Below are 57,671 nucleotides of genomic sequence, written 5' to 3'. Positions count from 1 at the left end.
CTGCCGCCACTACACGAGTAATGCCAATGCCGTAACAGCCCATCCACGGATGGCTGGTTTTGCCGTTGTCGCCCAGCACGCTCGCATTCATGGCTTCAGAGTATTTTTGACCCAGCTGGAACACGTGGCCGACTTCAATACCGCGCTTGATCGACAGCGTGCCTTCACCATCCGGTGATGGGTCGCCTTCAACCACTTTACGTAAATCGGCGACCTGGGGCAGGGCAACGTCGCGCTCCCAGTTAATGCCAAAGTAGTGCTTGCCATCAATATTCGCGCCCGCGCCAAAGTCACTCATCAAGGCAACGCTGCGGTCAATGATGACCGGCATTTTAAGGCCGATAGGACCTAGTGAGCCAGGCCCTGCGCCTACAGCAGCACGAATTTCCTCTTCGTTTGCCATGGTGAGTGGCGTCGCTACCTGAGGAAGGTTTTCTGCCTTGACTTCATTAAGCTCGTGGTCGCCGCGCACCAACAGCGTAATCAACCCGCCTTCAGCAGCATGAACCATCAATGTTTTTACGGTTTTTTCGATAGGCAGCTTAAACTGCTCAACCAGTGCTGCGATGGTTTTGGCGTTGGGCGTCTCTACAACGCGCATTTCTTCACTGGGCGCTGCGCGCTGTACATCGCTACCTAACGGTGCCGGTAAGGCTTCGGCTTTTTCCATGTTGGCGGCGTAGTCAGAGGCATTCGAGAACACGATATCGTCTTCGCCGGAGCTTGCCAGTACATGGAATTCGTGAGAACCGGTGCCGCCGATAGAGCCGTTATCCGCAATCACCGGGCGGAAGTCCAGCCCCAAACGGGTAAAAATTCGCGTGTAGGCGTCGTACATGGTCTGGTACGTCTCTTGCAGCGACGCTTCATCCAAATGGAAAGAGTAGGCATCTTTCATGATGAACTCGCGCGAGCGCATCACTCCAAAGCGTGGGCGGATCTCATCACGGAATTTGGTTTGGATCTGGTAGAAGTTAATCGGCAGCTGCTTATAGCTTGCTATCTCTTTGCGCACCAGGTCCGTAATGACTTCCTCATGGGTCGGGCCTACGCAGTAGTCACGATCATGGCGGTCTTTTACGCGTAGTAATTCAGGGCCGTACTGCTCCCAGCGACCAGACTCCTGCCATAGTTCTGCCGGCTGAACGGCGGGCATCAGTACTTCTTGGCCACCGGCACGGTTCATTTCTTCGCGAACAATCGCTTCTACTTTACGCAGTGTACGCAGACCCAGTGGGAGCCAGGTGTACAGGCCAGAGGTCAGGCGGCGAATCATCCCGGCACGCAACATCAACTGATGGCTAATGACTTCGGCGTCGGCCGGGGTTTCTTTTAACGTAGCGATTAATAATTGGCTGGCGCGCATGGGAGATAGCATTCCTTGATAGTATAAAAGCCGCTGGTTTAGCGTTGAATGAGGCTATTGTACGGCTTAGCGGTTAGCGCGGCAAAATACTGCCATCAGCATGCCCGTCATCCAAGGGGCTGTTTATGTTAATATGAACGCGTTTTCACATGTGCTCGCGGGCAGTTTTTCTGTAAAGCTATCTTTTAAAGCTACCTTTTTGCCTGCACGCTGTTTTAAATTTTTGAGAGAATCTTGATGAAGCAAACTGTACGCCGTTGGTTATCGGGAGCCGTTGTGGGCGCCTCCATTATTGCATTGACTGGTTGCGGCACCCTGTTTCATCCAGAGCGGAAAGGCCAATTAAGCGGCCAAATTGACCCGGTAGTGGCCATTGCCAACGGTGTGGGTCTTCTGTTTTTCATTGTTCCCGGTGTTATTGCCTACGCGGTCGACTTTTCAAATGGCACGATCTACCTGCCCAGTAATAACAGCGCTTCTGTCGATGTTCTACACCTTGATCGTGACTTAAACTTGGCATCACTTGAAAAGTTGTTGTCCGACAAGGCGGGCCAGCCGGTTAGCCTGGAAAGCGAGCTGGTAATGATTGAAGAAATGAGCAACCTTGAAGAAGCGCTGGCAATGGTGCGGATGTCGGGTGTGATGGATGAAGAGCGCCTGGCGACGATGTAACGTTTAAAGCCCTACATCAACAAACCTTCATTGAAAAAAACGAGATCCCAAGGCTGCACTGTAAGCCTGCTTGGGGATCTCGTTTTTTATTGGTTGTTGGTTGCTGGTTATTAATGATTAGTTATTGGTTGGGCGCCGTCAGCTTTAAGGTGATTAAACCCGCGATTAACCCCCAAAATGGCCCCGCAATACCCAATAGCGTAATGCCTGAACCGGTCAACAAGAAAGTGACGATGGCGGCATCACGATGTCGGCTATCGGCAAAGGCACTGGCTAGCCCGCCTGCCAGTGTGCCAAGCAGCGCGATACCCGCCAGGGCAATCACCAGTGCGCTGGGTAGGGCGTTAAACACGCCGGTCACCGTCGCGCCAAAAATCCCCATAATGGTATAAAAAATGCCAGCGGCCATGCCTGCCGTGTAGCGGCGCCGTGGATCAGCGTGGGCATCAGGGCCTATGCAGACAGCGGCACTGATCGCCGCCATATTGAGCGCAAAGCCACCAAATGGTGCAAGCAGCAGGCTTGCGCCGCCTGTCCAACTGATAAGCGGTGAGCTGTCAGGTTGATAGCCTGCTGCGCGTAAAACTGCCACGCCCGGTAGATTTTGGGTCGCCATGGTAATGATAAAAAGTGGAATACCCACGCCAATCAGGGTCGTTAAGGAGAATGCAGGCGCAGTAAAAACGGGCATGGCCGGAGTCAATGGAATATCGTTTAAATTGATTTGCCCCTGCGCAAATGCAAGCCCCAGCCCGGTGACGAGTACGCCGGGTACCGCAAGGGTGGGCCATAAGCGACGGCCTGCTATCCAGGCGGCCAGCATAACGAGTGGGATTAGCCACTGTGTCTCGATAACGTTAAACAGCCCCAGTCCAAAGCGCAGCAGAATACCGGCCAACATGGCGGCTGCTATCGCGCTTGGTATATAGCGCATTAAGCGATCAAACAGCCCCGTTACGCCGCATAGCGTAATAAGCAGCGCTGAGAATAGAAAAGCGCCAATAGCTTCATCAAGCGGAATACCCGGCAAACTAGTGGCCAGAAAGGCGGCGCCTGGCGTCGACCAGGCGGTTAGCATTGGCATACGGTAACGCAGCGAAAGCCCGAAGGAGGTAACGCCCATGCCTATGCCCAATGCCCAGAGCCAGGAACTGATTTGCGCTGCGGATGCGCCGCTAGCCTCTGCGGCTTGAAAAATAATCGCTGCTGAACTGGTATAGCCAATGACGACGGCAACAAACCCAGCCGTCACCGTTGATAGGCTAACGTCCCGCCAGGCCGAGTAGTGTGGCCGTGGCGAGGTGGCATGCCCTTCGCTGGATGGCGCCTCCATGGTATCTCCTCGCTAACGCTTATTATTAAATGTGCGTTATAGCGCACAGTTGTGTAGGCTACCACCGTGCGTTATAGCGCACAACGCCATTAAGAAGGCCTTACCCTAAAGAGATATGCGCCGTTTAAGGAACTCTTGCTCATGAGCTTGAGTGGCGATACGTAGCTAAAAAAAGCAATAGAACATGCCGGCCCGAAGGGCTGGCGAAGTGAAGGTAATTAATTATCAGCACGGACAGACCCTCATGGCGGTGCCGATTAAATGCGTGTGTCGCTTTGACGAGTGAGTCAGTAAACTTCTTTTATGGCGTTAAAGGGGAGCCCTATGGCGAGTGAAGTTCACACCATTGCTGAACATATAGCCAGCACGGTTAAGCAGTTACGTAATAAACAGGGCTGGAGCCTGGACCGCACAGCGGCTGAAACAGGCGTAAGCAAAGCCATGCTAGGGCAAATCGAGCGTGGTGAGTCGAGCCCGACCGTATCAACGCTGTGGAAAATCGCCAGTGGCTTTCGAGTGTCGTTTTCTACCCTATTCGACAGCCAAAAACCGGTTCAGGGCGAGCTACGCCGGGATAGCGGAGAGTCGGTATGGGGAGATGACAGTGCAGGCATGCAGGCACGGCTGATTTTCCCTTATGATCCATTGTTGGGCTTTGAAATGTTCATGATTGAGCTGGCGCCCGGCGCGATCAGCGAGTCAGCGCCGCATGCCGAGGGCGTGGTAGAACATATTGTGGTGGTTGAAGGGGAGATGGAGCTGCGCATTGATGACCGTTGGCAAACGCTAAAGGTAGGCGAGGGGCTGCGCTTTTTTGCTGACCGCCCCCACGCCATGCGCAATGCCACGGCCACGCGCTTACGCTTTCATGATGTGATTCACTATTTGCCGGGTGCGGCTTCTTCTGCTTGAGTGCGCAGCCAGCTGATTTCTTCAGGCCAGATGTCAGGCTCTACGGTTTCTAAAATCATGGGGATTCCATCAATGCGGGCATCCTGCATGATAGTGGTAAAGGCAGGCAGGCCAATATTGCCTTTTCCCAAACTGTGGTGGCGATCAACCCGGCTGGCAAACGCACTTTTGGCATCGTTTAAATGCATACCGCGCAGATACTCAAAGCCTACGATGCTGCCAAGCTCATTTAAGGTTGCCTGTGTCGCTTCGGCGGTTCGTAAGTCATACCCCGCCGCAAACGCATGGCAGGTATCGATACATACGCCAACGCGTGACTTGTCATCGACATGGCGAATGATTTCCGCCAAGTGCTCGAAGTGCCAGCCAAGGTTAGTGCCTTGCCCAGCGGTATTCTCGATAACGGCCGTTACGCCTTGGGTATGCACCAGCGCTTCGTTAACCGATTCCGTAATACGTTTTAAGCAATCCGCCTCGCTGATTTTGTTTAGATGGCTGCCGGGGTGAAAGTTAAGTAGCGTCAGCCCTAGTTGTTCGCAGCGCTGCATTTCATCCAAAAAAGCCGCACGGGATTTCTCAAGCCCCTCGGCTTCCGGGTGCCCCAGGTTAATCAGGTAGCTATCGTGGGGAAGAATTTGCTCTGGGCCAAAGCCATGCTGGCGACATGCGGCTTTAAAGGCCTCAATTGCCTTATCGGTTAACGGCTTGCCTTTCCACTGGCGCTGGTTTTTAGTGAATAGCGCAAAGGCATTAGCACCTATTTCCACCGCACGTTGCACGGCCTGGTCGGCTCCGCCCGCTGCGCTAACGTGCGCACCTATGTATTTCATGCCCCCCCCTTTGTATTTCATGACATCCCCCTGATGACTCTATTTTGAACGCTGGTTATCCAAAAAACGTTTAAAAATAGCAGGTTCGTCGGTAATCACGCTAGCAATGCCCCATTCCCAACGGTTATTAAAAGCGCTTGGGTCATTCGCGGTGTAACACAACAGTTGATAGCCCGCCTGGTGCATGGCATCGGCCTGGTCGCGCTTTAAGCGTGGCCAGTGGGGGTGAATGCTGAACGCATCAACCGCCTCGCAGAGGGCGCGCCACTCCCTGGGCGTGTTGCCAAACAAGACTCCCAGCGCCAGCTCTTCTTTTGGCGCCAATGTGCGGCAGTGTTTAAGTGCATCTACATCAAACGAAGATACAATCAGGCGTTCTGGCGATAGGGCATCGCGCATGTCTGGTAGTATGCGATTAACCAATTCGATTGGGTCGCGGCCTTTATTGACTTTTATTTCCATATTGACGCCCATCTCCAGCTCATTGAGCAGCGCCAGCATGGCCTCCAGACTGGCCATTTTTTCACCCGCAAAGGCATCGCCAAACCAACTGCCGACATCCAGAACGTTGGCCTGTGGCCAAGTGAGCGTGTTGAGGTTCCCCCGCCCATCAGAGCAACGGTCCACTTCTGCGTCATGCCAAATCACGGGGGTGCCGTCGCCCAGTAATTGAACATCCAGCTCAACCCAGCGGGCACCTGCTTCATACGCGGCTCGTACGGCGGCTAGCGTGTTTTCAGGGGCGGCGGCGGAATAGCCGCGGTGAGCAATTAGGGTAGGGAGGGTAATAGCAGGGTGGGTCATCGCACATCCATAAGGCGTCACAGATTGAGTAAAATCAGTCTAGCATGCGCAAGTGACATCAGCGTGTCAGGTCAATCGCAGTGAATGCCGCTCGCTTAGAACTAACGGCTTGATTTCTGATGCCTAAAGCGTTTGGATAGCCGCTAGCTCGTTTACAAAATGTCTGTTTGTCAAAATAAAGTACAAGGAGTTTATATGTCTCAGCGTATCGAGTTTGCCCGTACCGGCGGTTCTGAGGTACTTGAAGTAGCGACGGTTACTCCGACAGCGCCCAAGTCAGGTGAAGTGCGGGTCGCCAATAAAGCCGTTGGCCTCAACTTTATTGATATTTATTTTCGTACCGGCCTTTACCCAGCACCGTCGCTGCCTGCGGGCTTGGGTACTGAAGGCGCGGGTATTGTTGATGCGGTTGGCGAAGGGGTTACTCATCTAAGTGTTGGGGACCGCGTTGCCTATGCGCAAGGCCCGTTAGGCGCGTATGCGGCGCACCATACGCTGCCGGCTGAAAAAGTCGTCAAACTGCCTGACTTCATCGATTTTGAAACCGCCGCGGCGAGCATGCTTAAAGGCTTAACCGTTCAGTATTTGTTACGTCAAACGCATGAACTCAAAGGTGGCGAGACCATCTTGTTCCATGCCGCAGCGGGTGGTGTAGGCTCGATTGCCTGCCAGTGGGCCAAGGCGTTAGGTGTGAAGTTGATTGGTACGGTTAGCTCTAAAGAGAAAGCCGACTTGGCGCTGGCAAATGGCGCATGGGCGACCATTAATTACACCGAAGAAGACGTTGTTGAACGCGTCCGCGAGCTTACTAACGGTGAGATGTGCGATGTGGTTTATGATTCGGTGGGCAAGGACACGTGGGAGATGTCGTTAAACTGCCTGAAGCCTCGCGCGTTAATGGTCAGCTTCGGTAATGCCTCCGGCCCGGTTGATGGCGTTAATATTGGAATTTTGAATCAGAAAGGGTCGTTATTTGTTACCCGCCCCAGCTTGAACGGTTATGCCGACACGCGCGAGCGCCTGGAAATGATGTGCAAAGATTTCTTTAGCATGATCGAGAGTGGCAAAATCAAAATTGATGTTGCCAACCGCTACCCGCTGGCCGATGCGGGTAAAGCCCAGGATGCACTCCAGAACCGTAAAACAACCGGTTCAACCGTACTGCTGCCCTGATCGGTAGCGAGCAACAAAAGCCGCAAACGCGGCTTTTGTTGATTTTAGCTTTCAGACTAGCTCCTCTTTACTGCTTATTTGTACCTTTTTCAGATTACCGTTCTGGGAAGCGCAGCCAATGTGTCGTCCCTATGCGGCTTTATCAGCAGTTCCAGCCGGTCGGCTATTCTCTAACGTTTGCACACGCTATACGTCTGTATAGATACCGTCTAATGTGTGAAGGTTCTTCTCATTCTTTACATGGGTTGTGGTTTACAAAGGCAAGCCGGAAGGGGTAAGTAGGCCGGGTAGCGTTACAGGGGATGATTCGCATGGCGATGGAAGCAATCGGCTTGGCACCCAGCACACTGATATTTATCGTGCTGGGATTAACGTTGGTAGCGTTCGTATGGGGGCGTTTCCGCTATGATTTAGTGGCATTAACGGCGCTTTTTGCATCGGTGATGCTAGGGCTTGTTCCGGCTGATTCAGCGTTTGCCGGGTTTGGTCATCCCGCCGTCATTACGGTGGCTGCCGTGCTGGTGTTAAGCCGTGGTTTTGAGCGTTCTGGCGTAGTGGATATTATCTCCAACCAAGTGCTCAAGGTGGGTGACCGACTGATACTCCAGCTTTTAGCGCTAGTAGGAACCGTGGTGGTGTTGTCCGGCATTATGAATAATGTGGGGGCGTTAGCGCTATTGCTACCCGTTGCCATGCGGCTTGCCCGCGAACATAACACGTCTCCTTCCCTGCTTTTAATGCCGCTCGCGTTTGGTTCGTTGCTGGGGGGCTTAACCACCCTGATTGGCACACCGCCCAATATTATTATCTCCAGCTACCGTGGCAGTGTAACCGGGGAAAATTTTGGCATGTTCAGCTTTTCCCCTGTCGGGGTTGCGGTAGCTGCTGTAGGCCTTGTGTTTATCGTGTTAATTGGCTGGCGCTTAACGCCTAAACGCAATGCGAAGTCATCAACTGAAGAGATGTTTGATACCGCCAATTATCTGGTAGAGCTTAACGTTACCAAGGACTCTAAAGCCAACGGCTTAACGCTGCCGCAGTTACGCGATGAGCTTGAGGAAACCATTCCTGTATTGGCCGTAGTGCGCGACGATAACCGTCGGGCGGGCTACTCCTTTCATGGGATCTTGCAAGAGGGCGATATTTTACTGCTTGAGGCGGGCCCGGATGATCTAAAGCTGCTTGAAGATAAAGTAGGGTTGAGTGCGGTTGCGGAGCCTGAGGAGAAGGATGAAGATGCCTCAAAAGAGGATGAGGGCGAAGCAGACAGCAGTGAGGGCCGGCAGCCGGTGGATACCGAAGGGCTGCAACTGATCGAAGCGGTCGTGCGTAATGATTCGATGATGAATAATCGCAGTGTCCGACAGCTGCGATTAAATCAACAGTTTGGTCTACATCTGGTGGCGGTTGCTCGTGACGGTAGTCGTTTGAAGCAGCGCTTGCGGGATATTCGTTTTCAAACCGGCGATGTACTGCTGCTTCAGGGCAGCGAGAACGAAATTAGTGATAGCCTTTCTACCTTAGGCTGTTTGCCGTTGGCTAATCGGGAGCTGCAGTTAGGCCAGCCGCGTAAGTTGGTTATCTCAATCGGGATTTTTGCGCTGGCCATTGTCGCGATGCTGCTGGACCTTCTGCCCGCAGCGGTCGCAATGGGCTGTGCCGCGCTTATTTCGCTATTAATTGGGGTATTGCCACTGCGGGATGGCTACCAGGCCATTGATGGCCCTGTGATTGTACTGTTAGCCGCCATGATACCCGTAGGGGAGGCCTTGGAAACCAGCGGTGGAGCCACGATTGTAGCGAACATCTTGCTAGAGTTTGGCGCGCAGTGGCCCATCTTTATTTCCTTAATCGGCCTTTTCGTACTCACCATGCTACTTTCAAATGTGGTCAATAATGCTGCCGCCGCATTGTTAATGGCACCGATTTCCGCCAGTTTAGCCCAAGGCTTTAATGTCTCTCTTGATCCGTTTTTAATGGTGGTCGCGGTGAGTGCTTCATGCGCGTTTTTAACCCCCATCGGCCATCAGTCCAATACACTGGTGCTGGGGCCTGGCGGCTATCGGTTTGGTGATTATTGGAAACTAGGCTTGCCGCTTTCGATTGTTGTGCTGGTGGTTGCCCTGCCGGTTATTTTGTGGGTATGGCCGCTGTAAGTAACGACAGCAAAAGATAGTGCTCGGTGGCCCCTCCGTGGGCCACCGAGCTTTGTTGAGCTTCGTCGTGTGGATCAGGGCTATCAGATTTTGTTACCCTATTACGCTTGGCGATAAATAAAAGTGAACAGGCTAAGCCTATGAATCAACAATACCGTCAGGATGCGATTGTCGAGCTGGTTCGTCAGCACGGTTATATGAGCATTGAGCAACTGACTGATCATTTCGCAGTAACGCCTCAAACGATTCGGCGCGATCTCAATACGTTGGCGAATGAGGGCCGAGTGAGGCGGGTGCATGGTGGCGTGGGAATTGAGTCAAGCACCGTTAATACGGCCTACAGCACACGTAAAACACTCCATCTTGAAGAGAAAGAGCGTATTGCTCATTGTCTGGCGCAGCATATTCCTAATCACTCATCGCTGTTTATCAATATTGGTACCAGCAATGAAATCATTGCCCAGGCATTGCTGGAGCATCAAGGGTTGGAAGTGATCACCAACAACCTGAACGTTGCCGCTATTTTGCAGCATAAAGAAGACTTTAACGTCATCATTGCGGGTGGCCAAGTGCGCTCTCGGGATGGCGGCATTATCGGTGAAGCCACCATCGACTTTATTAATCAGTTTAAGGTCGACTACGGCATTATTGGTATCAGCGGTATTGATGAAGATGGCTCTTTGTTGGAGTTCGATTACCAGGAAGTACGTGTGGCCCAAGCGATCATTGCTAATTCGCGACGCGTGTATCTAGCCGCGGATTACTCCAAGTTCCATCGCAACCCTGTGGTACGCCAAGGGAATCTTTCCCAGCTGGATGCGTTGTTCACTGACCGTAAGCCTCCCGAGTCTATCCAGCAGTTGCTAACCCAATATGATGTGGCGCTCTATATCGCCTAAACGGGTCAAGGCTGCTTTGTAGAGGTATTTTCGTACTTGAGCATCAATAAGGCTTAGCGTAGCCTTATTCATAATAAAGCGAAAATATTCACCTCAAAGCGAACATCTAATGTCCCGTTATCTACTTTCTATTGATCAAGGTACCACCAGCTCCCGTGCCATCTTGTTTAACCGACAAGGGGAAATTGCGGCCGTTGCCCAGCAAGAGTTTACCCAGCACTTTCCCCGTGATGGCTGGATTGAGCATGATCCTGAAGATATTTGGGAATCAGTAGTTGCGACCTGCAAAGAAGTGCTGGTGAAGGCCAGTGTTTCTGCGGGTCAAGTGGCGGGTGTGGGTATTACCAATCAGCGCGAAACCACGCTGCTGTGGGACCGCGCAACAGGTAAGCCACTTTATAACGCGATTGTATGGCAGGATCGGCGAACGTCTGATACCTGCCAAACGCTGCGTGAAGCTGGGCATGCCGATAGCGTTCAAGCAAAAACCGGCCTGTTAATTGATCCCTACTTTTCGGCGACGAAACTGGCGTGGTTGCTTGAGAACGTGGAGGGTGCCCGTGAACGCGCTGAGCGTGGCGAGCTGGCATTTGGCACTGTAGATAGCTTTCTGATTTGGCGGCTGACAAACGGTAAGCAGCATGTCACCGATGCCACCAATGCCTCACGCACGGCGCTTTTTAACATACACACCCAGCAATGGGATGAGGATTTGCTGGCGCTGTTCAACATACCTGCCAACCTGCTGCCCAGTGTGAAAGACTCCAGCGATGATTTTGGCATGATGGAGGCAGAGTGGTTAGGGGCTGAGCTACCGATTGCCGGTGTGGCGGGCGATCAGCAGGCAGCGCTAGTAGGGCAGGCATGCTTTACGCCGGGTATGGGGAAAAGCACCTACGGCACCGGCTGCTTTATGATTGTAAACACCGGTGACACGCCCGCACTTTCGCGTAATCGCTTGTTGACCACCATCGGCTATCGGCTTAACGGTAAGCCCACCTATGCGCTGGAAGGCAGTATTTTTGTCGCAGGCGCAACCGTACAGTGGCTGCGGGATGGCTTGAACCTGTTTGCGGATGCGGCTGAAACCGAGGCGCTTGCCAAAGAGACCCGGCTGGGCCATAGCGTCTATTTGGTACCTGCCTTTACGGGGCTTGGGGCGCCGCACTGGGACCCTAAAGCACGGGGAGCAATCTTTGGCCTGACACGGGACACCGGTATTGCAGAAATCGTTGCGGCAGGCTTGCAGGCAGTCTGTTATCAAACTCGCGATTTACAGCACTGCATGAACGACGATATGGACGCCACACCAAGCAAACTGCGTGTGGATGGCGGCATGGTTAAAAACAGCTGGCTGATGCAGTTTTTGTCCGACATGCTAGATGTTGAGGTGGATCGTCCTGCTATTTTAGAAACCACTGCACTGGGAGCAGCGTACCTGGCAGGCTTACGCTTAGGCTGGTATGACTCTTTGGAAGAAATTGAACAGCTCTGGGACTGTGAAAAGAGCTTTATACCGACCATGGAGGATGCGTCTCGCGAGCAGCTGTACCAAGGCTGGCTGGATGCCGTGTCGCGCGTACGTTCCGGCGAATAAGGCCATCACGTAGCCATCGTAAGGTGGCTGCGTGCACTTCTTGATTCTCTTCTTGTTGTAAGCTTTTAACACATTTAACCCTGGGCGGCGGCCAATGTAGTCAAGCTACAACGGGGCGTGCGTCCAATGATGCATTGTTGGCTGATCGTTCATGAACCATAGTCAGGGCATGGGATGGAGTGATGCCTCGTTACCCCGACACATCGCACTATGCCTTGCCATATAACCTTTGTGCGTGCATACAGCAGGCGCTAAAGAGCGAAGATTTTATCTGTTTTTTTGACCGTTCGCAGTCACCGAACCAGGTGCTTATCCGACCTGGCATGAGTAGCAATGCCACCATACGTATAGGGCGGCTGGCTTTGCCAACGAAAGCCCTTTGTGAGACCGGCAACGGATAACCATACCATGAGGTACTGAATATGAACTGTATTGAACTAAGCCAGCAAGCTAACCAGATTGCCAGTACATTTAGCAAACAGGACCTGGCTAAACTGGTACTTGCGCTTAAAGATAGCCCGAGGTCGCTTCAATGTGCCGTGGAAGTGATCGATACGCTCGATAGTCGGTCTGGCTGTACGCTGGATGAAGCCTGGGATGAAGTGTTGGCAGGCGACTCGCAGCTACAGGTTGCCAACGAGGAGTAAGGCGTTAAACGCTTAGAAGCTTTGGGGGTGAATGTACACAAGGCTCCCTTAAAAGTTTTAAGGGAGCTTTTTAGCACGATAATTGGGTTATGTCCGTTTGGTTATGTGCTTTTAGCAAGCACTAGGCGTCTGCTGTTGCTTGTTGAATCGCCTCGCCAGAATTATTTTCGAAGTAGGCATTAAATCGTTCATCGGCCTGGTCACCGAAAAGCATCCGGCAAGCCTCTTTAAGCCCTTCAGAGTGGCGTAGCTGCTCATGACGCACCACAAGCGATATTTTGGCCCGGCGGCGCAGGAAATCTTCCAGTTCAGTGATCATTTCATAATCGCGGGCGTGTTCAAGCTCAACGCGAATATATTCGGTACCTTCAATAAGCAAGGCGGCCTGGTCATGGTCTGCTTCGATTTTTTCAAGCATCGCAAACGCTTTATCCGCGTAGCGGCGCCACAGGCGTTTTGTCAGTAGCTCTGAAGAGGTGCTGGGCGTCATCGCATCAAGGCCGATACGCTCGGCCTGAGCCATAAATTGCTGCTTAACAGAATCAGCAGGTTCGCCGTACCACTGGAACCTGGGGTTGGTTAACGTCACGCCTAGCTGGGTTACCGCATCCGCAATTTCATCACCGACGTTTAAACAGTCGGTGAGCTTGCCACCAAAGATACTGATATGTGCCGTATCGTCATGTGTATCAATAATGTGCTTGCGTGAGAGCTGCAGGAAGTCACGGTCACTGCCCTGGTTGGCCTCGACGGCCAAGGGGCGCACGCCACAGCGTGTTGAAATAATATCGTCAGGTGTCAGGGGCTTCTCAAGCGTTAAGCGCTTGTTAATGTTCTCCAGCACGAAGCTTACGTCTTCATCGGTCACTACCGCATCAGGGTGGTCCATGTGCGTATCGGTAGTGCCGATACAGGTACGATTGCCCATGGGGATAACAAAGAAAAGCCGCCCATCATCAGCAAAAAACGCCAGTACACGCTTTGACTCTGTTAACTGCGGCACGATTAAGTGGATGCCCTTTGAGTAAAGGTGCTGGTGCGATGTCTGCTGGTTGGTCAGCTTGTTATGATGATCTACCCATGGGCCAGCCGCGTTAATCAATACCTTGGCTCGTATCTCAAACGTGCTGCCATCCATGGTGTTGCGGGCTTTCGTTACCCAAATGCCGTCTTTGCGCTCAGCACCCAGCGACTCCACATAGTTGGCGGCTGTCGCACCGAAATCGAGCGCGTGGCGGATAAAATTAAACACAAACCGGGCATCATTGTCGTGCAGGTAGGCATCCGAATACTCAAAGCCGCCCACCGATGTATCGACATTAATGATCGACTCTTCTTGCTTGATGTTTTTTGGCGAAAGCAGGCGGGGCGTTTTGGTAAAACCATTTCCCATTAACCAGTAAAGCCAGGTGCCTGCCCAAAGATAGCGAGGGGAGTGGCGAAACCCTTTGGTAATCGTGGTGAGAAAACGTATTTCCTCAACCGTGGAAGGGTAACTCTTGATCAGATGATTGCGGCTTTTACAGAGTTTACGCACCAGGCCAAAGTCATTGCTTTCCATATATTTGATGCCCCCCCACACCAGGTTGGAGGAGTGCATGCTGGTGCTGCCTGCAAAGTCGCCACGATCAATCAAGGCAACTTTGGCACCTTTGCCTGCCAGTGCCGCCGCACTGGCCGCGCCATTAATACCGCCACCAATTACCAGCGCGTCAAAGGTGGTACTTGTCAATTGACTAACGTTTTGTTCACGCAGGGTCATGATAGCCTCATTAATGGGAAATTAGGTTTGATAACCAAAGCAAAACACAGTTATTTTCATTTATGAAGAATATGTGATCGTTTGCGATCTTTCAAGTTTGAAAACGAACATTGAGCGCCTATAAAAAAACCGGCTCCATCGTGGAGCCGGCTTATGGCAATCCTGTTGCCTGGATGTGTTATTCGACGTGGGCTTCCTCAGGATTAATTGGCGCTGCCTGCGTAGCATTATGGTTAATGAGCGTGCCTTTATTCTTTGCAAACGCATCGTAGGCAAAGTCATCGACCGTTAGCATCTCCAGCACGTTCTTTTCGAATTCGCGCATAAAGATCGTTTCTTCTTCACTAAGCAGGCCCTTCTCAAACGCTACCTCAACCCGAGCTTCAGGGTGAAGGGCCGTTTGAGGCAGCTCACCTTTGGCGTAGGCTTTGTTAACCGTGCGATAAATGGCTTCAGCACGGTCATAATCAACCAGCAGTGCGTTGTAGCGCGCCAATGGGTTGGGTTGTTCGCCGTCGTCAGTATCCCAGGTGTTGGAAAGCAGTTTGGTACGCAACGCAGTGTGGGTGGAAACCCGTTTAGCAATGTCGCGTGCCAAATCGTCATGGGGTTTATCCCAACGGCGGCCGGTTGGCATTACCACGGCGTTAAGCGCCCGGCCGAGTGCCCGATTAGGCAAATTGTCGAAAATCTCCACAAAGGCTTGCTCTGCACGATGTAGTAGGAAGCGGCAGCTGTAGTGAAGCAGGGCGTCTTCGCCTTCCACTTTGTCACCTGCTTGCCACTGTTTGAGCACCATGGATGCGAGATACAGGTTAGAGAGCACATCGCCCAAACGGGCAGAGAGCATTTCGCGTTTTTTCAGCGCGGAACCCAGGCTTGCCATGGCGGCATCCGCACATAGTCCAAAGCCTGCCGAGAGGCGGGCAATATCTTGCGCATAAGCCGCGGCTGGCCCGTCAAATGGCACGCGTTCTTTACCAAACCCTAGCCCCATGGTGAACGCACGTGCGGCGTTACCAAAAATCAGGCCCGCATGGCTGAAGAAGGCTTTATCAAACGCGTTGATGTCGTTGGCATCCTTGGCGGCCAACTCTTCCAGTACGTAGGGATGACAGCGGATCGCCCCTTGACCAAAGATCATCAGGTTACGCGTCATGATGTTGGCGCCTTCAACGGTAATCGCTACTGGGTTGGCGCTATAGCCAATACCTAAATAGTTACGTGGGCCCAATGTGACCGCTTTACCGCCATGCACATCCATCGCATCGCTTAACAAATCACGCTGGAACTCGGTCAGTTGGCTCTTCAAAATCGCCGAAGGAACCGCCGGTTTCTCACCATGATCAATCAGGTTAGCCGTTTGATAAACGGTTGCCTGGGAGATATAAGCCATCGCTGCCATACGTGCCAGCGGTTCTTGAACGCCTTCCATTTCGGCGACAGGCACGTTGAACTGACGACGAACACGCGTAAAGCCACCGCTCCAGCCCAGTGCGTAGCGGGCGGTGCCGGTCGCGCCGGAGGGCAGCGTGATACAACGACCAATCGATAGGCACTCAACCAGCATGCGCCAGCCTTGGCCAATCATCTCCTGCCCGCCGATGATGGTATCCAGCGGGACAAAGACATCCACACCTTTAATCGGGCCGTTCATAAACGGGCTGCCGATGGGGTGATGGCGGCGGCCAATGTCCATGCCTTTCGTATCGCGAGGAATGAGCGCTAAGGTAATGCCCCGGTCTTCTTCGTCACCCAACAGCTTTTCAGGGTCGAATAAACGGAAGGCTAAACCCACAACCGTGGCAATGGGAGCCAGCGTGATCCAGCGTTTTTCAAACGTCAGGCGCAGGCCTAGCGTCTCTTTTCCATTAATAATCTCTTTACACACTACGCCGGTATCAGGCAATGACGTTGCGTCAGAGCCCGCCCGCGGGCCTGTCAGGCCGAAGCAGGGGATTTCGCGGCCATCGGCCAAACGGGGCAGGTAGTGGTCTTTCTGTTCCTCAGTACCGTATTTAAGCAGCAGCTCGCCCGGGCCGAGGGAGTTGGGCACCCCAACGGTCACCATTAACGTTTCGTTGGCGGAGAGTTTTTGCAGTGCCATGGACTGGGCTTTTGCTGAGAAACCCAGGCCACCGTACTCCTTGGGAATAATCATCCCAAAGAAGCCTTCTTTTTTCAGGTAGTCCCATAACTGCTGGGGCAGGTCGGCACGCTCTTGAGCAATGTCCCATGCGTTACACATGCCAGCCGCTTTAGCGCACTGGATATCGAGAAAAGCCTGTTCATCTTCGCGCAGGCCTTCATCCTTGTAAGCCAGCAGCTTATTCCATTGTGGCTTACCGGAGAAAAGCTCCCCGTCCCAGGAAACGCTACCGGCTTCTAGCGCCGTGCGCTCGGTGGCGGAGACCTTTGGCGCGACCTTTTTGAAAACCTTAAAAATCCGCGGTGTCAGCCACTGTTTGCGCACTGCTTCAAGGCCCGTCACAGCAACGACCAGGGCAGCGATTAGCAGCAATACGCCTATAACGGCGGCGTCAAAGAGTAGGCCAACAAGCCCTAATATACCCAACAGTGTCAGGGCTGCTGGGGCGCCTGCTTCGCGGCGCATAACAATCAGCAGGCCAACCACGGCCAGGATAATCAGTAGTAGGGTGAGCATAGAACGTCTCCATGTATTATTAGGCACTGTCCAGTTCTGGTCTGCATTGCGCTTGGCTCAGAACGTTGATGTCTGATCCATCGATGCAGCCTTGCCGTCGTGTGTAACGCTTGAAGTGATGATTAGAACGCAAGCCATAGGCATTCGAACAGATGTTTGAATATTGGCAGACGTACGCTATCCCGCGCAAGTCGTTACGTCTTTTTATCCTGCTTATTAATAGTAGCTTAGTAAAAAAAAAGCCACGGCAGTTAGCCGTGGCGCTTGGATGAACGGGGATTCACGTGTGAAAACGTCATTCACCCATGTTGGGCAGGCGCGCCGTTAGCTACAAAATAGGTAACTTGCGCGCGAGGCAGCGGTTCGTGTCCACGGATGTGGTCGGCAATCTTTTCGGCCAGCATGATGGTTGGCGCATTCAGGTTGCCGGTAGGAATTAGAGGGAACAGTGAGGCGTCAACCACCCTTAAGCCTTCTACGCCATGAACGCGGCCCTGGCCATCTGTCACGGCCAGCGCATCGTCTCCCATACGGCAACTGCCACAGGGGTGATACGCCGTTTCCGCGTTTGCCTTAATAAACTGATCCAACGCTTCATCGCTTTGTACATCAGGCCCTGGGGAGATTTCACGGCCTCGGTACTTATCGAATGCGGGCTGTTCGATAATGTTACGCGTTAAGCGAATGGCATCACGGAACTCTTCCCAGTCTTTTTCATGCGCCATGTAGTTGAACAAAATACTGGGTGCCGCGTGCGGGTCTTTTGAGGCTAGCCGAATGCGGCCTCGGCTTTTGGAGCGCATCGAGCCCACGTGCGCTTGAAAGCCATGCGCTTGAACCGCGCTTTTGCCATTATAGCTAATCGCGATAGGTAAAAAGTGATACTGCAGGTTGGGCCACTCTTCCCCGTCACGGCTGCGAATAAACGCACACGCTTCAAACTGGTTGCTGGCGCCAATGCCCGTACCCTTGAGTAGCCACTCAGCGCCTATCATGGGCTGGTTGTACCATTTTAGAGCGGGGTAGAGCGAGATGGGTTCTTTACATGCGTACTGAATGTACATCTCTAAGTGGTCTTGCAGGTTTTCGCCGACACCCGGCAGGGCATGAACGGGCTTGATGCCTAGCGGCTCGAGCACTTCAGGATGGCCGATGCCCGAGCGCTGCAAAATTTGAGGTGACGCAATAGCACCACCACACAGCAGCACTTCCCGCTTGGCGCGGGCGGTCTGCTGTTGCCCTTTGCGCTCGTAGCGCACACCTACAGCGCGCTTGCCGTCAAACTCAATGATGTCGGTAACGGCGTGGGTTTCTATGGTCAGGTTGGTGCGCTGTTTGGCGGTGTCCAGGTAACCCCGGGCGGTAGAGGCGCGTCGCCCCTTGGGCGTAACGAACCGGTCCATGGGGCCAAAGCCTTCTTGCTGATAGCCGTTAACATCGTCTGTTTCCGGGTAACCTGCCTGTTTGCCTGCTTCAATAAAGATGCGATACAGCGGGTTGTTACCGTTTTTGGGAGTAGTGATGCTGACCGGACCGCTGCCACCGTGGTAGTCATTGGCCCCGGTGTCGCGGGTTTCTGACTTTTTAAAGTAGGGTAGGCAGCTTAAGTAATCCCAATCTTCCAAGCCTGGCTGTTGAGCCCAGTTATCGTAATCCAGTGCATTGCCGCGGATATAGCACATGCCATTAATCAACGAAGAACCGCCCAACCCTTTCCCGCGCCCGCACTCCATGCGACGGCCATCCATATGTGGTTCCGGGTCCGTTTCAAATGCCCAGTTGTAACGCTTTCCCTGAAGTGGAAAGGCGAGGGCTGCTGGCATTTGGGTACGAAAATCAAGCCGGTAGTCCGGCCCGCCGGCCTCTAACAAGAGAACGCGGACGTCGCTGTCTTCCGTTAAACGCATAGCCAGCACGCTTCCCGCTGAGCCCGCGCCGATAATAATGTAATCAAATTCATGCGGTTGCGGCATAGTTACACCTTGAGAGAGTAGAATAGCTGGCGTGTTTGCTGTTTCGCTTTAAAACACCGACTCAAAGGGGCCCATCTCGATTTGTACCGACTTGGTTTGGGTATAGTGGTTAAGCGTATCGATACCATTTTCACGGCCAATCCCCGACTCTTTATAACCGCCAACCGGCATTTCAGAAGGCGATTCACCCCACGTATTCATCCAGCAAATACCCGCTTCCAACTGATGAATAACGCGATGCGCCCGGTTTAAGCTTTCGCTAAATACGCCGGCTGCCAAGCCATACCGGGTGTCGTTGGCGCGACGAATGACGTCAGCTTCATCATCAAAGGCCAGCACCGACATCACCGGGCCGAAAATTTCTTCCTGCACAATGCGCATATCATCTGTGCAATCGGTAAATACGGTAGGTGCTGCCCAAGCGCCGTTGGCCCAGTCGCCGCTTTTCCACTCATCACCACCCACCAGCAGGCGGGCGCCTTGCTGTTTACCCAAGGCAATATAGGAAAGCACCTTTGCCTGGTGCTCAAAACTGACCAGAGGACCAAAATTAACGCCAGGATCCATAGGGTCGCCTGCTTTGATGCGCTCAACACGCTCCACCAGCTTGGCTTCAAATGCGTCTTTCACACTGCGTTCGATAAACACCCGCGTACCGTTGGTGCAAACTTGGCCACTGGAGTAGAAATTGGCCATCATGGCCGCATCGGCGGCGCGGTCCAGGTCCGCATCGGCAAAGATGATCAGCGGTGATTTTCCACCCAGTTCCATCGTGACGTCTTTAAGCGATGAGCTAGCGGCTGCGGCCATCACTTTTTTGCCGGTACCTGCTTCACCGGTAAACGACACTTTGGCAATGCTCGGGTGTGCCGTCAGCATCGCGCCTACGTCGCCATCACCTTGCACCACGTTGAAAACACCGTCTGGCAGGCCAGCTTCAGTAAAAATCTCAGCCAGTTTAATTGCGCTCAGCGGTGTCACTTCACTGGGTTTAAAGACAACGGCATTACCTGCCGCCAGCGCTGGCGCGGCTTTCCAGCAGGCGATTTGAAGGGGGTAGTTCCACGCGCCGATGGCGCCAATGACGCCCAGTGGCTCGCGGCGGGTATACACAAAGGAGCTTTCGCGCAGTGGAATTTGGCTGCCTTGAATAGCGGGGGCCAGCCCTGCGAAGTACTCAATCGCATCAGCGCCCGTCACGATGTCGACACTTGCTGTTTCGCTAATCGGCTTACCGGTGTTGCGGGTCTCGAGCGCTGCCAGCTCGTCATTGCGCTCACGCAGCAACGCAACCGCGCGCTGCATGATACGGGAGCGCTCCATGCCGGTCATGGCAGCCCATTCGCGCTGGCCACGCTGGGCCGCTTCAACGGCTGCGTCAACGTCCTGTTGGCTTGCTTGGCCAAGTGTCGCAAGCAGGCTGCCATCAAATGGGTTAGTAACGGTAAAAGTAGTACCTGACGTGGCAGCGACCGGGCGACCATCAATATAGAGAGGCTGTACATCTTGAGCGGACATGTTGATCTCCTTTATAACCTTAATGAGCGGGTGCTGAGTGTTGATATTTGTGATGGGCCAAGAGTTGATCAAGATAGTGGAGCGCTAGATGGCGGGCTTTGTCGGCATCAAGCCCTTCGGGTGTTAATGCACCGCGTAGCCATAAACCATCAATCATGGCGGCCAACCCACGGGCCGCATTGCGTGCCTCAACGTGGGGGAGCACGCGTCGAAACTGACAGCATAAATTGGCGTAAAGGCGTCTATCGTTCACATTCTGTAGGCGCTGAAGCATCGGCTTGTGCATGCTGCTGGCCCAAAAGGCAAGCCATGTTTTAGCCGCAGGGCCGGTCACTTGAGTGCGATCGAAGTTGCCTTCGATGATCGCGCTGATGTGCGCTTTAGGTGAGTCATCGTTCAACGCCCTGCGTCGCGCCGAAATAGCGTCACTAAGGTCAGTCAAGATCTGGCGCATAGTGGCTTCAAGAAGGCCATCTTTCCCGCCAAAGTAGTGACTGATGATGCCTGCAGAGACGCCCGCGTGACGGGCAATCCGCATAATGGTTGCTTCTGCCAACCCCACTTCGTCAATGGCCGCCATGGTGGCGTTGATTAACTGCTGGCGGCGTATCGGTTCCATTCCCAGCTTTGGCACAGCTGTCTCCTGATGACGTTGAATGCCTAACTTGAAACATACGGTTAGTCATGATTATCTGTATATCTTAGTAGTTGTTTATTGAACGTTCAATCAATAAACGCTGGTGCATGTTGCTGCGCTTGGCGTTAAAGGAATAAACATGCCCATTTACGTAAAATAGAAGGGGAGTTGTAATGAAACGTGTCCAGGTGGTGGGATTAAGCGCATTGGTATTGGGGGCTGCTATGCCCATGATGGCCCAAGCCGATGAGTGTTCGCGTGTGCGTTTTGCCGAAGTGGGCTGGACCGATATTACCGCGACGACGGCGTTGGCCAGCGAAGTGTTGGAGGCGCTAGGCTACACGCCAACCGTCGATACGGTGTCAGTGCCGATTGCCTATGCGGGCATGCGTAACAATGATTTTGATGTTTTTCTAGGCAACTGGATGCCCTCTATGGCGTCCATCAGCGACCCGTATATTGAGAGTGGCGATGTTGAGCGGTTAGTTGTCAATTTAGAAGGCGCCAAATACACGCTGGCCGTACCGCAATACGTGTACGATGCAGGTGTTACCTCTGTGAATGATTTGGCGGCTCACGCTGATCAATTTAACCATCGCGTGCATGGCATCGAGGCGGGTAACGATGGCAATGAGCTTATCCAGCAAATGATTGATGATAATGCCTACGACCTGGGCGATTGGCAGGTGGTGGATTCCAGTGAAGCAGGCATGCTTTCAGAGTTGACAACACGCGTCCCCAATGAAGAGTGGATGGTCTTTCTGGGGTGGGAGCCGCATCCCATGAATACCAACTTTGATATGGCCTACTTATCCGATGCGGATGATTACTTTGGACCTGATTTGGGTGGCGCCACGGTGCACACCAATACGCGCGCCGGGTTTGTCGAAGCGTGCTCGAACGTGGGTACACTACTTGGCAATATGACGTTTACGCTGGAAATGGAAAACCAGTTAATGGGCGCCATTATGAATGAGGGTGTCGACCCTCGCGTTGCCGCCAATCGTTATTTAAAAGAGCACGACGATTTATTAGCCGCGTGGCTTGAGGGTGTGACGACCTTGGATGGCGAGCCTGCACTGCCAGCAGTTCAGGCCGCTCTGTAAATTTGTCATTGTCTCATTGAAAGGTAAGCCTGTTTTCGGCTTGCCTTTTGTTTCGAGAATAGGCATAATCTGCACCCGCTGATGTCGGAAAGGCTACGTAGCTCAGTTGGTTAGAGCACATCACTCATAATGATGGGGTCCCCTGTTCAAATCAGGGCGTAGCCACCAAATCAGCGCCGCAGTACATGGATATTCAAGTGTATTGCTATGGTGGCCCCTTAGGTCCTCCCGCAACGCTATACTGCAAACCCCGCCAGGCCCGGAAGGGAGCAACGGTAGTGGTGGCTGCGTGTGCCGGGATGTGGCTTTTGGGGCCGCCTCCATTTCTGTCGTTTCCAGCCTGTTGTGACATAAATTCCAGCCAAAATGACATAATTTGCGGCTTATCGTGACATAACCTGTTTTTGTAGTAATCCTACGAAATGGGGTGCTGTCATGTTTAGCGCAAGCTCCGTCACCCTCGTGTAAAAAACCTCTACAAATTTGCTAGTTTTAAAACAAGCTGTACTCGCATTGTTGAGTCTTCCTTGACGGGTTGTGATCAGCACGCGTGCTATGACTACTGGGAACATGGCGATTAAGCAACTAAGCGAGTAGCGCCTTTATCTTATGCGATGGCATGCATTTTCTTATATCCATCCAAGGCTTTGAAGAACTCAGTAGCGGTGATGCCTAAGGCCAATGTGTGCTTGGGCTCAGGTAGCGAATAAATCATTGGTCTGTTAGCGACAAGCACGTCATTGTGCATGGACTCACGACGACTAGATGAATTGTTTTAGCATTGGTAGCCCCTGCCTGAGAGGTTTCTCCATGAAAGCACCCCAGTTAGAGATAAGCCAGCCTCCTGGCGCGCCACTCAGGTCAACTGACTATTCGTAGCCGTTGTCTCGGTGAGAGGGGGGCTAGAGCATAAGAGTGAGGGGAACCCCCAGGGAGGCGCCGGCAGAGGCTAGCTGCCTGGGCGCATTACTTGATGAGAGGCATTGCCAGGGTTTTCCTGAATGACGTTTTTCTACATAACAACGCTTCGAGCAGCAAGCCATTTCGCTTTGCAGCCAGTCTTCAGTGCCCAAGCGAGAACAATGATAAATCAATCACTACAATAAGGAGATACAGCGTATGGGCTTATTAAATAAACGGGCCTCGTCGACGTACGACGACAGCGATATGCAGACGGATTATGTTGTAGGGCAGGACAACATCCAGGGAAGTATGGGGCCCATCGGTTTTGACATTCATAACCGTGTCTTTGTCCTGTCCGCACTCGCCTCGTTGATTTTCATTGTGTTGACCCTGATGTTCCCGGCGCAGGCAGGGGAGCTGTTCCAATCTATCGTTGGCTTCTCGACGCGCACGCTGGACTGGTACTTCATGATTCTGGTGGATTTTTTCATTGTCTTCTGTCTGGCACTGATCGTGCTTCCCCATGGCAAAGTGAGACTAGGCGGCCCGGATGCCCGGCCGGAACACAGCTACCTGTCGTGGTTCGCTTTGTTGTTCACGGCGGGTATCGGGATCGCCTTGCTGTTCTTCAGCGTGCTGGAACCGGTTTATCATGCAAATGTGTCTTCGCCCTTAGGGACTCCTTCGCCCTTCGGTGCCGACGGTGCGCTAAATATGGCCGCGGTTGACGAAGCCTCGGCCATGGGGCTGGCGGGGACGTTTCTACACTGGGGGCTGCACGGCTGGGCCGTATACGCGGTGATGGCGCTTGCTCTGGCGATCTTTAGTTATAACAAGAAACTGCCGTTTTCTATTCGCTCGATCTTCTTTCCTATCCTGGGGGATCGCGTATGGGGCTGGTGGGGGCACTGGATCGATATCCTGGCGGTGTTTTCCACCCTGTTCGGCTTGGCCACGGCACTGGGCCTGGGAGCGCAGCAGGCCAACGCGGGACTGAATTTTGTTTTCGGTATGGCCATCAATACCACGACACAGGTCATTATCATTGCACTTGTCACTGCGGTGGCGCTGGTATCGGTGTGGCGCGGCCTGGAGGGGGGCGTAAAGCGACTCTCCGAGATCAACATGATCGCGGCCGTGATGTTCTTCTTCTTTGTGCTGTTCGCTGGCCCGACCCTGATGGCGATCAGCGGCATGTGGACGGGAATCACCCATTATGTGACGGAGCTCATTCCGCTCTCGGCGCCCTTTGGACGTGAAGATGACGCCTATCGTCAAGACTGGTCGGTGTTTTACTGGGCGTGGTGGGTCAGTTGGGCGCCTTTTGTCGGCATGTTTGTCGCGCGCGTGTCCAAGGGTCGTACGGTGCGTGAATTTCTGCTCTGCGTGCTGATCGTGCCAAGCCTTTTTATCTTTATCTGGATGGGGGTATTCGGCAGCATTGCACTGGATCAGCTTTATACCAATCCCGCCGCCAGTCTGGTCAAGGAGTACGTGATCGATAGCTACCGTCCCGAACTAGCCCTATTCGGCATGCTCAATGAGCTACCGCTGACGGGCTTGATGTCGAGCCTGGGGATCATTCTGGCGCTCACCTTCTTCGTGACGTCATCGGATTCCGGCTCTCTGGTGATCGATACCATCACCGCCGGAGGCAAGATCGAAGCGCCTCGGCCTCAGCGTATGTTCTGGGCGACGGTAGAGGGGTTGATTGCCATCGTGTTATTGATCGGTGGTGGATTGTCGGCGCTTCAAGCGGGTGTCACGGCGACGGCTATCCCATTTTCCATCTTGATGCTGCTGATGTGCTACTGCATCATCCGAGCGCTGAACGGCGAGCTGCGCCGCATGCGCAACGGAAAGTGACGTGTTGACCCCTTTGCCGGGCGCGATGTCCGGCTAGGAGGAGTTTTACTGTCCCACACGAAAGAAAAACGCCTGTACCCCAACAGGTACGGGCGTCCGCGTTGCTTGTGTAATCCCCCCGAAAATCCGATTCAGCTCAGATGAGGTGAGTCGCCATGAGCTTACTCGCCGCGGGGGTAGCGCTGGGCTTCTTCGACTTCGTTCAGATCCATGTGGTTACGCATGTAGCGCTCGCAAGCGTCCTGCAGCGGCTGATAGTCCCACGGATAGTAGTGGCCATTACGCAGGGCTTCGTAGACGATCAGACGCTGGGCCTGGGAGGCGCGCACGTCGGCATCGAAGGCTTTCATGTCCCACTGCTCGTGTACCTTGGTCTGATAGTCGGCCACTACCTCGGCGTAGTCGGGATGCACCGCAAGGTTGTGCTGCTCCAGCGGGTCGGCCTCCAGGTCGAATAGCTGTGGTGGGTCAATCTCGCAATAGTTGAATTTCCACTTGCCCTCGCGAATGGTCACAATCGGCGAATAGCTGGCCTCGGCGGCGTATTCCATGTACACCGGCGCGTCGCGCTTCTCGCCTCTGGTCAAGGGGAGCAGCGACTGGCCATCGGTATAGGGCGCGATCGAGGAAAGGTCAATGCCGACCAGGTCGGCGATGGTGGTATTGATATCGATGATCGATACGGGATCCTCGACATTGCGTGGTTCGATCCCCGGTGCAGACAGCATCAGCGGTACCCGCGACGAGCCTTCATAGGGGCTCATCTTGAACCACAGGCCCTTTTCGCCAAGCATATCGCCGTGGTCGGCACAGACCACGATAATCGTGTTGTCGAGCATGCGGGTGCGTTCGAGCACGTCTAGAATGCCGCCGATCTTGTCGTCGACATAGGAGATGTTGGCGAAATAGCCCTGGCGAGCGTTACGCACGTCTTGGCGCTGGATGTTGAACTTGGTGTAATCGTTGGCTTCGAAAATCCGCTGGGAATGCGGATCCAACTCTTCGAAAGGCACGGGCCCTTGCTGTGGCTCAAGATACTCGCAGTCGTTATATAAATCCCAGTATTGGCGACGTGCTACATAGGGGTCGTGCGGGTGAGTGAAACTGACGCACAGCGCCCAAGGCCGCTCGTCGTGACCGCGCGACAGGTCATATAGCCGCTGCTCGGCGTGAAACGCGACTTCGTCGTCGTATTCCATCTGATTGGAAATTTCAGCAACGCCAGCGCCTGTTACCGACCCCAGATTGTGGTACCACCAGTCGATACGTTCTCCGGGCTTGGTGTAGTCAGGTGTCCAGCCGAAATCAGCCGGGTAGACATCGGTGGTTAAGCGTTTCTCGAAACCGTGGAGCTGATCTGGGCCGACGAAGTGCATCTTTCCCGACAAGCAGGTGGAATAACCTGCGCGACGCAAATGATGCGCCCATGTCGGCACGCTTGAAGGAAATTCCGCTGCGTTGTCATATACCCCGGTGCGGCTCGGCAACTGGCTCGACATGAAGGCGGCCCGCCCCGGTGCGCAAAGATAGCTAGGTGTATAGGCATTGTTGAAATTGACCGAGCGTTTGGCCAGTTTCTTGAGGTTAGGCGCATGCAAGAAATCGGCGGGGCCATCCTTGAACAGTGTACCGTTGAGTTGGTCGGCCATTAACACCAGTACATTAGGTCTAGCCATATAGAAATCTCCCTGGCGAGTATTGTTGATATTCGAAGCTGCCAATAGACGCGACTTCAATCCCTTACAATGACGTGCCAGGAAGTAGTAAACCAATGATTTATTTGCCCCCTAAGCCCAAACTCACGTTGGCCTTAGGTATAAACGACGATTTAGCGGATAGTGTCTGTTACCGCCATCAACCTGGTTCTACTGTGCCCTATATTAATGCTACTGCTGTGTGATAATCATACGGCCTACCTGCCGGTTGGAGGCTGAGCGCTATGTGTTTCCATCGTTTTTAAGGTGAAGATAGAGTGGGTCGAACTCGCCAGCTTGCTGCAGCTTGTCCCAGTCAGGTATGGTCATCCGGCTTCTTTCGGTGATGATCAAGCCATCTGCGCGTAGTGCCTGAAAAACGCGGTTTACGTGGACGGGCGTCATTCCTGTCGCATCTGCTATTTCTGCTTGGGTCGTTGGCATATAGAACGTGTTCCCCTCAGTCAAGCCTACTGTCTTTAGGCGCACCATGAGTTCGCAGATAATATGCGCGATACGGGAGTAAGCCTCGCGTTGTCCAATATTTAACAGCCATTCACGGAAAATAGAGGCGTAGACAAGTGTCTCGCGCCAAAAGGCAGCAACAAGCCTGGGATAGCGCTCACAGAGTTGGTGCAGATCTTTATGCTGAATGAAGCCGAGCTTGCAGGGGCTGATAGAGGCAATATTAATATCTATTACTCTCAAGTGAAGGCTTTGCAGGTCGGGTATGTCGCCAGGAACATGCAGGGCCATGATCTGGCGCTTGCCTTCAATGGATACTTTGTTGACGCAGGTAAAGCCCTCAACCATCAAGCAGCACTGGTTTGGCTGATCGCCCACTTTAACAATGTCTTGATTGCTCTTGATTTCTTTTGTGTGGATCGGTAGCCCCATCAGTGCCTGCTTCTCTTCACTGGTAAGCGCAAAAATATTTTCTAATTTGCGGATCATGATGTGATTAGGCGAGAAGGGCGCTGTGGTCATGTTTGGCTCCGAGGTTTGCAGAAATAATGAAGCCTGATGCAACATTTTCTGCGCACTATGTGGTTTGGTAAGGCCAGTCTCAAGCATGCTCCACGTGAGGTGAAATAGCCAGGTTACGCGATTTATCGTATTGGATTTTATTTATTTGGAAGGAGACTTTAAAAAAAATTAAAGTTCTTTGGCAGGTATTTTCATTAGTGACGCTAGGCTGGTGTGTTGGCCCTGCAGCAAATCGGCCAGTGTATATTGATCCAGAACGCCCAAAAAGGCGTCTAGTGCATCGTTAAGGATAGGCTTTAAGCGGCATGCGGGGGTAATGACGCAGGCGCTATCGTCTCGAAAGCACTCGACGAGCGCCATTTCCTGCTCGGTATCTCTCACCAACGCCCCTAATCGAATGTGTTCGGGCGCCCGGTTTAGCCAAAGTCCGCCATGCTTGCCGCGGATGGCTTTGAGGTACTCTTTTTGATGTAGTTCCTGGACAATTTTCATCAAGTGATTGCGCGAGATCGAGAATGTCTCGGCAATTTCCGTGATTGTTGCGCGCTCTTCTCCCTTGGCTGCCAGGTAAATCAAAACGCGAATAGAGTAATCCGTGAAGCGGGTTAGGTGCATGGTTTGCCAAGTGTGGACCAAACACCGCATTGTACGGGGTTTAAAAAGGATGGGGAATATTCGGCTAGGGGCCGTGATAATAAAAGGAAGGTGTTTATGATAGAAAATGAGCGCTATTAATCATTTTTGCTCATCGTTAATGTCGTTAACATGGGGCAGAGTAATTGCCTGGTAGCCTGTATAGCATGGGTAGGGTGAATGGGGTGTTGTTAAAAAAGCGGATCAGGGAGGTCATATGAACTACGAAATAGTGCTTAAGCGCGTCTATTCTGCGTTTGAAGACGACGAGGGAGCACGCGTCCTGGTTGACCGTTTATGGCCACGTGGAAAAGAGCGTGCTTCGCTGGCGCTAACGGAGTGGTATCGCGATGCCGCGCCTTCATCATCTCTAAGGCGTGACTACCACCAGGACAAGATTAGTGAGGCTTCCTTTCAGACCCGCTACCGTTTGGAGTTAAAGGAGTCTGATGAGGCATTACTACCGCTGATGCGTTATGCCAGGCAAGGTAAGCTGACGTTATTAACGGCTTCACGTCAGTTGGACCATTCACATTTGCCCACTCTGCGTGAAGCGGTGCTGGACGCGCTGGATATAGAAGACCGAGCAGACCAAGCAGACCAAGAGTTAGCGTCCTCACCGTGTTACTTAAATAGCCGTTCTCAGGATAGTGAGTAGCGAAGGATGTTAATCACCGGGCTGGCTATCGGTCGTGATTAACGCGTTGTTTGTTCGTCAATAAAGTGCTGCATAATCGCCAGAGTTTCATTGCTGACATGATGCTCCATGCCTTCAGCATCAATGCGTGCGGTATGATCATTAACGCCCAGCGCGCGTAAAAAATGTAGCACTATATCGTGCCGTGCCCGGGATGTTTCTGCCATTTTTTGGCCTTCCGCTGTTAGAAACAGGGAGCGGTAAGGCTTACTGGTGACCAGTCCCAGCTCATTTAAGCGGCGGATCATCTTGGATACGGTCGCTTGACTCACCCCCATGCGGCTGGCGATGTCGGCGGCGCGCGCTTCTCCCCGATGGCGAATCAGGTCGCCGATCAGCTCAACGTAATCTTCGATTAGCTCGGTTTCATGCGCATTGCGCACGGTTTCATATTGCCGTGTGTGCTCTTCAATGGGCGGCAATGCGTCATTGCAGTAACTTTTACTCATACATTTGGCGTTATGGGGAAGCGGCTGATCGTTATCACTCATTGGCAGACTATATCGAGGTGAATGGAAAACTCTAATGGATCATGGTAGCGCATATTGTAGAATAATTGTTAGCCAAGGCTAAACTATTTGCACAATACTTTTTTGTTGAGCTAAAGTTGTAATTAGCGCAAACCAAATTTACAACGGGGGACGTCCATGAGCCAACGAAAAACATGCTTGATGATAAGTTTGTTGCTTGCGACGGCGGGCAGCGTTACGACGGCCAGTGCCCAGACGCTATCGCCGCCGATTAATGTTGTGGCGACGTTTACGGTATTGGGCGATTTGGTGGCCCGCGTGGCAGAAGACGACGCCAACGTATCAGTGCTGAGCCCTGTTAATGCAGAGGTGCACGAGTGGGAATTAACGCCCAATAATTTTGCCGCTCTGGAAGAAGCCGATATTGTTTTTTATAACGGCTATCAGCTAGAGCAGTGGATGCGCCAGGTGGAAGCGACTACCCAAGACGATGTGTCCTTGGTCGCCGTTGCCGAAGCGTCTGAATACCCCACTCAACATATTATGATTGGCGATATGCAGGGCGATGTCGACCCACATTTGTGGACAGACCCGCGTGCGGCAATGGCCTATGTTCATGTGATAGCGAATGAGTTGGAAGACCTTCTGCCAGAGCAGGCAGAGGATATTCAGGCGCGTGCCGATAACGTCGTGGCAGAACTTCAAGACCTTCACTTGGAGCTTCAACAGATGCTAAGCGATATTCCGGAAGAGCGTCGTGTTTTGCTCTCAAGCGAAGCAGCATTTTTGTATTTCTCTGATACTTATGGCTTTGAACATGACGGTATCTGGGGAAATAACGCCGAAACGGAAGGCTCGCCGCAGCAGTTAATGCGCGTCATCGACTTGATTAACGCACGCCAGCCTGCAGCGCTTTTTTGGGAAAGCACAACGTCGGATCGTTACGTTAGTAGCCTTTCCAGAGATACGGGAATTCCCTCCGCGGGCCCTTTATACGTGGACTCGTTAAGCGAGCCAGAGGGCGAGGCGGGAGACTATTTTGCCATGTTGAGGCATAACGCCGATATGCTGCGCCAGTATTTAGCCGTTGAGTAGTACATCATGACAACCAGTTTACCGAGCACGATGGCAGCCATTGAAATAACCGGGCTGTACGCTGCTTATCAGCGCCAAACCGTGCTGGAAGATATACACCTCACATTTCCCGCCGGGAAGTGGACGGCCATTGTCGGGCCTAACGGTGCGGGTAAATCGACACTTTTTCATGTGTTGACCGGCAGCATGAAGCCGCTGCAAGGCAGCGTAAAAGCCTTTGACGAGCCCATAGCAAAGCATCGTCGGGCGGGGCGTATCGCGTATATGGCTCAGCGCGAGGCGATTGAGTGGGATTTTCCTGTCTCGGTATGGGACACCGTTATGGGTGGGTGCTACGGACACATGCGCAGCGATGCGTTATGGCGCCGCTTATTGCCAGCGCGCTGGCATCACGCTCGACATAGCGAAGCGGTGCATGATGCTTTGGTGGCAGTCAACATGCTCGACCTGGCAGACCGACCTATTGGCGCGCTTTCCGGTGGTCAAAAAAAACGTGTGTTGCTAGCACGCGCGCTAGCGCAGCAGGCCAGCATTTTGTTGTTGGATGAGCCACTGGCTGGCGTTGACCCGCCCAGCGAGAAGCTCATCTTGTCGGTACTTCGTCGCGAGCGTGAAGCGGGTAAAACCGTGATTATGGTCACACATGATATGCCCGGTGCTCGCCGCTATGTGGATCACGTCGTGCTGATTAATCGCTTTGTGCGGGGTACTGGTACGCCTGAAGAGATGCTAAGCGAAACAAAACTGGCCGAACTTGCAGTGAGTTCAATTGAGCAAACGGCCAATGATCGCCAAACGATGCCAGTGGCTTCCAATAGTTCTGGGCAGGGGTAAGTTACGTGGTTGACAGCATATTAATGATTGAAACGTTTAGCGATGCACTGGTAAACGGCTTAATCGCAGCGTTAATGGTGGTAGTTAACCTGCTACCTGACAGCGTTTCTGACGCCTTTCAGTATGCATTTATGCAAAGAGCGCTACTCACCTCGGTGCTGGTAGGCGCTATTTGTGGGATGCTTTCCTGTTATGTCGTGTTAAAGCGCTGGTCACTGTTGGGGGATGCGATTTCTCATGCCGTGCTGCCGGGGGTAGCCATTGCGTATTTGCTTGGCTGGCCCTTCTTTGTAGGAGCGTTTATTACTGGGGCGCTGACCTCGGTAGGCATCGGGGCGATTGAAAGGAACACACGAATTAAAGCAGATGCTGCGATGGGGCTGATGTTTACCGCCTCCTTCGCCCTTGGTGTGGTCATTATCAGTAAACTGGCTTCCAGTACCCATCTGATGCACATTCTGTTTGGCAATGTACTGGGTGTTAAACACTCAGCATTAATGCTGACCTTTGTTGCCAGCATCATTGCCATTTTAACGGTATGGCTCGCTTATCGGCCCTTGTTGCTCTATGCCTTCGACCCTCAGCAGGCACAGGCATTGGGCTTTAATACGCAGATTATTCACTATGGCCTCATTCTTTTGCTGACGCTGACGATTGTTGCAAGCCTTGAAACTGTCGGCATCATATTGGTCGTTGCCATGTTGATCACGCCAGGTGCGACAGCACATCTGCTGACAGACCGCTTCACGATAATGCTGTTGATTTCAGTATCCATTGGCATATTGTCTGCGGTTATCGGGCTTTGGCTTTCGGTAGTATTTAACGTGGCATCGGGTGGCTCAATCGTACTGGTGGCTTTCGCTTTCTTTGTTTTGGCGCTGCTCTTTTCGCCCAAGCAGGGTATCGTGCCGCGCCAGTGGCGTCATTGGAAGATGGGATAACGGCTCGTTTACGAACAGAGCACCCGAGTCCGCCATGAGTTGGCTAAAAAGCAGTACGGCCAGTGACGCCATTGGCGGGGCTCGCAAACGTACAGAGATTCCTCTATATGCCAAAACATTAGCAACAGCAGAGAAATAACTGATGGATGCTTTTTGTAAGCGCGCTATCTGCTAAAATTTGCACCCTTCGATATTAGGCTGTGTACGAAATGGTGGCTCTTGAGTGTGCCATCCGGCATTCGCTTGTTTTTCGTACACGTCCTAATCACCTTGTCATCGGTCTGGAAATCTTCATGAATGCAGTTATTCTTGCCGTGCTTGTCATGGTAGTGCTGTCTCTTGTGCGTGTCTCAGTTGTTTTTGCATTGGTTGTAGGTGCGCTGGTGGGTGGCCTGGTGGGCGGGCTTACGCTTGACCAAACGTTAGAGGCCTTCAACAACGGTGTTGGCGGGGGAGCGCAGGTAGCGCTGGCCTATGCAACGCTCGGTGCGTTTGCGGTTGCCATCTCGCGTTCTGGCTTGCCCGATATGCTGGCGAACCGATTGATTGCGATGCTGGGCAAGGAGGCAACGGCTGCGCGTCAGGCTCGTGTGAAAACGCTGCTGCTCACCGCCATATTGTTAGTGGCTATTGCATCGCAAAACGTGATTCCGGTGCATATTGCGTTTATTCCAGTGCTGATTCCTCCACTGCTTACCCTTATGAATCGTCTGAAGTTGGATCGTCGAGCGGTAGCCTGTGCATTAACGTTCGGCTTAACCGCGCCTTACATGTTATTGCCCGTTGGGTTCGGCGCAATTTTCTTGAACGATATTTTGTTGGCTAACTTAAACAGTGCCGGTACGCCATTTGGCTTGGAGATTACGCGTGGCATGGTGCCGATGGCGATGGCCATTCCTGTTGGTGGTATGGCCATTGGTTTATTAGTGGCGCTGTTCTTTAGCTACCGCGGTAATCGTGAATATGCGGATAAAGAGTTGGCGGCGGCTCCTTATCAGCAGGATTCTACACCGGCTGAGCCTCACCTCTTGGGGTTGGTAATGTCTGGTGTTGCCATTGTGGCAGCGCTTGGCTTGCAGCTTTATAGCGGGTCGATGATTTTGGGTGGCCTGGTCGGGATTGGTTTGCTCTCCTTAGGCGGCATTTTTAAGTGGCGTGAAGCTGATGACCTGTTTACCAGCGGCATGCGGATGATGGCGCTGATCGGTTTTATCATGATCTCTGCGTCAGGTTTTGCCGAAGTGATGAAATCCACGGGTGAGATCGATACGTTAGTGACGGGGGCTTTTGATATCTTTGGTGATAACCGAGGTGTCGCAGCCTTAGTGATGTTGCTGGTAGGGCTTTTTATTACCCTGGGCATTGGATCATCATTCTCGACGATTCCGATTATTGCCGCGATCTTTGTACCCTTGGCGATACAGTTTGGCTTTTCCCCCATGGCAACGGTGGCGCTGGTGGGTACGGCGGCGGCATTGGGCGATGCCGGTTCACCAGCATCTGACTCGACGTTAGGGCCAACCTCAGGCCTAAACGTGGACGGGCAACACGACCACATTTGGGATAGCGTTGTACCGACATTTCTGCATTACAACCTGCCCTTAATCGCCTTTGGTTGGCTGGCGGCCATGACGCTTTAATAGTGTTATAGGGCAGCAATCATTAAGTACTCAAAACGGTAATAGCAGTCACAACAAGGGCAGCCAATGGCTGCCCTTGTTGGTTTTAGCGCTTATGGCTGCTTCGGGAAGTGAGCTTCAAAGGCGCTTAATAACCCGCGCAACAGAGAAAGCTCTTTTCGGCTTGGCTGGGCGCGTGCAAAGAGCGCCTGAAGCTGCTCTTCGGTGCGCGCATGCGGCTGGGTAAGAAAACCACTTTGCTGCATCAAGCGGCCCAAGTGGTCCTGGAAATGCACAAACTGCTCGCGGCTGGGTGGGGTGGCGTCAAGAGGGCGCTGGTAAGTGAAGTCGTTACCAGAGCGTTTTCGCCAAGCGCGGTGGGTTTCGTAGGCGAGGATCTGTACGGCTTGAGAAAGGTTTAAAATGCCGTATTCAGGGTTGGCCGGTATGCTGACTTGATGCGTGCAGCAGCGAATCTCGCCATTGGTTAAGCCCGAACGCTCACGGCCAAAAACGAGTGCGACGGGGGCATTGGCTGCGTTTAAAATAACCTGTTCGGCCATTTCATCCGGCTCATCAAAGTGGGGAAGTGGCAGGCTGCGTAATCTGGCGCTTGCGCCAATTACTTGCACGCAATCCTGCACCGCTTCTTCAAGGCTAGTAACCATGCGGGCGTTTTCCAGCACATCCGTCGCGCCCGCTGCCAATCGGGTGGCCTCTTCATCAGGGAAGCTTCGTGGGTTAACCAGTACCAGGTGGGTTAGCCCCATGGTTTTCATGGCGCGAGCGGCGGCGCCTATGTTGCCAGGATGAAAGGTTTGCACGAGTACAATGCGAATATTGGAAAGCACGGTAATGATGACCTAAAAGCTGCCTAATAAAGGCGCTGATGGTAGCACGCTTTAACGCCGGGTACGCGTGGGCATTACGCAGGCGTTAAACGGCAAGAACCCCGCAAAGGCGGGGTTCTTGGTGACGCTAGGCGTCAGAGCGGTAGGCTCAGGGGTGCATTACATCATGCCGCCCATGCCACCCATTCCGCCCATGCCACCCATATCCGGTGCAGCTTCTTTCTCTTCCGGATCGTCAGCGATCATGCACTCGGTGGTGATCATCAGACCAGCAACGGAACCAGCAGACTGCAGCGCAGTACGGGTTACTTTTGCTGGGTCAAGAACACCCATTTCGAACAGGTCGCCGTACTCACCCGTTTGAGCGTTGTAGCCGAAGTTACCTTCGCCGTCTTTAACGCGGTTGATCACAACAGCGGCTTCTTCACCGGCGTTGGTAACGATCTGACGCAGCGGAGACTGCATAGCGCGCAGCGCCATGTTGATACCGTGGTTCTGATCTTCGTTATCGCCAGTCAAGCCCTGTACTTTGGCCATTACGCGAACCAGTGCAGTGCCGCCGCCAGGTACAACACCTTCTTCTACAGCAGCGCGAGTAGAGTGCAGCGCGTCTTCAACGCGAGCTTTCTTCTCTTTCATCTCTACTTCGGTAGCAGCGCCAACGCGGATAACGGCAACACCGCCTGCCAGTTTGGCAACGCGCTCTTGCAGCTTCTCTTTGTCGTAATCAGAAGAGGTGTCTTCGATTTGCGCGCGGATCTGGTTAACGCGTGCTTCGATATCGTTCTCTGCACCAGCGCCATCGATGATGGTGGTGTTCTCTTTGGACATGGTCATGCGCTTGGCGGTACCCAGGTGATCCAGGGTCGCTTGCTCAAGTGTCAGGCCAACTTCTTCAGAGATAACGGTGCCGTTAGTCAGGATGGCGATATCCTGCAGCATGGCTTTACGACGGTCGCCGAAGCCAGGTGCCTTGGCCGCTGCTACTTTAACGATGCCGCGCATGTTGTTCACAACCAACGTTGCCAGCGCTTCGCCTTCGATGTCTTCAGCGATGATGGCAAGCGGTTTGCCTTGCTTGGCAACGGCTTCCAGTACCGGGAGCAGTTCGCGAATGTTGGAGATCTTCTTATCCACTAGCAGGATGTAAGGATCTTCAAGTTCAACCGCCATGGTGTCCTGGTTGGTAACGAAGTAGGGAGAGAGGTAGCCACGGTCAAACTGCATACCTTCTACGACTTCCAGCTCGTCTTCGAAGCCACGGCCTTCATCGACAGTGATAACGCCTTCTTTACCGACTTTTTCCATCGCTTCAGCGATGATCTCGCCGATGCGCTTGTCGCCGTTGGCAGAGATAGTACCTACCTGAGCGATAGACTTGGTGTCGGTGCAGGGTACAGACATTGCCTGGATTTCTTTAACCGCTGCAGTAACCGCTTGGTCGATGCCGCGCTTAAGGTCCATCGGGTTCATGCCAGCCGTTACGCCTTTCAGGCCTTCTGCAACAATGGCTTGAGCCAGTACGGTAGCTGTCGTAGTACCGTCGCCCGCGGCGTCAGAAGTTTTGGACGCAACTTCTTTCACCATTTGTGCGCCCATGTTTTCGAACTTGTCTTTCAGTTCGATCTCTTTGGCAACCGATACACCGTCTTTAGTGACGGTCGGCGCACCAAAGGATTTGTCGAGCACAACGTTACGACCTTTCGGGCCCAGGGTAACTTTTACCGCGTTGGCCAGGACGTCAATACCACGCGCCATACGTTTGCGTGCGTCGTCAGAAAACTTAACTTGTTTAGCTGCCATGTTCGTTACTTCCTAAAATTGAATTACAAAAGGTGAAAGTAAGTAGTCGAGGCGGTGATTAGCCTTCAACGACCGCCAGGATGTCGGCTTCGCTCATGATCAAGACTTCTTCACCGTCGATTTTTTGCTTCTCAACGCCGAAACCATCTTTGAAAATGACGCTGTCGCCAACTTTAACGTCTAGCGGACGTACTTCGCCGTTATCGAGAATGCGACCGTTGCCTACTGCAAGAACTTCGCCACGCGTGGGCTTTTCTTGTGCATTACCTGGAAGCACGATGCCACCAGCAGTTTTCTGTTCTTCTTCCACGCGACGAACAACGACGCGATCGTGCAAAGGACGGATTTTCATGCTCACGTTCTCCTGAGTATCGTCAAGGCCCATATAGGGCAGATAGCTAAAACAAGATTCTCGGGGATATCCCATCGAGAAATGAAGGTTCGCGACCTTCGTTGTTAATGGTGGCAATGTCACCATCGCCACCGAATTTGTATGCTGGTTCAAAAGTGGGGGCTTCAGTAGCCCTTTCAAGGGGGTGGCAGTGAAAAAAGTGTCTTTTGTTGGATTTTTTTTGCTAATGCAGGCTAGCGTCGCCGGGTAGTTTCATCACGGCTAATAAAATCGCCCTCCAAGGGAGCCTCTTTATGTGAGGTATTAGCATTGGAGTGGCTATTTTCATGGTAAGCCGTGCCTTCATGACGATGTGTTTTGGTAGATTCTCCTTGCTCGCTATTCACTCTGGTTTTTAAACCCAGCCACATTAATGCGTTGTACATAAGCTGTCGGGCAGTGGGGAGCAAGCAAGCGATGCCCAACAGGTCGGAGAGAAAGCCGGGCGCCATCAGTAAAGCGCCGCCGAATATAAGTGCCGCGCCGGTTAGGAGCTCGCTGGAAGGTAGCTCTCCTGCTTGCATGCGCTGGCGGGCGCGGGAAAAGGTGGCCACGCCCTCTTTACGAATAAGATGAAGACCGATAACACCGGTTGCCAGTACGAGCAGTAGGGTGGTTAATAAGCCTATTTGACTGCCAATCGAAAATAGCAAAATAAAATCGAGTAAGGTAAACAAGGAAATAAAAACAAGAATAGGCATGGTGGACTCCGTAACAGGCGTAATCGCTCATTATTGTGTCAAATATGTAAAAAACAAGCGCCCGCAGGTCTTTGCCGGAAAGCCCTTTACTGACAAGGGGGCGCTCCTGGATAAGCTCGAATTTTGAATGCAGCTTACATTGCTGCAGTGCAGAATGTTGGGCAGTGAAAGGTCTGCGCAGCAAAGAGCAGCCTTGGACGTAAAGCATGAACTCAAGGCAGAAGGTTCGTCATCGAAAAATCAGCTATTCAACAACAGTCCTTCTAAAGGAGTAACGGATGCAGTTAACCGATAAAGTCATTGCAGTAACGGGCGGGGCGCGGGGATTAGGCTATGCCATTGCAGAGCGTTTGGGCCAGCAAGGTGCCGCGCTTGCACTGCTTGATAGGAGTGCTGAAGCGTTGGACCAAGCGGTCTCAACCCTTAAGTCACAAGGCATTCACGCCGAAGCGTTTGTCGTCAATGTTGCCGATGAGTCGTCAGTCATCACGGCGTTTGATGATATTGCGAAACGCATGGGTGCCATCAGTGGTTGCGTTAATAATGCGGGTATTACCGAAGATGCCTTGCTGGTAAAAGCACGTGATGGCCAGGTCGAAAAGCGCATGTCGCTAGAGAGTTGGCAGAAAGTCCTCAATGTTAATCTAACCGGTGTATTTCTATGCGGCCGTGAAGCGGCAACACAGATAATCAAGGCCGGACATGAAGGGGCGATTGTCAATATTTCGAGTATTTCCCGGGCTGGCAATGCGGGGCAAAGCAACTATGCCGCCGCCAAGGCGGGCGTTCATGCGTTAACCGTCACGTGGGGTAAAGAGCTTGCGCGCTATGGTATCCGCACCGGCACTGTGGCACCTGGGTTTATTGCGACCGAAATGACGGCGTCCATGCGCCCTGATATGTTAGAGCGGATCTCTTCAAGCGTGCCGTTAAAGCACTTGGGGGAGCCGGATGATATTGCCAAAAGTGTCGCGTTTATATTTGATAACGACTATTTTAGCGCGCGTATTATTGAGTGCGATGGCGGCTTGCGGCTTTAGTATCGCCTGAGCTATCACTTGGCTTTTTTGCATCATCCTCTAGTGCCCAGCGGCGTCCTGGCGACTGCCCAGCTATTGATGCGTGAGGCACCTGCTTGTTGGGCAACGTTCGCTAATGCATTGATGGTCGCACCGGTAGTGATTACATCATCAATCAGCGTTATATGTGCTGGAAGTGGTGCTTTGATTGAGAAGGCTCCGTGTAAATTAGCCGCCCGTTCGTGTCGGTTTAAGCTACGTTGGGAAGCGACCAGCTTATTGCATTGAGCTTCCAGCACGACAAGGCCTGTACGCTTTGCCAGTTGCTCCGCCAACCATCGCGCTTGATTGAACCCTCGCTCGCGTGCTCGTTTGCGATGCATGGGGACTGCTACCAAGGCAGTGCCTGGGTCGTCGGGTATGCTCGCCAGCATAAGCTCTACCAGCAGCATCCCAGCACGAGGAGATGCCTTGAATTTGAAATCGTGCAGCAGCTCTTTAATCGATGCTTGAAAAAGCAAAGCAGCATGGGCGTGAGTGACCAGGGGCGGATCAAGCAAGCAGTGCCCACAGCGTCGTTGTGCTGGATGATCCAGGGGCTCGGCACATTGTTCGCAACTTGAAACGTTCCAGGGTAATTCAGTAAAACAAGTTTGGCACCAGCCTAAGCCTCGACCCGCTGGCATTAAACAAAAGGCGCAGTAGCCCGGCAATGCCTTTTGAAGTTCCTTATGGGCCGCTTGCTGCCACGTTGACCTTAAACGCATACTGCTCCTGGAATGCTTTTGAATAATTATGTTGGATGATGGCGTTGACTTTTGCACCGCATATATATAATATACGTCTCGTCTTCTGCGGATGTGGTGGAATTGGTAGACACGCTAGATTTAGGTTCTAGTGCCGTAAGGTGTGGGAGTTCGAGTCTCCCCATCCGCACCAATTACTTGTTATCTCATAGTTATTGCTTAAATATCAATCGGCCAGCATCTGCTTGCCGATTTTTTTGTGTCTATTTTTCGCTATCCTCCTTCCTGCCCGCCTGACTTTTGCTCGCGGTTGCGCTAGCTTGATATTTCATTATTGCTTTGAGAAGGATCTCAATCATGGGATGGCTCAATGAGCACGCCCAGGCAATTTCTGCTATTGCCAGCGTCCTTACCCTGTTTGTTTGGGTTTTCTATGCTCAGCTTCTTTATAACGGCTATGTTCGGCAGCGACGTCCGCGAATTATTATTAACCGGGGTAAGGGCGTTGGGCTGGAGGCCTTGTGCTTAATAAGTAATATGAGCAATGAGGCTATCTATATTCAGCACCTGGTGGCTGTGCTACATGCCCAGGAAAGAGATTACGAGCTCGATATTGTTGAATACCAACAGCAGGGCGATGAAGAGCATGAAGCCGCTTTCCGTACCCACCAGGGCCCGCTTAATTCAGGTGATTACATTCATATTCAGTCATTTGACAGGATCCTGAAGCGGCTCCTTCAGCACTGGGATTTAAAAGAAGACACCATTAAACAGCAGAAACCTCAGCTTGAAATTCGGGTGATTGCCATCTATGGCTCAGAAGACATGCCGGTTGGCGCCGCACGCCATTTTCATCTTGATATTTCGGCTGAGCCCGCTCGGCAGCTCAACCCTTGTGGCGTGGATACACGTCGTATGAATAGCAGGCGGGATCGTAAACGTGTCTTAAGTTGGGCACAAAATATAGAAATACATAAATCAGATTAGCCTGCTTTTGTCATGTAAATTTCTCCAGGCTGCACGGTTTAAAGCTATGCGTTGTTATCTTCGTACCTTTTTCCTCCGGGCGTTCCCCGAAGAAGGTGCACTAAAAGCAAAGGCTCAGTGCATCGATAGTGGGGCGTTCGTCAGAACGTTTCCATGCAATAGTTGATAAGATAGGCGCCCCGTTATGCAGGAGCGATCCATGTCACATCCTTTTAGTGCGCTTTCGCCCGACACGGTTATGTCGGCGGCCGAATCGGTTGGTGTTTGGCCCGCAGGCGAGCCTTTTGCGCTCAACAGTTATGAAAACCGTGTATTGATGTTTCGTGATGATGATGCTCGTCACTGGGTAATCAAGTTTTACCGTCCCGAGCGCTGGTCGGATGCTGCGATTCAAGAGGAGCATGATTTTTTACAGGAATTAAGCGAGGCCGGGGTGTCGGTTGTCGCACCCTGGCGTAATAGCGCGGGGCAGTCATTGCATCATTACGCAGCGTTTCGCTTTGCTCTTTTCCCCCAGTGTGCAGGCCAGGCGCCTGAGCTTGATAATCCTGAACACCTCTTTGCGCTGGGCGAAGTGTTAGGCCAGCTGCATAACGTATCGCAGCGCAAGGCATTTCAACACCGCCCGCGTTTGGAGCTGGAAAGCGGTATAGAAGAGGCACGGCAGCGCGTTGTGGGCAGCCAATGGCTCGACAAGTTTCAGCTTCGGGCATATGACGCGGTGATTCGAAAGCTACAGGATCGGTTGGCGCCCAAGGCGTTGGACCCAGCATCGTTAATACGTTGCCACGGTGATTGTCATTTAGGGAACGTATTGGGCCGAGATGAGCATTTTTCCCTGGTCGATTTTGATGACTGTGCGATGGCGCCCGCCATACAGGATATATGGATGTTGCTGCCCACTGATGAGCCGAATGGCTGGCGGGCGCAGCTAAGTGAGATTAGTGAAGGCTATGAGGAGTCACTACCGTTTCCTCATGAGCAGATGTCGCTCATTGAGCCGCTAAGGGCTTATCGCTTGATTCGGCATAGCGCCTGGTTGGTTTCGCGCTGGGACGATCCGGCGTTTCCGCGTGCCTTTCCCTGGATGGCAGATAGCGGCTACTGGGATCAGCATATCCGTCAGTTAGAACAGCAGTGTTTACAGCTTGAGCGTCCTGTTTGGTTAGCTTAATAGATCTTTTGACCCCTCTGTTGTCGTAAAAATTATACGTTCAGCGCCTTAAAAGTCGTTGCGACGCTGCCACCGAGTGGCCAGGTACGTTAAAATAAGTGCATAAATCGCCTTTGGTACGTTTAGTGGTTTCTGTATGCTTGGGCATTGTTTTGTAAGGTTGTTTTGCTTGCGTGCTGGTTACTTGATAAAGCAATAACGAGCGAGTGAGCGGGCACCGCTTTAATGAGAATGACTATGACCGACGATATCGCCCAGCACTATCGCCAAATTATTACCGCCCTTGGCGAAAACCCGGACCGCGAAGGGCTGCGGGATACACCAAAGCGTGCAGCCAAAGCCATGCAGTTTTTAAACGCGGGCTATCAGCAGTCGCTGGAAGAGATTATCAACGGCGCGGTGTTTGAATCGAAGACCGATGAAATGGTGTTAGTAAAAAACATTGAGCTTTACTCAATGTGTGAGCATCACTTATTGCCGTTTATTGGCAAGTGTCATATTGCCTACTTACCTGATGGCAAGGTGTTAGGGCTTTCCAAATTTGCGCGCATCGTTGATATGTATGCGCGGCGTATGCAGATTCAGGAAAACCTGACCCGTGAAATTGCCGATGCCGTCCAGCAGGTAACCGGTGCGAAAGGGGTGGCGGTTGTCGTTGAGGCGCGCCATTTATGCATGATGATGCGCGGTGTTGAGAAGCAGAATTCGAGCATGTCATCATCGGTAATGCTGGGTGGATTCCGTGACAACCCCGCGACGCGCCAGGAATTTCTAACGCTTATTAACTAAACGAATTTCTCCACGGCCAGGATGACCATATTTGCCAAACACTTGGTTAAATACGCCGTTTCGTCTTAGCATGAAAGCGTAAATATGAGCCCACAGGGCCATCCTTTGGCCAGGAGTCTGTCATGGAAGCGCTAAAAGAGACACAGCTGTATTGCCCCTTTGCCTATATCGACGGCAGTTGGGTAGCGGCTGAAAGTGGAGAACAAATTAACGTTATTAACCCCGCCACAGGCAAACCGGTGGGGGATATGCCGCGATTAGGTAAAGCGGAAACCGAGCGTGCCATTGACGCTGCTGATGCCGCTTTGCCTGCCTGGCGGGCATTGACCGCTCAAGAGCGGGCCGACATGTTGCTTAAGTGGCATGATCTGATGCTTGAGCATCAGCACGACCTTGCACTGCTGATGACCTATGAGCAGGGTAAACCGGTTAAAGAGGCTGAGGGCGAAATTGCTTACGCCGCCAGCTTTCTGCGCTGGTTTGCCGAAGAGGCGCGGCGTGTATATGGCGAGACCATTCCTGCAGCAAAAGCCAACCAGCGTATTGTGGTAACCAAACAGCCGGTGGGCGTTGTAGGAGCGATTACTCCGTGGAATTTCCCCGCAGCGATGATCACGCGTAAAGCAGGTGCAGCGCTAGCAGCAGGTTGTACCATTATCGTTAAGCCCGCTAGCCAAACGCCTTTCTCGGCAACGGCGCTGGCGCTATTGGCTGAGCGAGCAGGGATACCCCGCGGCGTCTTTAATGTGGTGCCAGGCAGCGCCGCTGACATTGCTGAAGCGCTAACCCAGTCGCCCAAGGTGCGCAAAATCACCTTTACTGGCTCTACGGAAGTAGGCCGGACGCTGATGGAAAAAGCGGCGCAGCATGTGCAAAAAATATCGCTTGAGCTGGGCGGAAACGCGCCGTTTATCGTTTTTGAAGATGCTGACCTTGATGCCGCCGTTGAGGGCGCGATGGCAGCCAAGTTCCGCAATGCAGGCCAAACGTGCATTTGCACCAATCGGTTTTTAGTTCAGTCTAGTGTGATTAACGCGTTTTGCGAAAAGCTCGCGGTTGCCATGAACAGTGAGCTGCATGTTGGCGATGGTGCTCAGCCAGGCAACAATATTGGCCCGCTCATTGATGAAAATGGGGTCAAGAAAGTCAGCGAACACGTTCAGGACGCTATTGATAAAGGTGCTGAGTTGCTGCTGGGCGGTCATCCGCATCCGTTAGGCGGTAACTTCTTCACGCCTACGTTAATCAGCTTTGCCGATGCCAGCATGAAGGTTGCTCAGGAAGAGACGTTTGGCCCGCTAGCGGCGGTGTTCCCGTTCGACGACGAAGAGACCGCTATCGAAATGGCCAATGATACGCAGTATGGGCTGGCGTCCTATTTCTACTCCAGCGATCTTGCTCGTGTATGGCGCGTGGCTGACGCGCTTGAATACGGCATGGTGGGCATTAATACCGGGGCTATTTCCAATGCGTCGGCGCCGTTTGGTGGTGTCAAGGCGTCAGGGCTTGGCCGTGAAGGTGGTCATCAAGGGCTGGAGGAGTACCTGGAAACCAAGTATTTATGCATTGACCTTGGCTAGTGTCGGTTAAGGCATTCTGAGCGTTATATTCATAAAAAAACCTCGCAAGCAGTGCTTGCGAGGTTTTTATGGTGCTAGCGCTAAAGCACAGCTTAGTGACGGAAGTGGCGCATCCCGGTGAAGACCATGGCAATGCCCGCTTCGTTGGCAGCATCAATCACTTCCTGGTCGCGCATGGAACCACCAGGCTGAATAACGGCGGTAATGCCCGCAGCGGCGGCGGCATCAATGCCATCACGGAAGGGGAAGAAGGCATCAGACGCCATAACGGAACCAGGTACAGAAAGGTTTTCGTCGGCCGCTTTAATGCCCGCAATTTTAGCGGAGTACACGCGGCTCATCTGGCCTGCGCCCACGCCAATGGTTTGGCCGGCTTTGGCATACACAATGGCATTGGATTTGACGAACTTGGCAACGCGCCATGCGAACGCCAAATCTCGCAGCTCCTGTTCTGAAGGTGCACGCTCGCTGACCACAGTAAGCTCGTCGCGAGTCACCATGCCCTGATCGCGCTCTTGTACCAGCAAACCTCCGTTAACCCGCTTGAAATCAAAGGCGGGCTGGAGGTTGCCAGGCCAATGAGCGCTGACATCCAGCAGGCGGACGTTTTTCTTTTCAGCGATAATCGCAACGGCCTCATCGCTCACCCCGGGTGCAATAATGACCTCAACAAACTGACGGTCAACAATTGCTCGCGCGGTATCGGCTTCAAGTGGTGTGTTGAAGGCAATAATGCCGCCGAAAGCACTGGTAGGGTCGGTTGCAAACGCTTTGTCATAAGCCTCAAGCGCCGTAGAGCCGATGGCAACGCCACAGGGGTTAGCGTGTTTAACAATCACGCACGCCGTTTCATCAAACGCCTTGACGCACTCAAAAGCCGCATCGGTATCGGCAACATTGTTAAACGAAAGCGGTTTGCCTTGCAGTATAGAGGCTGTCGCAACACTGGGTTCAGATGCCGTAGGGTCAACGTAAAAGGCAGCCTGCTGATGCGGATTTTCGCCGTAGCGCATGTCCTGCTTTTTATGCAACTGAAGATTAAAGGTACGCGCGAAGGTGGCATCGCTCTCGCTGACTTTACGGCCCAAGTACTCGGCAATAGCGCCGTCGTAGCCCGCGGTGTGCTCAAACGCTTTAACCGCAAGGTCAAAGCGTGTGGCGGTGCTCACCTGGCCATCATTGGCGGCCAGTTCTTCAAGCACGCGCGTGTAGTCGTCGGCGTTAACTACGATGGTGGTGTACGCGTGGTTTTTAGCGCAGGCACGGACCATGGTGGGGCCGCCAATATCGATATTTTCGATGGCGTCTTCCAGGCTGCAATCAGGTTTGGCAACGGTGGCTGCAAACGGGTAGAGATTAACCACGACCATATCAATCGGGGTGATATCGTTGTCAGCCATTACCGCGTCATCCTGACCACGGCGCGCCAGAATACCGCCGTGAATTTTAGGATGCAGCGTTTTCACTCGGCCATCCATGATCTCAGGGAAGCCCGTATGTTCGGATACTTCGGTGACCGGGATGGCGTTTTCCTGTAACAAGCGGAAGGTGCCGCCCGTGGACAGTAGCTCAATGCCGCGCTCGGTAAGGCTGCGGGCAAACTCAACAATACCCGTTTTATCGGACACGCTTAACAGCGCGCGGCGAACAGGAGTAGCGGTACTATCAACCATGAATAAGCTCGTGTGCAGAGTGGAACAATAAAAACAACAACGCCCCATGGTTATGGGGCGTCACCTTCGATAAGACCGTAAATCTTGAGTTTCTTGCGCAGCGTACCGCGGTTTAATCCCAGTACATCAGCGGCGCGTGTCTGGTTGCCTTCGGTATGCTCCAGCACGCAGGCCAGCAGCGGCGCTTCTACTTCGGCCATCACCATGGCGTACAGGTCGGTGGCCTGACTGCCATCGAGATGCTCGAAGTAGCGGCGCATGGCAGACTCCACGGCCTCTCTTAACGGCTGCGGCGGGGCGCTTGCCGCTGGGTCAGCGAGCGTACCCGCTAGTCGCGAGGGTAACTCGCTAGAAAGAAGATCGCGTTCGTTCATGCAGCATGGGTTCCTTTGGCTAATAGACGCTTGTCTGCGTCAAACGCCATGGCGTCGTTAATCCAATCAAATTGTGTTTCAGGTGATGCCAACGCATTGAATTGCTGTTTTAGCTCGCGGCGCTTTGTATCGCAAAAGCGCAGATCACTTTCGAGATACCAGCCAATATGCTTGCGCGCAATGCGTACACCCATCGTGTCGCCATAAAAGGCGTGCAGCGCCGCTACATGCCCGGCCAGCACGTGACGACGCTCCTCCAGGCTTGGCAAAGCCAACTGCTCGCCATGCTGTAGATAATGGGTTATTTGCTTGAAAATCCAAGGATTACCCTGGGCGCCACGTCCAATCATTACCGCATTCGCGCCGGTATAGCGTAGGACATCGGCTGCTTTTTCAGGACTTGTAATATCACCATTGGCAATCACTGGGATGGACAGACACGATTTGATATCGGCGATCGTGTCGTACTCTGCCCAACCAGTATAGCGCTGTTCGCGATGTCGGCCATGAACAGCGAGTGCCTGAATGCCTGCATCTTCTGCCAACCGAGCAATTCTCACGCCATTGTTGGATTCAGCGCACCAGCCGGTACGGATTTTCAAGGTAACCGGCACATCCACCGCCTTGACCACCGCATCTAAAATATCGGCTACCAAGGCCTCATCGCGCAGTAGCGCTGAGCCAGCCGCCTTGTTGCAGACCTTCTTTGCCGGGCAGCCCATATTGATATCGATAATCTGGGCGCCCAGTTCGACGTTAAGCCGTGCCGCCTGGGCAAGCATCTGGGCGTCGCCACCGGCAATTTGCACGACCCGTGGGTCGGGCTCACCCGTATGGTCCATCCGCAGTTGGGACTTTCGGGTATGCCACAGGCTGGGGTCTGAGGTGACCATTTCGCCTACTACCCAGCCAGCGCCCAGCCGCCGGCAAAGCTGGCGAAAAGGGCGGTCGGTCACGCCTGCCATCGGCGCCAGTATGACCTGATTGGGCAAGCTGTAAGGGCCGATAGATGTCGATTGTTGCGTGGCTAATGTCATGGAGTTTGCGCTGCTGGATAAGCGAGTAGGCGTTCAGGGGGGCGTATGATACGCCTACTCGGAAGCGGAATGAAGGCTGTTTCGAAGATTAACCGGGTCGATGGCCTGTTAGCCTCACCCAGCCTTCACGAATAACCGGTTCGTCCATCATTATGCCTTCTGCTTCGTAGGCCTTAAGTACGTCCTGGGCCTGGTTGGCAAGAATACCTGACAGCGCAAGAAGCCCCTTCGGCGCGACATGTCCCGCAATCGTTGGCGCCAACTCCACCAGGGGGCCGGCTAAAATATTCGCAGTGACAATCGGGTAAGGGCCGCCTGTTAACTGCTCCGGATAATAGAGCGCGAGATTTTGCTCTGCAATATGATTGCGTACGGCGTTATCGCGGCTAGCCTGCAGCGCCTGAGGGTCAATATCCGTGCCATCGGCGTGCTGAGCACCTAGCTTAAGCGCTGCAATGGCGAGAATGCCCGAGCCGCAGCCAATATCCAGCACGTTCTTGTCGCCAAGCGTGCCATCAACCGCTAACTGATCAAGCCATTCAAGGCACAGCGCAGTCGTGGGATGAGTGCCAGTGCCGAAGGCTAAGCCTGGGTCTAAAATTAGATTGACTGCGCCTGATTCAGGCGGCGTATGCCAACTAGGAACAATCCATAAGCGCTGGCCCATCTGGAGCGGTTTGAAGTCATCCATCCACTCGCGTTCCCAGTCGCGGTCGGCCAGCAGCTCATACTCAATGGTGGGGCAGGATTCATCGGGCATTTGTTGCGCCCAAGCGCTTTCGATGCGGGCCAGCATGCTTTCCACGCCCTCCAAATCATCGTACAGGCCGGTCAGAATGGTGTCCTGCCAAAGCGGCGTGGTGCCGCGTTCTGGCTCAAAAACGGGGTCGTCATGGGCATCCTGAAGCCCAATGGCGGTAGCTCCCTCTTCAAGCAGTAGCTCTTCCAGAAGTTCAGCCTGTTCAGGCGCTACGTGGGCTTTGAGTTGCAGCCAAGGCATGGGGAGTCTCCGCGGTAGGCATAATCGATAACGGGGTGGGCTTGGCCACCCCGTTGGGTATTACTCGGCAACACTATGAAATGCTTGCTTGGCACATGGAGCGTTTAGCCGGCAAGTTTCTTTTCTAGATAGTGAATGTTGACACCGCCCTGGCGGAATTGGCTATCGCGCACCAGGTCTTTCTGTAGGTCAATATTGGTTTTGATACCTTCGACCAGCAGCTCATCCAGCGCATTACGCATGCGCGTTAACGCGATCTCACGATCCTCGCCCCAGGTGATCAGCTTGCCAATCAGTGAGTCGTAGTGTGGCGGAACGGTATAGCCTGTATACAGGTGAGAATCCATGCGCACGCCCAAGCCGCCAGGGGCGTGATACAGCGTCACTTTGCCTGGTGATGGCATGAACGTGCGTGAGTCTTCCGCGTTGATCCGACATTCAAACGCGTGGCCGTTAAGCTTAACGTCTTCCTGGCGAATCGACAGTGGCAAGCCTGACGCAATACGCAGCTGTTCTTTGACGATATCCACGCCGGTGACCATTTCCGTTACCGGATGCTCAACCTGAACACGTGTGTTCATCTCGATAAAGAAGAACTTGCCATCTTCGTACAGGAACTCGAACGTACCGGCGCCGCGGTAGTTAATTTCAATACAGGCCTGGCGGCACGCTTCCAGTACGTCGGCACGTGCTTTCGGGTCGAGGCCGGGGGCAGGCGCTTCTTCAAGTACTTTTTGATGGCGGCGTTGCAAAGAGCAGTCGCGGTCATAGAGGTGGATCGCATTGCCCTGACCATCGGCCAGAACTTGTACTTCCACATGGCGCGGTTTCTCAAGGAATTTTTCCATGTAAACCGTGCCATCGCCAAACGCTGCCTGGGCTTCGTTTTGGGTAATGCTAATGGCGGACAGTAACTGGTCTTCTGAATGCACGACCCGCATGCCACGACCACCGCCACCAGCTGCTGCCTTGATAATAACGGGATAGCCTATACGCACGCCAGCCGCCAGGCTTGCGGCCTCATCATCGCCCAAGGGGCCATCAGAGCCAGGTACGGTAGGCACGCCCGCCTTCTTCATGGCTTCAATGGCGCTCACTTTGTCGCCCATTAAGCGAATGGTTTCAGCGCGCGGACCAATAAAGGTAAAGCCGGAGCGCTCAACCTGCTCGGCAAAATTGGCATTTTCAGACAAAAAGCCATAGCCGGGATGAATGGCGCTTGAGTCGGTCACTTCGGCAGCGCTAATCAGCGCGGGAATATTCAAGTACGACTGGGCCGAAGAGGCCGGGCCAATGCACACTGCCTCATCCGCCAAGCGTACGTGCATCAGCTCGCGGTCAGCCTTGGAGTGTACGGCGACGGTTTTGATGCCCAGCTCTTTACATGCCCGTAGAATACGTAGGGCTATCTCGCCGCGGTTCGCGATAAGTACCTTGTCCAGCATGGGAGAGTCCACCCGTGTTGATGTGAAAGATTAAGCGAGGACGATCATGGGTTGATCAAATTCCACCGGCTCACCATCTTCCACCAGGATGGCTTCAACCACGCCGTCGCGATCAGCTTCAATCTGATTCATCATTTTCATCGCTTCAACGATACATACCGTGTCGCCTTGCTTAACGGTGTCGCCTACTTCAACAAACGATTTTGCACCCGGTGCCGGGCTGCGGTAGAAGGTGCCCACCATCGGAGAGTTAACGGCTTCACCGCGGAAGCTTGCGCTGGCAGGCTCCGCGTCAACGCTGGGCGCTGTAGGTGCTGCAGGAGCCGGTGCAGGCGCTGCAAAAGGTTGGGAATACTGGGGCATTGGCTGGGGCTGCCAGGTAGCACCGTTAGGATGACGGCTGATGCGTACTGACTCTTCGCCCTCCTGAATTTCAATTTCGCTAATGTTGGATTCTTCGAGCAGTTCGATCAGTTTTTTTACTTTGCGAATATCCATATTGGGCCCCGTAGATAGATGAAGGTTGCTGCCTAACACGCTAGTGATAACGCTTAAGTATCGCAATATTTAGCGCGCAGTAAACCAAGTTAAGAAAAGAAGAGAACGCAGCATGATGGCGAACGTTACCCCTCTAACAGCTTAAAAATCGAGCATTTAACTAATGTGGAGGCGGAGTTTGCCGAAAAAAGCGGAACATGTCCAGCGCTAGTCCAGTGCAGAGCCGAGGCATAAAACGCGGTATGCCTTGATGGCTATCTTTACCGTTTAGCGAAGAGCATGCTGTTATCGGTACTCAACAATTGCCCCCAAGGTACAAATAAAGTTCAGGCTTTTAGCTTAATAGCCACTGTTTTAAGGATGAAAGATGCTCTGCAAGCGCATTGGCGGTGACCTCCCCTTGGATCCGCGCTGGGCGTATTTCTGCACCTTGATCAAAGAACAGCAGGCTGGGCGGCCCAAAAAGCTGGTACTGGTTAAGTAGCTGTCTACTTTCAGGGGTCGTATCGGTGACATCGACGGCAATTAGCGTGAAGCCTTCCAACGCCTCAATAACACGTGGGTCTGGATAAACTTCACGCTCCATCACTTTGCATGAAATACACCAGTCAGCGGTGAAGTGGACAAAGGCGGGTTGATGGGCACTGTCTGCCTGAGCAAGAGCTGAGCGTAGTTCATCCAGGCTATCCACGGTTACAAAATCAAGTGCCGTTTCTTGAGTGGCTGTAGCGCTATGGGAAAAGTGCAGCGGTTGAAGCGGGTTATTATTGCCCTGAGCTGCGCCCAAAACGAGGGCAACCCCCCAGGCAAGCAGCATCAATCCCAGCGTTTGTCGCGCACGCGACCAACCTAACGGTGGGTTCAGACGTAACGCGCCCAGCGCCAGCGCGCTGCCTATCGCCAGTGCTGCCCAGAGCAAGAGTCCTACAGGCCCGGCTACAAGACGCTCGATCATCCAAATGGCCACACCCAGCAGCAATAAACCAAAGCCGGTTTTAACGCCGTTCATCCAGGCGCCTGTTCGCGGCAGTAGGGTAACGCCCAGCGTGCCGACCAGTAGCAGCGGCAACCCCATGCCAAGACCCAGCGCAAAAAGAACCGCGCCCCCAATAGCAGCGTCGCCGGTAGAGGAAATAAAGACCAACGCACCGGCAAGCGGCGCGGTAACGCAGGGCGATACCACCAGTACCGAAAGCGCGCCTGCCAAGGCGAGCCCTCCCGGGCCACTGCGTTGCGCCCGAGCTTGCCACGCCTCGATGCGGTGGGTCATGCGTGACGAGAAACGTAACTCGAAGGCGCCAAACATGGCGAGCGCAAACAGCGTGAAAAGTAATCCAAACGCTATTAATACAGGCGCCGACTGGAGGCGGGCCTGCAAGTTTAGGCCTGCCCCAAAAAGCCCCATTAAGACACCGACAACGGCGTAGGTCGTTGCCATGCCCAACACATAGCTTGCCGAAAGAACAAACGCACGCGGTTTAGTCGGGTTCTGACCAACGATGATCGAGGAAAGAATGGGAATCATGGGTAAAACGCAGGGCGTAAATGTTAAACCCAGCCCGGCAATAAAGAAAAGCCCCAAGGCCAGCGGCAGGCTTGCCTCGCTTAGCAAGGCGCTAAAGCGGCTGTCGGCACTTTGCGGTGTGTTCAGCGCTTGACGAGAAGTGTTGAGGTTTTCCGACCCAGCGCTGGTAGTCGCTTGGGCAGGCGCGGCAATGTCTGTTGATGAGGGGCTGTTTTCGGCTAACCATTGGGCATATTGAGCAGGCGGCTGTGACTCAGCGGCCTGTAGCGGTACCTGTTCAGGTGGGTAGCAAAGCCCGGCATCGGCGCAGCCTTGAAAGGTAAGCTCAATGTCGATGGGGCCTGAATAAACGTGTTCAAGCGGTGTCTCAAACACCAGTATGTCGCGAAAGGTGTAGACATCGCCCATAAATTCGTCATTGGTAAAGGTGCCTTCGGGTAGAGCAGGGCTACCCAGTGCCACAGAAGGCGTTTGGCTTTTAACGTCAAACTGATGTCGGTAAAGGTAATAGCCTTCAGCACTTTGAATGCCGATATAAAGTGTTTCGCCATCGTGCCAAGCGGTAGGCTGAAATGCCTCCATTACGGGCAGAAACTGATCGTTGCTGCTGGATGAAAACCATTGTGCGTGGGCGAATAATGGTAGCCAGCAGAGTAGCCAGAATAAACCTAATCGTTTGACGGATAACACGATACATCCTTAACGGCGATATGGCTGAAAAGCACCCGCATTAACATGGCGCATAATATGGAACGAGCGCTTGGTAGAGCTTGTGAAAGATCCGCGCGCAGTGATAAAAAAATGGCTAGTGGGTGTAATAAGAAGGCCGCCTATTGGCGGCCTTCTTAATAGAGACAAAACAGCGCGTTTAGTTCACTTACGCCTTTTGGTAAGCGGCCGCTGATTTTTCAATAGCTTTACGCGCTGCTTCAACGCCTTCCCAGGACTCAACTTTTACCCACTTGCCTTTTTCAAGGTCTTTGTAGTTTTCAAAGAAGTGGGCGATTTGCTGACGCAGAAGCTCGGGTAGGTCGGTAACTTCCTGTACGTCATCATAAAGCGTGCTGAGTTTGGGGTGCGGCACGCATACCAGCTTGGCATCTTCACCTGCTTCATCGGTCATGTTCAGGATGCCGATGGGGCGCGCACGAATAATGCTGCCAGGCGCTACCGGGTGCGGTGTTACTACTAAGGCGTCGAGTGCATCGCCATCATCAGCCAGCGTATGGGGGATAAAGCCGTAGTTGGCGGGGTAGAACATTGGGGTCGCCATAAAACGATCAACCAATAGTGCGCCCATATCTTTATCAATTTCGTATTTGATAGGCGAGTGGTTCGCAGGAATCTCGATCGCCACGTAAATATCGTTCGGCAAATCCTTTCCAGCTGGGATGTTATCGAAGTTCATCGTTGAGTCCTTAGAAGTTCTTGGGTGTTGCAGTGGCTAAGCAATTGATGCGTTGCACGAATAGTCGGGAATTATACGAAGATGGCTGGGCGATTGCCAATGCAACATGGGCGCAGCGCCGACGCTATCGCTTAATGGTAGCGGTAATTTGCTTTTATCGCAGTGGTCGCGACGTTTGGTGGGCATCGCAGTAAAGCCGTTGCGTGTATTATAGCGACCATGAAGTTTTGTCATGAAATTCTGTTGAGCGGTTCGCCAAGGAGGATGAGTGGGGCATGCCCAGTTGCTGATCAGTTATGGTCAAGCGTTTGTTGCGCCTGACCGACGTTTGCATCGCAGCTCCATGTCGGTGCGTTTCCCTGATGCACCGCTATTAAAGGTCAAAGGGGGCTGCGCCGTTATCAGCGACTCTGTGTCGCGCAATACGCTGGCCAAACAGGCGGGTGATTTAAGTGTGCGTGGCTTTCTAGCGGATTACTTTTCTACGCCTGACCATTGGGACACTAAAACGTCAGCAACACGCGTGCTACGTGCACTCAATAGCTGGTGTTACAGCCAAAGCCAGCATGTAAAAGAGGGTGGCTTTGTTTCCTCAATGTCGGTGGTTGTCTTTCGTAAGTGCGAAGCGCACCTGTTTCATATGGGGGACACGCTGGTGTTTCGCTTGCGAGGCGCTGAGTTTGAGCAGCTGACGCGAGACCATGTGACCGATATTGGTGGCTACCACTATCCTTCCCGGGCGCTGGGAATGGATGGCAGTGTGGACATCGACTATACCCATCTGGGCCTTAAACAGGGCGATATTTTTCTGTTCACCACGCGTGGCGTGCGCGGTACGCTGTTGCCTTCCGACTATGTACGCTTGATTCGCCAGGATGCCAGTGACCTTGATGCCGCTTGCGAACGCCTGGCCAGTGAAGCTAAGCAGCGCGCTCAAGAGCGAGGCTACGGAGGGGATCAATTTTGCTTTCAATTGGTGCGTATTGATGAGTTGCCGGAAGAGTCACCGGACGACCCGGGGCTGATTTACGGTGATTTGCCGATTCCGCCTGAACTTGCGCCAGGCGAGCGGCTTGATGGGTTGGAAGTAATAGAAGTACTGTCGCGTAATGCGCAGTCTCGTGTCTATCGGGTAAGAGACGTGCATACCGAGCGTGAAATGGCAATGAAGGCGCCAAGCCCTGAGCTATCGCTCCGTAATGCCTATCTGGAGCATTTCCTGCTTCAGCAGTGGATCGTTGAGCGGGTTAATTCGCCTTTTATCGCTAAGGTCGTAAAGCCCTCAAGACCACGCCGCTATCTTTACTACTTGATGCAGCATGTTGAAGGGGACACGTTGCGCCAGTGGGCCGAGCGGCATCCTCAGGCCAGCCTTGTCCAGCGCTTGGATATCGCAAACCAGCTGGGTAAGGCCGTGCAGGCGCTGCACCACCGCGACATTATTCATCAGCAGATTACGCCGGATAATATTTTAATTGATAGCCACGGTAAGCTGATGCTCAACGATTTTAGCGCGTGCCATATGCGTGAGGTCGACGGTCACCGGCATTCAGGTGAGTTGTTGCGCCAAATTGGTTTTAACGAACACACCGCACCTGAGTATGCATTGGAAGATAGCATTGGCCGTCGCAGCGATCAGTACTCCCTCGCTTCAACCGTCTACTGGCTGTTAACCGGAGAGCTACCTTACCAACTTACCCCGAACAAGTTGCGCAGTCATACGGATTTAGAAGAACTTAGCTATCGCAGCTCGCGAACTCATAACCCGGAAATTACCCAAGAGCTGGATGATGCCTTACGGCGTGCATTGGACCCACAGCGTGCGCTGCGCTTTAGGCGTCAGTCAGAGTTTCTGCATGCACTGCGAGTTCCGCTAGGCCGTTTGCCTGTTCAAGAGGACACTCGCCAGGAGCCACGTCGTCATTTCTGGCAAGGCGTCGCCGGTGTGTTGCTGCTGCTATTGGTACTTTCGTGGCTATTAAGGTGATGTGCTAGCTAAAAAAACGGGCGATGAGATAATCATCGCCCGTTTTGGTTACCGCCGTTGGCAACACCGAAAGGGGTGGCACCTTATAGCGTAAACGTGGGGAGTTTTTGGTCCACTTTGGCAAGTTTCAGCTTAGCCACTTTGGGCAAGCCGTTCTCAAAGGGCGGGAAGTCTTCGCCTTGAATCAACGGTGAGAGGTAATCACGGCATGCCTGGGTAATCGCAAAGCCGCTTTCGCTGATAAAATCGCGCGGCATGAACTTTTCCTGGTTGGCAATCTGGGCCAACGGCGCGGAAATAACATCCCACTGATAGGGTGATTGAGAAATACGGCGAATCGCGGGCATCATCGAGTTCTTGCCTGCCAGCGCGAGCGTCACAGCTTCACGGCCAACCGCATAGGCTTGTTCAACGTCTGTTTTCGAGGCCAGGTGGCGAGCTGCACGCTGTAAGTAGTCAGCGACGGCCCAGTGATACTTGTAGCCCAGGTCTTGCTTGATCATGCCGGCAAGCGTAGGCGCAACACCACCCAACTGGCGATGACCAAAGGCATCGGTATTGCCTGCATCGGCCAGGAAGGTGCCGTCTTCATAACGAGCGCCTTCTGATACCACGATGACGCAGTAGCCGTTCTGTTTCACGCTTTCCTCAACCCGCGCCATGACGGCTTTACGGTTGAAGGCGATCTCGGGGAAAATAATCAAGTGAGGCGGTTCACCTTCGCCTTCACCGGCTAATCCGCCCGCCGCTGCAATCCAGCCAGCATGGCGTCCCATCACTTCAAGCACGAAGACTTTGGTCGATGTTGCGCACATGGAGGCGATATCGAGAGAGGCTTCACGGGTAGAGGTGGCAATATATTTGGCAACGCTACCAAAACCTGGGCTGTTATCGGTAATCGGCAGGTCATTATCCACGGTTTTAGGCACGTGAATAGCGGTTAGCGGATAGCCCAGCTTTTCTGAAAGTTGAGAGATCTTCAGGCAAGTGTCGGCACTGTCGCCACCACCGTTATAGAAGAAGTAGCGAATGTTATGTGCCTTAAATACCTCAATTAAACGCTCGTACTGAGTGCGATGGGTATCGATATCTTTTAGCTTGTAGCGGCAAGAACCGAATGCACCGCCGGGCGTATAGCGTAATGCGGCAATCGCTTCGTCGCTTTCCTGAGTAACATCAATGAGGTCTTCGGTTAATGCGCCAATAATGCCGTTATGGCCCGCGTATACCTTGCCAATTTGTTCGGGAGCTTGTCGGCATGCTTCGATAACGCCGCAGGCGCTGGCGTTAATAACGGCGGTAACGCCGCCTGACTGGGCGTAAAAGGCATTATACTGAGCCATTGAAACGTCTCATCTTTTGAAAAGCGAAAAAATAAAGCACACAGAAAGCGTTGAACGCCTTCATCAACGGTGCATGTAAAGTGGCGAAGTTTAGCGTAAAGCCCACGTCACTGCATCCAGCCAACGGGTTATTCACCGTCGTCCATGTCCTGCTCTCGTTGGGCCAGGCGCCATCCGCCCAAGTCTTTATAACGGTTAACCATGGCGCAGAATAACTCCGCCGTGCGTTCGGTATCGTAGCGTGCTGAGTGTGCTGCTTTATTGTCAAATTCGATACCGGCTGCACGGCAGGCTCGGGCCAGTACGGTTTGGCCGTAAACAAGGCCTGCCAGCGTCGCGGTGTCAAAACTTGAGAAAGGGTGGAACGGATTACGTTTAACGTTGCAGCGATTAGCAGCAGCGTTAAGAAACCCCTGATCAAACGCCGCATTGTGGCCGACTAAAATGGCGCGCGAACATCCATGGGCTTTTATAGATTTGCGTATAGGGCGGAAAATTTCACCCAGCGCTTCTGTTTCGCTGAGCGCTACCTGGCGGCGTAGTGGGTCATCCAGATTGATACCGGTAAAGTCCAGCGCTGACTGTTCAACATTGGCCCCTTCAAAGGGTTGAATGTGATAAGCGTAGGTCGCATCAGGCAGTAGGTTTCCTTCCGGGTCCATGGTGAGCGTGACGGCTGCAATTTCAAGCACGGCATCACTGTGGGCATTGAAGCCGCCCGTTTCTAAATCAATGACAACCGGCAGATAACTGCGAAAACGTTGGGCCATTAATTCGCGGGCAATTGCCTCGCTCATGCAGCTCTCCTTAGTACAGCGAGTAATCGTCAAAAATGGGCGGTAAGCCGCCTCCTGGATGGTGTGATTCTAGCAGCTTTCTGTATAAGGCGTCGCTGACGGTATTCGCTAGCCATAGAGAACGCTATACTTGGCGTTTACTTTGATATGTTGTGCGCTTAAAGGCGCCGTATTCGCTGGTGAGCGTCGTTTCACACACGTGGTTTTTATAAACGGTTTTATAAACAAGGAGCAAAGAATGTCCGATGTCAAAAAGGTTGTGCTGGCATATTCAGGCGGCCTGGACACCTCTGTAATCGTTAAGTGGTTGCAAGAAACTTACAACTGCGAGGTAGTGACCTTTACTGCCGACATCGGTCAAGGCGAAGAAGTCGAGCCGGCACGCGCGAAGGCACAGGCACTGGGTGTTAAAGAAATTTACATTGAAGATTTGCGCGAAGAGTTTGTACGCGACTATGTCTTCCCCATGTTCCGTGCCAATACCGTTTATGAAGGCGAGTATTTGCTGGGCACCTCCATTGCACGCCCGCTAATCGCCAAGCGGTTGATCGAAATCGCCAATGAAACCGGCGCCGACGCTATCTCTCACGGTGCAACCGGTAAAGGTAACGACCAGGTGCGCTTTGAGCTGGGCGGTTACGCACTGAAACCTGGCGTTAAAGTGATTGCGCCGTGGCGCGAGTGGGATCTAACGTCTCGTGAAAAGCTGATGGCTTACTGCGAAGAGCACAATATCCCGGTCGACTTCTCCAGC

At 53.0% G+C, this 57,671-nt stretch carries 49 protein-coding genes, 2 tRNA genes and 1 other RNA gene (2 of these 52 running past the window's edge); 24 read left to right on the top strand and 28 right to left on the bottom strand.

All coding sequences use genetic code 11. From position 1 onward, the window contains the following. Positions 1-1,366, bottom strand: the 5' portion of a protein-coding gene (locus tag ACT3T7_RS08075) for a proline--tRNA ligase (protein WP_172116484.1). It extends 371 nt beyond the left edge of the window; the window shows 1,366 of its 1,737 coding nt (coding positions 1-1,366); the start codon lies at positions 1,364-1,366; its stop codon lies off the left edge, out of view. 237 nt (positions 1,367-1,603) lie between these two features. Between ACT3T7_RS08075 and ACT3T7_RS08070 the strand changes: the two genes are divergently transcribed. Next, positions 1,604-2,038, top strand: a complete 435-nt coding sequence (locus ACT3T7_RS08070; RefSeq protein ID WP_087105633.1) for a hypothetical protein — start codon at positions 1,604-1,606, stop codon at positions 2,036-2,038. A gap of 121 nt (positions 2,039-2,159) precedes the next feature. Here the strand turns inward: ACT3T7_RS08070 and ACT3T7_RS08065 are convergent, their stop codons facing one another. After that, the gene (locus ACT3T7_RS08065; protein ID WP_444630617.1) at positions 2,160-3,371 is read right to left on the bottom strand and encodes a benzoate/H(+) symporter BenE family transporter; all 1,212 of its coding nucleotides are present in this window, start codon (positions 3,369-3,371) and stop codon (positions 2,160-2,162) included. Between the two features lie 324 nt (positions 3,372-3,695). Between ACT3T7_RS08065 and ACT3T7_RS08060 the strand changes: the two genes are divergently transcribed. After that, positions 3,696-4,283, top strand: coding sequence for a helix-turn-helix domain-containing protein (locus ACT3T7_RS08060; RefSeq protein WP_193056347.1), 588 nt, complete (start codon positions 3,696-3,698; stop codon positions 4,281-4,283). Here ACT3T7_RS08060 and nfo read toward each other — a convergent pair. Continuing rightward, positions 4,253-5,113, bottom strand: a complete 861-nt coding sequence (gene nfo, locus ACT3T7_RS08055) for a deoxyribonuclease IV (protein ID WP_444630616.1) — start codon at positions 5,111-5,113, stop codon at positions 4,253-4,255. The two genes, ACT3T7_RS08060 and nfo, sit on opposite strands and share 31 nt — an antisense overlap. Before the next feature lie 39 nt (positions 5,114-5,152). Next, on the bottom strand, positions 5,153-5,917 hold the full coding sequence (locus ACT3T7_RS08050) for a glycerophosphodiester phosphodiesterase family protein (RefSeq protein ID WP_444630615.1): 765 nt from the start codon (positions 5,915-5,917) through the stop codon (positions 5,153-5,155). 195 nt (positions 5,918-6,112) lie between these two features. Here ACT3T7_RS08050 and ACT3T7_RS08045 point away from each other — a divergent pair, with 195 nt between their 5' ends. From ACT3T7_RS08045 to ACT3T7_RS08025, 5 genes are all read left to right on the top strand, one after another. After that, positions 6,113-7,090 (top strand): NADPH:quinone reductase, encoded by a 978-nt coding sequence (locus ACT3T7_RS08045; RefSeq protein ID WP_444630614.1) that lies wholly within the window; start codon positions 6,113-6,115, stop codon positions 7,088-7,090. 311 nt (positions 7,091-7,401) lie between these two features. Beyond that, the gene (locus ACT3T7_RS08040) at positions 7,402-9,246 is read left to right on the top strand and encodes an SLC13 family permease (RefSeq protein ID WP_444630613.1); all 1,845 of its coding nucleotides are present in this window, start codon (positions 7,402-7,404) and stop codon (positions 9,244-9,246) included. A 140-nt stretch (positions 9,247-9,386) separates the two neighbouring features. Continuing rightward, complete coding sequence (locus tag ACT3T7_RS08035) at positions 9,387-10,145, top strand: DeoR/GlpR family transcriptional regulator (protein WP_087105625.1); 759 nt, start codon at positions 9,387-9,389, stop codon at positions 10,143-10,145. Positions 10,146-10,254: 109 nt separating this feature from the next. Continuing rightward, positions 10,255-11,742 carry a glycerol kinase GlpK gene (gene glpK / locus ACT3T7_RS08030; RefSeq protein ID WP_444630612.1) on the top strand — a complete coding sequence of 496 codons (1,488 nt, stop codon included), beginning with the start codon at positions 10,255-10,257 and terminating at the stop codon, positions 11,740-11,742. Between the two features lie 422 nt (positions 11,743-12,164). Beyond that, positions 12,165-12,389 (top strand): hypothetical protein, encoded by a 225-nt coding sequence (locus ACT3T7_RS08025; RefSeq protein ID WP_172116492.1) that lies wholly within the window; start codon positions 12,165-12,167, stop codon positions 12,387-12,389. 121 nt (positions 12,390-12,510) lie between these two features. Here the strand turns inward: ACT3T7_RS08025 and ACT3T7_RS08020 are convergent, their stop codons facing one another. The 5 genes from ACT3T7_RS08020 to betI form a co-directional block, all read right to left on the bottom strand. After that, positions 12,511-14,151, bottom strand: coding sequence for a glycerol-3-phosphate dehydrogenase/oxidase (locus ACT3T7_RS08020; protein WP_444630611.1), 1,641 nt, complete (start codon positions 14,149-14,151; stop codon positions 12,511-12,513). 178 nt (positions 14,152-14,329) lie between these two features. Next, complete coding sequence (locus tag ACT3T7_RS08015; RefSeq protein ID WP_444630610.1) at positions 14,330-16,816, bottom strand: acyl-CoA dehydrogenase; 2,487 nt, start codon at positions 16,814-16,816, stop codon at positions 14,330-14,332. A gap of 299 nt (positions 16,817-17,115) precedes the next feature. Further along, positions 17,116-18,789 (bottom strand): choline dehydrogenase, encoded by a 1,674-nt coding sequence (betA, locus tag ACT3T7_RS08010; protein ID WP_444630609.1) that lies wholly within the window; start codon positions 18,787-18,789, stop codon positions 17,116-17,118. Positions 18,790-18,837: 48 nt separating this feature from the next. Continuing rightward, entirely contained in the window at positions 18,838-20,307 is a 1,470-nt protein-coding gene (gene betB, locus ACT3T7_RS08005; RefSeq protein WP_193056355.1) for a betaine-aldehyde dehydrogenase, read from the bottom strand. Positions 20,308-20,326: 19 nt separating this feature from the next. Continuing rightward, positions 20,327-20,941: a transcriptional regulator BetI gene (gene betI, locus ACT3T7_RS08000; protein ID WP_193054377.1), complete on the bottom strand. Its 615-nt coding sequence runs from the start codon at positions 20,939-20,941 to the stop codon at positions 20,327-20,329. Positions 20,942-21,117: 176 nt separating this feature from the next. Between betI and ACT3T7_RS07995 the strand changes: the two genes are divergently transcribed. From ACT3T7_RS07995 to ACT3T7_RS07980, 4 genes are all read left to right on the top strand, one after another. Continuing rightward, positions 21,118-22,050, top strand: coding sequence for a choline ABC transporter substrate-binding protein (locus ACT3T7_RS07995; RefSeq protein ID WP_444630608.1), 933 nt, complete (start codon positions 21,118-21,120; stop codon positions 22,048-22,050). Between the two features lie 91 nt (positions 22,051-22,141). Continuing rightward, positions 22,142-22,218: transfer RNA gene (locus tag ACT3T7_RS07990), tRNA-Met, on the top strand. A gap of 49 nt (positions 22,219-22,267) precedes the next feature. Then, an RNA gene (ffs, locus tag ACT3T7_RS07985) (signal recognition particle sRNA small type) lies at positions 22,268-22,364 on the top strand. An 805-nt stretch (positions 22,365-23,169) separates the two neighbouring features. After that, the gene (locus ACT3T7_RS07980) at positions 23,170-24,819 is read left to right on the top strand and encodes a BCCT family transporter (protein WP_444630607.1); all 1,650 of its coding nucleotides are present in this window, start codon (positions 23,170-23,172) and stop codon (positions 24,817-24,819) included. A gap of 161 nt (positions 24,820-24,980) precedes the next feature. Here ACT3T7_RS07980 and betC read toward each other — a convergent pair whose 3' ends face one another. From betC to ACT3T7_RS07965, 3 genes are all read right to left on the bottom strand, one after another. Continuing rightward, positions 24,981-26,495, bottom strand: coding sequence for a choline-sulfatase (gene betC / locus ACT3T7_RS07975; protein ID WP_444630606.1), 1,515 nt, complete (start codon positions 26,493-26,495; stop codon positions 24,981-24,983). Between the two features lie 261 nt (positions 26,496-26,756). Continuing rightward, complete coding sequence (locus ACT3T7_RS07970) at positions 26,757-27,500, bottom strand: Crp/Fnr family transcriptional regulator (RefSeq protein ID WP_193054374.1); 744 nt, start codon at positions 27,498-27,500, stop codon at positions 26,757-26,759. A gap of 168 nt (positions 27,501-27,668) precedes the next feature. Then, a complete protein-coding gene (locus ACT3T7_RS07965; RefSeq protein WP_444630605.1) occupies positions 27,669-28,115 on the bottom strand; it encodes an Rrf2 family transcriptional regulator in 447 nt (148 codons plus the stop codon). Between the two features lie 235 nt (positions 28,116-28,350). Between ACT3T7_RS07965 and ACT3T7_RS07960 the strand changes: the two genes are divergently transcribed. After that, positions 28,351-28,791 carry a DUF488 domain-containing protein gene (locus tag ACT3T7_RS07960; RefSeq protein WP_444630604.1) on the top strand — a complete coding sequence of 147 codons (441 nt, stop codon included), beginning with the start codon at positions 28,351-28,353 and terminating at the stop codon, positions 28,789-28,791. 38 nt (positions 28,792-28,829) lie between these two features. Here the strand turns inward: ACT3T7_RS07960 and mntR are convergent, their stop codons facing one another. Next, positions 28,830-29,279 carry a manganese-binding transcriptional regulator MntR gene (gene mntR, locus ACT3T7_RS07955; protein ID WP_226911993.1) on the bottom strand — a complete coding sequence of 150 codons (450 nt, stop codon included), beginning with the start codon at positions 29,277-29,279 and terminating at the stop codon, positions 28,830-28,832. Between the two features lie 198 nt (positions 29,280-29,477). Between mntR and ACT3T7_RS07950 the strand changes: the two genes are divergently transcribed. The 4 genes from ACT3T7_RS07950 to ACT3T7_RS07935 all read left to right on the top strand — a co-directional run bounded on the left by ACT3T7_RS07950 (position 29,478) and on the right by ACT3T7_RS07935 (position 33,810). Continuing rightward, entirely contained in the window at positions 29,478-30,395 is a 918-nt protein-coding gene (locus ACT3T7_RS07950) for a metal ABC transporter solute-binding protein, Zn/Mn family (protein ID WP_444630603.1), read from the top strand. Between the two features lie 6 nt (positions 30,396-30,401). Continuing rightward, complete coding sequence (locus tag ACT3T7_RS07945) at positions 30,402-31,229, top strand: metal ABC transporter ATP-binding protein (RefSeq protein WP_444630602.1); 828 nt, start codon at positions 30,402-30,404, stop codon at positions 31,227-31,229. A 23-nt stretch (positions 31,230-31,252) separates the two neighbouring features. Beyond that, positions 31,253-32,170 carry a metal ABC transporter permease gene (locus ACT3T7_RS07940; RefSeq protein ID WP_172116766.1) on the top strand — a complete coding sequence of 306 codons (918 nt, stop codon included), beginning with the start codon at positions 31,253-31,255 and terminating at the stop codon, positions 32,168-32,170. A 293-nt stretch (positions 32,171-32,463) separates the two neighbouring features. Then, a complete protein-coding gene (locus ACT3T7_RS07935; protein ID WP_192526485.1) occupies positions 32,464-33,810 on the top strand; it encodes a Na+/H+ antiporter family protein in 1,347 nt (448 codons plus the stop codon). Between the two features lie 92 nt (positions 33,811-33,902). Here ACT3T7_RS07935 and ACT3T7_RS07930 read toward each other — a convergent pair whose 3' ends face one another. From ACT3T7_RS07930 to ACT3T7_RS07915, 4 genes are all read right to left on the bottom strand, one after another. Next, entirely contained in the window at positions 33,903-34,640 is a 738-nt protein-coding gene (locus tag ACT3T7_RS07930; RefSeq protein WP_444630601.1) for an RNA methyltransferase, read from the bottom strand. 159 nt (positions 34,641-34,799) lie between these two features. Beyond that, positions 34,800-36,443: a chaperonin GroEL gene (gene groL / locus ACT3T7_RS07925; protein ID WP_192526487.1), complete on the bottom strand. Its 1,644-nt coding sequence runs from the start codon at positions 36,441-36,443 to the stop codon at positions 34,800-34,802. A 58-nt stretch (positions 36,444-36,501) separates the two neighbouring features. Next, entirely contained in the window at positions 36,502-36,795 is a 294-nt protein-coding gene (locus ACT3T7_RS07920; protein ID WP_018916005.1) for a co-chaperone GroES, read from the bottom strand. A gap of 233 nt (positions 36,796-37,028) precedes the next feature. Continuing rightward, positions 37,029-37,535, bottom strand: a complete 507-nt coding sequence (locus ACT3T7_RS07915) for an FxsA family protein (protein ID WP_444630600.1) — start codon at positions 37,533-37,535, stop codon at positions 37,029-37,031. Between the two features lie 278 nt (positions 37,536-37,813). Here ACT3T7_RS07915 and ACT3T7_RS07910 point away from each other — a divergent pair, with 278 nt between their 5' ends. Then, positions 37,814-38,575, top strand: coding sequence for an SDR family oxidoreductase (locus tag ACT3T7_RS07910; protein WP_444630599.1), 762 nt, complete (start codon positions 37,814-37,816; stop codon positions 38,573-38,575). A gap of 32 nt (positions 38,576-38,607) precedes the next feature. Here ACT3T7_RS07910 and ACT3T7_RS07905 read toward each other — a convergent pair whose 3' ends face one another. Further along, a complete protein-coding gene (locus ACT3T7_RS07905) occupies positions 38,608-39,321 on the bottom strand; it encodes a double zinc ribbon domain-containing protein (protein WP_444630598.1) in 714 nt (237 codons plus the stop codon). Positions 39,322-39,408: 87 nt separating this feature from the next. Here ACT3T7_RS07905 and ACT3T7_RS07900 point away from each other — a divergent pair. From ACT3T7_RS07900 to ACT3T7_RS07880, 5 genes are all read left to right on the top strand, one after another. Beyond that, positions 39,409-39,493, top strand: a tRNA-Leu gene (locus ACT3T7_RS07900). Positions 39,494-39,657: 164 nt separating this feature from the next. After that, positions 39,658-40,287, top strand: a complete 630-nt coding sequence (locus tag ACT3T7_RS07895; RefSeq protein ID WP_444630597.1) for a hypothetical protein — start codon at positions 39,658-39,660, stop codon at positions 40,285-40,287. A 199-nt stretch (positions 40,288-40,486) separates the two neighbouring features. Then, positions 40,487-41,461 (top strand): serine/threonine protein kinase, encoded by a 975-nt coding sequence (locus ACT3T7_RS07890; RefSeq protein ID WP_444630596.1) that lies wholly within the window; start codon positions 40,487-40,489, stop codon positions 41,459-41,461. A gap of 237 nt (positions 41,462-41,698) precedes the next feature. Beyond that, positions 41,699-42,250, top strand: coding sequence for a GTP cyclohydrolase I FolE (gene folE, locus ACT3T7_RS07885; protein WP_087105567.1), 552 nt, complete (start codon positions 41,699-41,701; stop codon positions 42,248-42,250). A gap of 122 nt (positions 42,251-42,372) precedes the next feature. After that, complete coding sequence (locus tag ACT3T7_RS07880; RefSeq protein WP_444622019.1) at positions 42,373-43,830, top strand: NAD-dependent succinate-semialdehyde dehydrogenase; 1,458 nt, start codon at positions 42,373-42,375, stop codon at positions 43,828-43,830. 92 nt (positions 43,831-43,922) lie between these two features. Here the strand turns inward: ACT3T7_RS07880 and purH are convergent, their stop codons facing one another. The 8 genes from purH to ppa all read right to left on the bottom strand — a co-directional run bounded on the left by purH (position 43,923) and on the right by ppa (position 52,790). After that, positions 43,923-45,503 carry a bifunctional phosphoribosylaminoimidazolecarboxamide formyltransferase/IMP cyclohydrolase gene (gene purH, locus ACT3T7_RS07875; protein ID WP_444630595.1) on the bottom strand — a complete coding sequence of 527 codons (1,581 nt, stop codon included), beginning with the start codon at positions 45,501-45,503 and terminating at the stop codon, positions 43,923-43,925. 50 nt (positions 45,504-45,553) lie between these two features. Next, entirely contained in the window at positions 45,554-45,877 is a 324-nt protein-coding gene (gene fis, locus ACT3T7_RS07870) for a DNA-binding transcriptional regulator Fis (protein WP_087105564.1), read from the bottom strand. Continuing rightward, complete coding sequence (dusB, locus tag ACT3T7_RS07865; RefSeq protein WP_441679201.1) at positions 45,874-46,914, bottom strand: tRNA dihydrouridine synthase DusB; 1,041 nt, start codon at positions 46,912-46,914, stop codon at positions 45,874-45,876. The genes fis and dusB overlap by 4 nt, the downstream gene beginning before the upstream one ends. A gap of 88 nt (positions 46,915-47,002) precedes the next feature. Further along, on the bottom strand, positions 47,003-47,914 hold the full coding sequence (prmA, locus tag ACT3T7_RS07860; RefSeq protein ID WP_444630594.1) for a 50S ribosomal protein L11 methyltransferase: 912 nt from the start codon (positions 47,912-47,914) through the stop codon (positions 47,003-47,005). Between the two features lie 104 nt (positions 47,915-48,018). Beyond that, positions 48,019-49,359 (bottom strand): acetyl-CoA carboxylase biotin carboxylase subunit, encoded by a 1,341-nt coding sequence (gene accC / locus ACT3T7_RS07855; protein ID WP_172116518.1) that lies wholly within the window; start codon positions 49,357-49,359, stop codon positions 48,019-48,021. Between the two features lie 30 nt (positions 49,360-49,389). Beyond that, complete coding sequence (gene accB / locus ACT3T7_RS07850) at positions 49,390-49,857, bottom strand: acetyl-CoA carboxylase biotin carboxyl carrier protein (protein ID WP_172116519.1); 468 nt, start codon at positions 49,855-49,857, stop codon at positions 49,390-49,392. A 334-nt stretch (positions 49,858-50,191) separates the two neighbouring features. Next, positions 50,192-52,072, bottom strand: a complete 1,881-nt coding sequence (gene dsbD / locus ACT3T7_RS07845) for a protein-disulfide reductase DsbD (protein WP_444630593.1) — start codon at positions 52,070-52,072, stop codon at positions 50,192-50,194. A 187-nt stretch (positions 52,073-52,259) separates the two neighbouring features. After that, positions 52,260-52,790: an inorganic diphosphatase gene (gene ppa, locus ACT3T7_RS07840; RefSeq protein ID WP_087105558.1), complete on the bottom strand. Its 531-nt coding sequence runs from the start codon at positions 52,788-52,790 to the stop codon at positions 52,260-52,262. A 268-nt stretch (positions 52,791-53,058) separates the two neighbouring features. Here ppa and ACT3T7_RS07835 point away from each other — a divergent pair, with 268 nt between their 5' ends. Next, on the top strand, positions 53,059-54,777 hold the full coding sequence (locus ACT3T7_RS07835; RefSeq protein WP_193054357.1) for a bifunctional protein-serine/threonine kinase/phosphatase: 1,719 nt from the start codon (positions 53,059-53,061) through the stop codon (positions 54,775-54,777). Positions 54,778-54,860: 83 nt separating this feature from the next. On the opposite strand, the gene ACT3T7_RS07830 is transcribed toward ACT3T7_RS07835, so the two are convergent. Next, a complete protein-coding gene (locus ACT3T7_RS07830; protein ID WP_087105555.1) occupies positions 54,861-56,120 on the bottom strand; it encodes a 6-phosphofructokinase in 1,260 nt (419 codons plus the stop codon). A gap of 128 nt (positions 56,121-56,248) precedes the next feature. Next, complete coding sequence (gene rnt, locus ACT3T7_RS07825; protein ID WP_193054355.1) at positions 56,249-56,917, bottom strand: ribonuclease T; 669 nt, start codon at positions 56,915-56,917, stop codon at positions 56,249-56,251. Positions 56,918-57,155: 238 nt separating this feature from the next. Between rnt and ACT3T7_RS07820 the strand changes: the two genes are divergently transcribed. Further along, positions 57,156-57,671, top strand: the start of a protein-coding gene (locus tag ACT3T7_RS07820) for an argininosuccinate synthase (RefSeq protein ID WP_444630592.1). 705 nt of this gene lie beyond the right edge of the window; 516 of the gene's 1,221 nt are visible here — the first part of the coding sequence; it begins with the start codon at positions 57,156-57,158; its stop codon lies beyond the right edge, outside the window.

This window comes from Halomonas sp. 111 (genome assembly GCF_052379685.1).
Classification (GTDB): domain Bacteria; phylum Pseudomonadota; class Gammaproteobacteria; order Pseudomonadales; family Halomonadaceae; genus Vreelandella; species Vreelandella citrativorans.
This window is presented reverse-complemented; position numbering and strand designations above follow the sequence as displayed.

Coding starts and splice junctions, on each gene's coding strand:
- ACT3T7_RS08070 (WP_087105633.1), top strand. CDS start 1,604: ATGAAGCAAACTGTACGCCGTTGGTTATCGGGAGCCGTTGTGGGCGCC.
- ACT3T7_RS08065 (WP_444630617.1), bottom strand. CDS start 3,371: ATGGAGGCGCCATCCAGCGAAGGGCATGCCACCTCGCCACGGCCACAC.
- ACT3T7_RS08060 (WP_193056347.1), top strand. CDS start 3,696: ATGGCGAGTGAAGTTCACACCATTGCTGAACATATAGCCAGCACGGTT.
- nfo (WP_444630616.1), bottom strand. CDS start 5,113: ATGAAATACATAGGTGCGCACGTTAGCGCAGCGGGCGGAGCCGACCAG.
- ACT3T7_RS08050 (WP_444630615.1), bottom strand. CDS start 5,917: ATGACCCACCCTGCTATTACCCTCCCTACCCTAATTGCTCACCGCGGC.
- ACT3T7_RS08045 (WP_444630614.1), top strand. CDS start 6,113: ATGTCTCAGCGTATCGAGTTTGCCCGTACCGGCGGTTCTGAGGTACTT.
- ACT3T7_RS08040 (WP_444630613.1), top strand. CDS start 7,402: ATGGCGATGGAAGCAATCGGCTTGGCACCCAGCACACTGATATTTATC.
- ACT3T7_RS08035 (WP_087105625.1), top strand. CDS start 9,387: ATGAATCAACAATACCGTCAGGATGCGATTGTCGAGCTGGTTCGTCAG.
- glpK (WP_444630612.1), top strand. CDS start 10,255: ATGTCCCGTTATCTACTTTCTATTGATCAAGGTACCACCAGCTCCCGT.
- ACT3T7_RS08025 (WP_172116492.1), top strand. CDS start 12,165: ATGAACTGTATTGAACTAAGCCAGCAAGCTAACCAGATTGCCAGTACA.
- ACT3T7_RS08020 (WP_444630611.1), bottom strand. CDS start 14,151: ATGACCCTGCGTGAACAAAACGTTAGTCAATTGACAAGTACCACCTTT.
- ACT3T7_RS08015 (WP_444630610.1), bottom strand. CDS start 16,816: ATGCTCACCCTACTACTGATTATCCTGGCCGTGGTTGGCCTGCTGATT.
- betA (WP_444630609.1), bottom strand. CDS start 18,789: ATGCCGCAACCGCATGAATTTGATTACATTATTATCGGCGCGGGCTCA.
- betB (WP_193056355.1), bottom strand. CDS start 20,307: ATGTCCGCTCAAGATGTACAGCCTCTCTATATTGATGGTCGCCCGGTC.
- ACT3T7_RS07995 (WP_444630608.1), top strand. CDS start 21,118: ATGAAACGTGTCCAGGTGGTGGGATTAAGCGCATTGGTATTGGGGGCT.
- ACT3T7_RS07980 (WP_444630607.1), top strand. CDS start 23,170: ATGGGCTTATTAAATAAACGGGCCTCGTCGACGTACGACGACAGCGAT.
- betC (WP_444630606.1), bottom strand. CDS start 26,495: ATGGCTAGACCTAATGTACTGGTGTTAATGGCCGACCAACTCAACGGT.
- ACT3T7_RS07970 (WP_193054374.1), bottom strand. CDS start 27,500: ATGACCACAGCGCCCTTCTCGCCTAATCACATCATGATCCGCAAATTA.
- ACT3T7_RS07965 (WP_444630605.1), bottom strand. CDS start 28,115: ATGCACCTAACCCGCTTCACGGATTACTCTATTCGCGTTTTGATTTAC.
- ACT3T7_RS07960 (WP_444630604.1), top strand. CDS start 28,351: ATGAACTACGAAATAGTGCTTAAGCGCGTCTATTCTGCGTTTGAAGAC.
- mntR (WP_226911993.1), bottom strand. CDS start 29,279: ATGAGTAAAAGTTACTGCAATGACGCATTGCCGCCCATTGAAGAGCAC.
- ACT3T7_RS07950 (WP_444630603.1), top strand. CDS start 29,478: ATGAGCCAACGAAAAACATGCTTGATGATAAGTTTGTTGCTTGCGACG.
- ACT3T7_RS07945 (WP_444630602.1), top strand. CDS start 30,402: ATGACAACCAGTTTACCGAGCACGATGGCAGCCATTGAAATAACCGGG.
- ACT3T7_RS07940 (WP_172116766.1), top strand. CDS start 31,253: ATGATTGAAACGTTTAGCGATGCACTGGTAAACGGCTTAATCGCAGCG.
- ACT3T7_RS07935 (WP_192526485.1), top strand. CDS start 32,464: ATGAATGCAGTTATTCTTGCCGTGCTTGTCATGGTAGTGCTGTCTCTT.
- groL (WP_192526487.1), bottom strand. CDS start 36,443: ATGGCAGCTAAACAAGTTAAGTTTTCTGACGACGCACGCAAACGTATG.
- ACT3T7_RS07920 (WP_018916005.1), bottom strand. CDS start 36,795: ATGAAAATCCGTCCTTTGCACGATCGCGTCGTTGTTCGTCGCGTGGAA.
- ACT3T7_RS07915 (WP_444630600.1), bottom strand. CDS start 37,535: ATGCCTATTCTTGTTTTTATTTCCTTGTTTACCTTACTCGATTTTATT.
- ACT3T7_RS07910 (WP_444630599.1), top strand. CDS start 37,814: ATGCAGTTAACCGATAAAGTCATTGCAGTAACGGGCGGGGCGCGGGGA.
- ACT3T7_RS07905 (WP_444630598.1), bottom strand. CDS start 39,321: ATGCGTTTAAGGTCAACGTGGCAGCAAGCGGCCCATAAGGAACTTCAA.
- ACT3T7_RS07895 (WP_444630597.1), top strand. CDS start 39,658: ATGGGATGGCTCAATGAGCACGCCCAGGCAATTTCTGCTATTGCCAGC.
- ACT3T7_RS07890 (WP_444630596.1), top strand. CDS start 40,487: ATGTCACATCCTTTTAGTGCGCTTTCGCCCGACACGGTTATGTCGGCG.
- folE (WP_087105567.1), top strand. CDS start 41,699: ATGACCGACGATATCGCCCAGCACTATCGCCAAATTATTACCGCCCTT.
- ACT3T7_RS07880 (WP_444622019.1), top strand. CDS start 42,373: ATGGAAGCGCTAAAAGAGACACAGCTGTATTGCCCCTTTGCCTATATC.
- purH (WP_444630595.1), bottom strand. CDS start 45,503: ATGGTTGATAGTACCGCTACTCCTGTTCGCCGCGCGCTGTTAAGCGTG.
- fis (WP_087105564.1), bottom strand. CDS start 45,877: ATGAACGAACGCGATCTTCTTTCTAGCGAGTTACCCTCGCGACTAGCG.
- dusB (WP_441679201.1), bottom strand. CDS start 46,914: ATGACATTAGCCACGCAACAATCGACATCTATCGGCCCTTACAGCTTG.
- prmA (WP_444630594.1), bottom strand. CDS start 47,914: ATGCCTTGGCTGCAACTCAAAGCCCACGTAGCGCCTGAACAGGCTGAA.
- accC (WP_172116518.1), bottom strand. CDS start 49,359: ATGCTGGACAAGGTACTTATCGCGAACCGCGGCGAGATAGCCCTACGT.
- accB (WP_172116519.1), bottom strand. CDS start 49,857: ATGGATATTCGCAAAGTAAAAAAACTGATCGAACTGCTCGAAGAATCC.
- ppa (WP_087105558.1), bottom strand. CDS start 52,790: ATGAACTTCGATAACATCCCAGCTGGAAAGGATTTGCCGAACGATATT.
- ACT3T7_RS07830 (WP_087105555.1), bottom strand. CDS start 56,120: ATGGCTCAGTATAATGCCTTTTACGCCCAGTCAGGCGGCGTTACCGCC.
- rnt (WP_193054355.1), bottom strand. CDS start 56,917: ATGAGCGAGGCAATTGCCCGCGAATTAATGGCCCAACGTTTTCGCAGT.